This is a genomic window from Embleya hyalina (assembly GCF_003967355.1).
GTDB classification, from domain to species: Bacteria; Actinomycetota; Actinomycetes; order Streptomycetales; family Streptomycetaceae; genus Embleya; species Embleya hyalina.
Genome location: NZ_BIFH01000042.1, coordinates 57,672 through 115,111 on the forward strand (window position 1 = coordinate 57,672; position 57,440 = coordinate 115,111).

General features: G+C 70.2%; 55 protein-coding genes (2 of these 55 cut by a window edge). 26 read left to right on the forward strand and 29 right to left on the reverse strand.

Translation table 11 applies throughout. The features are described 5' to 3' along the window. The 11 genes from EMA17_RS41800 to EMA17_RS41845 form a co-directional block, all read left to right on the forward strand. Positions 1-58, forward strand: the 3' portion of a protein-coding gene (locus EMA17_RS41800) for a hypothetical protein (RefSeq protein WP_126642474.1). It extends 1,352 nt beyond the left edge of the window; only the last 58 of its 1,410 coding nucleotides appear in the window; the start codon falls outside the window, past its left edge; its stop codon occupies positions 56-58. Next, complete coding sequence (locus EMA17_RS41805) at positions 55-684, forward strand: hydrogenase maturation protease (protein WP_307721591.1); 630 nt, start codon at positions 55-57, stop codon at positions 682-684. The genes EMA17_RS41800 and EMA17_RS41805 overlap by 4 nt, the downstream gene beginning before the upstream one ends. Beyond that, positions 669-767: a DUF6893 family small protein gene (locus tag EMA17_RS56195; RefSeq protein ID WP_371863126.1), complete on the forward strand. Its 99-nt coding sequence runs from the start codon at positions 669-671 to the stop codon at positions 765-767. The genes EMA17_RS41805 and EMA17_RS56195 overlap by 16 nt, the downstream gene beginning before the upstream one ends. A 176-nt stretch (positions 768-943) precedes the next feature. Then, a complete protein-coding gene (locus EMA17_RS41810; RefSeq protein WP_126642475.1) occupies positions 944-1,333 on the forward strand; it encodes a hydrogenase maturation nickel metallochaperone HypA/HybF in 390 nt (129 codons plus the stop codon). Positions 1,334-1,340: 7 nt separating this feature from the next. Next, positions 1,341-2,213, forward strand: a complete 873-nt coding sequence (gene hypB / locus EMA17_RS41815) for a hydrogenase nickel incorporation protein HypB (protein ID WP_126642476.1) — start codon at positions 1,341-1,343, stop codon at positions 2,211-2,213. Positions 2,214-2,251: 38 nt separating this feature from the next. Beyond that, positions 2,252-4,570 carry a carbamoyltransferase HypF gene (gene hypF, locus EMA17_RS41820; RefSeq protein ID WP_126642540.1) on the forward strand — a complete coding sequence of 773 codons (2,319 nt, stop codon included), beginning with the start codon at positions 2,252-2,254 and terminating at the stop codon, positions 4,568-4,570. 70 nt (positions 4,571-4,640) lie between these two features. Then, positions 4,641-4,988, forward strand: a complete 348-nt coding sequence (locus EMA17_RS41825; protein WP_126642477.1) for a HypC/HybG/HupF family hydrogenase formation chaperone — start codon at positions 4,641-4,643, stop codon at positions 4,986-4,988. Continuing rightward, positions 4,985-6,112 carry a hydrogenase formation protein HypD gene (gene hypD / locus EMA17_RS41830; protein WP_126642478.1) on the forward strand — a complete coding sequence of 376 codons (1,128 nt, stop codon included), beginning with the start codon at positions 4,985-4,987 and terminating at the stop codon, positions 6,110-6,112. Before EMA17_RS41825 ends, hypD begins: the two co-directional genes overlap by 4 nt. 28 nt (positions 6,113-6,140) lie before the next feature. Beyond that, entirely contained in the window at positions 6,141-7,223 is a 1,083-nt protein-coding gene (gene hypE, locus EMA17_RS41835) for a hydrogenase expression/formation protein HypE (RefSeq protein ID WP_126642541.1), read from the forward strand. 282 nt (positions 7,224-7,505) lie between these two features. Continuing rightward, positions 7,506-9,536 (forward strand): hypothetical protein, encoded by a 2,031-nt coding sequence (locus tag EMA17_RS41840; RefSeq protein WP_126642479.1) that lies wholly within the window; start codon positions 7,506-7,508, stop codon positions 9,534-9,536. 240 nt (positions 9,537-9,776) lie between these two features. Beyond that, positions 9,777-10,211, forward strand: a complete 435-nt coding sequence (locus EMA17_RS41845) for a nuclear transport factor 2 family protein (RefSeq protein WP_160161755.1) — start codon at positions 9,777-9,779, stop codon at positions 10,209-10,211. A gap of 135 nt (positions 10,212-10,346) precedes the next feature. On the opposite strand, the gene EMA17_RS41850 is transcribed toward EMA17_RS41845, so the two are convergent. Together EMA17_RS41850 and EMA17_RS41855 are read right to left on the reverse strand one after the other, a co-directional pair. Next, positions 10,347-11,243: a hypothetical protein gene (locus EMA17_RS41850; protein ID WP_246127243.1), complete on the reverse strand. Its 897-nt coding sequence runs from the start codon at positions 11,241-11,243 to the stop codon at positions 10,347-10,349. A 139-nt stretch (positions 11,244-11,382) separates the two neighbouring features. Then, a complete protein-coding gene (locus tag EMA17_RS41855) occupies positions 11,383-12,390 on the reverse strand; it encodes a LysR family transcriptional regulator (protein ID WP_174861516.1) in 1,008 nt (335 codons plus the stop codon). 326 nt (positions 12,391-12,716) lie between these two features. Here EMA17_RS41855 and EMA17_RS41860 point away from each other — a divergent pair, with 326 nt between their 5' ends. Beyond that, a complete protein-coding gene (locus tag EMA17_RS41860; RefSeq protein WP_126642481.1) occupies positions 12,717-13,367 on the forward strand; it encodes an SDR family NAD(P)-dependent oxidoreductase in 651 nt (216 codons plus the stop codon). 74 nt (positions 13,368-13,441) lie between these two features. Here the strand turns inward: EMA17_RS41860 and EMA17_RS41865 are convergent, their stop codons facing one another. The 22 genes from EMA17_RS41865 to EMA17_RS41970 all read right to left on the reverse strand — a co-directional run bounded on the left by EMA17_RS41865 (position 13,442) and on the right by EMA17_RS41970 (position 39,693). Further along, positions 13,442-14,101, reverse strand: coding sequence for a class I SAM-dependent methyltransferase (locus EMA17_RS41865; protein WP_174861517.1), 660 nt, complete (start codon positions 14,099-14,101; stop codon positions 13,442-13,444). Between the two features lie 11 nt (positions 14,102-14,112). After that, positions 14,113-15,519: an ATP-grasp domain-containing protein gene (locus tag EMA17_RS41870; protein ID WP_126642482.1), complete on the reverse strand. Its 1,407-nt coding sequence runs from the start codon at positions 15,517-15,519 to the stop codon at positions 14,113-14,115. 25 nt (positions 15,520-15,544) lie between these two features. Beyond that, positions 15,545-16,843 carry an MFS transporter gene (locus EMA17_RS41875; protein ID WP_126642483.1) on the reverse strand — a complete coding sequence of 433 codons (1,299 nt, stop codon included), beginning with the start codon at positions 16,841-16,843 and terminating at the stop codon, positions 15,545-15,547. Between the two features lie 4 nt (positions 16,844-16,847). Further along, on the reverse strand, positions 16,848-18,239 hold the full coding sequence (locus EMA17_RS41880) for a lysine N(6)-hydroxylase/L-ornithine N(5)-oxygenase family protein (protein WP_126642484.1): 1,392 nt from the start codon (positions 18,237-18,239) through the stop codon (positions 16,848-16,850). Between the two features lie 73 nt (positions 18,240-18,312). Next, the gene (locus EMA17_RS41885) at positions 18,313-19,359 is read right to left on the reverse strand and encodes an OsmC family protein (protein ID WP_126642485.1); all 1,047 of its coding nucleotides are present in this window, start codon (positions 19,357-19,359) and stop codon (positions 18,313-18,315) included. Further along, positions 19,356-20,663, reverse strand: a complete 1,308-nt coding sequence (locus EMA17_RS41890; RefSeq protein WP_126642486.1) for a trans-sulfuration enzyme family protein — start codon at positions 20,661-20,663, stop codon at positions 19,356-19,358. Before EMA17_RS41890 ends, EMA17_RS41885 begins: the two co-directional genes overlap by 4 nt. A 31-nt stretch (positions 20,664-20,694) precedes the next feature. Further along, positions 20,695-21,795, reverse strand: a complete 1,101-nt coding sequence (locus EMA17_RS41895) for a histidinol-phosphate transaminase (protein WP_126642487.1) — start codon at positions 21,793-21,795, stop codon at positions 20,695-20,697. Positions 21,796-21,806: 11 nt separating this feature from the next. Beyond that, positions 21,807-22,796 carry a class I SAM-dependent methyltransferase gene (locus EMA17_RS41900; protein ID WP_126642488.1) on the reverse strand — a complete coding sequence of 330 codons (990 nt, stop codon included), beginning with the start codon at positions 22,794-22,796 and terminating at the stop codon, positions 21,807-21,809. A gap of 73 nt (positions 22,797-22,869) precedes the next feature. Beyond that, positions 22,870-24,783: a cobalamin-dependent protein gene (locus EMA17_RS41905; RefSeq protein WP_160161756.1), complete on the reverse strand. Its 1,914-nt coding sequence runs from the start codon at positions 24,781-24,783 to the stop codon at positions 22,870-22,872. A gap of 15 nt (positions 24,784-24,798) precedes the next feature. After that, complete coding sequence (locus EMA17_RS41910) at positions 24,799-25,671, reverse strand: TauD/TfdA family dioxygenase (protein WP_126642490.1); 873 nt, start codon at positions 25,669-25,671, stop codon at positions 24,799-24,801. After that, a complete protein-coding gene (locus tag EMA17_RS41915; RefSeq protein ID WP_126642491.1) occupies positions 25,664-26,944 on the reverse strand; it encodes an ATP-grasp domain-containing protein in 1,281 nt (426 codons plus the stop codon). The genes EMA17_RS41910 and EMA17_RS41915 overlap by 8 nt, the downstream gene beginning before the upstream one ends. 81 nt (positions 26,945-27,025) lie before the next feature. Continuing rightward, complete coding sequence (locus tag EMA17_RS41920; protein ID WP_126642492.1) at positions 27,026-27,823, reverse strand: 2-keto-4-pentenoate hydratase; 798 nt, start codon at positions 27,821-27,823, stop codon at positions 27,026-27,028. Beyond that, the gene (locus EMA17_RS41925) at positions 27,820-28,053 is read right to left on the reverse strand and encodes an acyl carrier protein (protein WP_126642493.1); all 234 of its coding nucleotides are present in this window, start codon (positions 28,051-28,053) and stop codon (positions 27,820-27,822) included. The genes EMA17_RS41920 and EMA17_RS41925 overlap by 4 nt, the downstream gene beginning before the upstream one ends. A gap of 37 nt (positions 28,054-28,090) precedes the next feature. After that, complete coding sequence (locus EMA17_RS41930) at positions 28,091-29,110, reverse strand: beta-ketoacyl-ACP synthase III (protein WP_126642494.1); 1,020 nt, start codon at positions 29,108-29,110, stop codon at positions 28,091-28,093. Continuing rightward, complete coding sequence (dmpG, locus tag EMA17_RS41935) at positions 29,107-30,201, reverse strand: 4-hydroxy-2-oxovalerate aldolase (protein ID WP_126642495.1); 1,095 nt, start codon at positions 30,199-30,201, stop codon at positions 29,107-29,109. Before dmpG ends, EMA17_RS41930 begins: the two co-directional genes overlap by 4 nt. After that, entirely contained in the window at positions 30,198-31,076 is an 879-nt protein-coding gene (locus EMA17_RS41940; RefSeq protein ID WP_126642496.1) for an acetaldehyde dehydrogenase (acetylating), read from the reverse strand. Before EMA17_RS41940 ends, dmpG begins: the two co-directional genes overlap by 4 nt. A gap of 53 nt (positions 31,077-31,129) precedes the next feature. Further along, entirely contained in the window at positions 31,130-32,329 is a 1,200-nt protein-coding gene (locus EMA17_RS41945) for a MalY/PatB family protein (protein WP_218043237.1), read from the reverse strand. Next, entirely contained in the window at positions 32,326-33,654 is a 1,329-nt protein-coding gene (locus EMA17_RS41950) for a preATP grasp domain-containing protein (protein ID WP_126642497.1), read from the reverse strand. The genes EMA17_RS41945 and EMA17_RS41950 overlap by 4 nt, the downstream gene beginning before the upstream one ends. A 33-nt stretch (positions 33,655-33,687) precedes the next feature. Then, positions 33,688-34,122 (reverse strand): GFA family protein, encoded by a 435-nt coding sequence (locus EMA17_RS41955; RefSeq protein WP_126642498.1) that lies wholly within the window; start codon positions 34,120-34,122, stop codon positions 33,688-33,690. Next, positions 34,119-34,982 (reverse strand): 2OG-Fe dioxygenase family protein, encoded by an 864-nt coding sequence (locus EMA17_RS41960; RefSeq protein ID WP_126642499.1) that lies wholly within the window; start codon positions 34,980-34,982, stop codon positions 34,119-34,121. The genes EMA17_RS41955 and EMA17_RS41960 overlap by 4 nt, the downstream gene beginning before the upstream one ends. Before the next feature lie 746 nt (positions 34,983-35,728). After that, on the reverse strand, positions 35,729-37,573 hold the full coding sequence (locus EMA17_RS41965) for an alpha-keto acid decarboxylase family protein (RefSeq protein WP_126642500.1): 1,845 nt from the start codon (positions 37,571-37,573) through the stop codon (positions 35,729-35,731). Further along, positions 37,570-39,693, reverse strand: a complete 2,124-nt coding sequence (locus EMA17_RS41970; protein WP_126642501.1) for a flavin monoamine oxidase family protein — start codon at positions 39,691-39,693, stop codon at positions 37,570-37,572. Before EMA17_RS41970 ends, EMA17_RS41965 begins: the two co-directional genes overlap by 4 nt. Positions 39,694-40,487: 794 nt before the next feature. Between EMA17_RS41970 and EMA17_RS41975 the strand changes: the two genes are divergently transcribed. The 10 genes from EMA17_RS41975 to EMA17_RS42025 all read left to right on the forward strand — a co-directional run bounded on the left by EMA17_RS41975 (position 40,488) and on the right by EMA17_RS42025 (position 49,403). Beyond that, positions 40,488-41,174 (forward strand): GntR family transcriptional regulator, encoded by a 687-nt coding sequence (locus tag EMA17_RS41975; RefSeq protein ID WP_126642502.1) that lies wholly within the window; start codon positions 40,488-40,490, stop codon positions 41,172-41,174. Next, on the forward strand, positions 41,174-41,992 hold the full coding sequence (locus EMA17_RS41980; protein ID WP_126642546.1) for a nitrilase-related carbon-nitrogen hydrolase: 819 nt from the start codon (positions 41,174-41,176) through the stop codon (positions 41,990-41,992). Before EMA17_RS41975 ends, EMA17_RS41980 begins: the two co-directional genes overlap by 1 nt. Before the next feature lie 10 nt (positions 41,993-42,002). After that, positions 42,003-42,686: a DUF2848 family protein gene (locus EMA17_RS41985; protein ID WP_246127244.1), complete on the forward strand. Its 684-nt coding sequence runs from the start codon at positions 42,003-42,005 to the stop codon at positions 42,684-42,686. Then, entirely contained in the window at positions 42,686-44,155 is a 1,470-nt protein-coding gene (locus EMA17_RS41990; protein ID WP_126642503.1) for a 4-hydroxyphenylacetate 3-hydroxylase family protein, read from the forward strand. The genes EMA17_RS41985 and EMA17_RS41990 overlap by 1 nt, the downstream gene beginning before the upstream one ends. A 5-nt stretch (positions 44,156-44,160) precedes the next feature. After that, a complete protein-coding gene (locus EMA17_RS41995; protein WP_126642504.1) occupies positions 44,161-44,505 on the forward strand; it encodes a cupin domain-containing protein in 345 nt (114 codons plus the stop codon). 17 nt (positions 44,506-44,522) lie between these two features. Further along, the gene (locus EMA17_RS42000; RefSeq protein ID WP_126642505.1) at positions 44,523-45,044 is read left to right on the forward strand and encodes a flavin reductase family protein; all 522 of its coding nucleotides are present in this window, start codon (positions 44,523-44,525) and stop codon (positions 45,042-45,044) included. A gap of 352 nt (positions 45,045-45,396) precedes the next feature. Beyond that, a complete protein-coding gene (locus EMA17_RS42005) occupies positions 45,397-45,816 on the forward strand; it encodes a nuclear transport factor 2 family protein (RefSeq protein WP_126642506.1) in 420 nt (139 codons plus the stop codon). Positions 45,817-45,834: 18 nt separating this feature from the next. Then, positions 45,835-46,599, forward strand: coding sequence for an alpha/beta fold hydrolase (locus EMA17_RS42010; protein WP_126642507.1), 765 nt, complete (start codon positions 45,835-45,837; stop codon positions 46,597-46,599). A gap of 1,080 nt (positions 46,600-47,679) precedes the next feature. Continuing rightward, positions 47,680-48,708 carry a calcium-binding protein gene (locus tag EMA17_RS55640; protein WP_126642508.1) on the forward strand — a complete coding sequence of 343 codons (1,029 nt, stop codon included), beginning with the start codon at positions 47,680-47,682 and terminating at the stop codon, positions 48,706-48,708. Between the two features lie 359 nt (positions 48,709-49,067). Next, positions 49,068-49,403 (forward strand): hypothetical protein, encoded by a 336-nt coding sequence (locus EMA17_RS42025; protein ID WP_126642509.1) that lies wholly within the window; start codon positions 49,068-49,070, stop codon positions 49,401-49,403. Positions 49,404-50,092: 689 nt separating this feature from the next. On the opposite strand, the gene EMA17_RS42030 is transcribed toward EMA17_RS42025, so the two are convergent. Beyond that, complete coding sequence (locus tag EMA17_RS42030; protein WP_126642510.1) at positions 50,093-50,650, reverse strand: hypothetical protein; 558 nt, start codon at positions 50,648-50,650, stop codon at positions 50,093-50,095. A 178-nt stretch (positions 50,651-50,828) separates the two neighbouring features. Then, positions 50,829-51,332: an MDR/zinc-dependent alcohol dehydrogenase-like family protein gene (locus EMA17_RS42035; protein ID WP_126642511.1), complete on the reverse strand. Its 504-nt coding sequence runs from the start codon at positions 51,330-51,332 to the stop codon at positions 50,829-50,831. Positions 51,333-52,109: 777 nt separating this feature from the next. On the opposite strand from EMA17_RS42035, the gene EMA17_RS42040 reads away from it, so the two are divergent. Continuing rightward, complete coding sequence (locus tag EMA17_RS42040; RefSeq protein ID WP_126642512.1) at positions 52,110-53,360, forward strand: cation:proton antiporter; 1,251 nt, start codon at positions 52,110-52,112, stop codon at positions 53,358-53,360. Between the two features lie 261 nt (positions 53,361-53,621). Here the strand turns inward: EMA17_RS42040 and EMA17_RS42045 are convergent, their stop codons facing one another. Then, a complete protein-coding gene (locus EMA17_RS42045) occupies positions 53,622-54,032 on the reverse strand; it encodes a hypothetical protein (RefSeq protein WP_126642513.1) in 411 nt (136 codons plus the stop codon). Between the two features lie 307 nt (positions 54,033-54,339). Between EMA17_RS42045 and EMA17_RS42050 the strand changes: the two genes are divergently transcribed. Continuing rightward, entirely contained in the window at positions 54,340-54,756 is a 417-nt protein-coding gene (locus EMA17_RS42050; RefSeq protein ID WP_126642514.1) for a hypothetical protein, read from the forward strand. A gap of 292 nt (positions 54,757-55,048) precedes the next feature. On the opposite strand, the gene EMA17_RS42055 is transcribed toward EMA17_RS42050, so the two are convergent. Beyond that, positions 55,049-55,429 (reverse strand): hypothetical protein, encoded by a 381-nt coding sequence (locus EMA17_RS42055; RefSeq protein ID WP_246127245.1) that lies wholly within the window; start codon positions 55,427-55,429, stop codon positions 55,049-55,051. Positions 55,430-55,790: 361 nt separating this feature from the next. Here EMA17_RS42055 and EMA17_RS42060 point away from each other — a divergent pair, with 361 nt between their 5' ends. Both EMA17_RS42060 and EMA17_RS42065 read left to right on the forward strand, forming a co-directional pair. Continuing rightward, positions 55,791-56,291: an ATP-binding protein gene (locus EMA17_RS42060; RefSeq protein ID WP_126642515.1), complete on the forward strand. Its 501-nt coding sequence runs from the start codon at positions 55,791-55,793 to the stop codon at positions 56,289-56,291. Positions 56,292-56,432: 141 nt separating this feature from the next. Further along, positions 56,433-57,125: a TetR/AcrR family transcriptional regulator gene (locus tag EMA17_RS42065; RefSeq protein ID WP_126642548.1), complete on the forward strand. Its 693-nt coding sequence runs from the start codon at positions 56,433-56,435 to the stop codon at positions 57,123-57,125. A 48-nt stretch (positions 57,126-57,173) separates the two neighbouring features. Here EMA17_RS42065 and EMA17_RS52240 read toward each other — a convergent pair whose 3' ends face one another. After that, positions 57,174-57,440, reverse strand: partial view of a WD40 repeat domain-containing protein gene (locus EMA17_RS52240; protein ID WP_160161757.1) — the end only. The gene runs 330 nt beyond the window's last position; the window shows 267 of its 597 coding nt (coding positions 331-597); the start codon falls outside the window, past its right edge; its stop codon occupies positions 57,174-57,176.

Genomic DNA, 57,440 nt, shown 5'->3' on the forward strand with positions numbered 1-57,440 from the left:
CCAGGGACGGTTCCTGTACTTCCAACCGGACGAACTCACACTCCTGGAGGACGCGTGATCGGTCACGGTCCGCCGACCGAGGGCGTCGAGCGGGTGCTCGTCGCCGGAGTCGGCAACATCTTCCTCGGTGACGACGGCTTCGGAGTGGAGACCGTCGCCAGGCTGGCCGCGCATCCGCTGCCGGACGGTGCCGAGGCGGTCGACTTCGGCGTGCGCGGTGTGCATCTGGCCTACCAACTCCTCGAGGGCTACGACACGTTGATCCTCGTGGATGCCACCGCCCGCGGCGGCGAACCGGGCACCGTGTACCTGATCGAGGCCGTCGCGCCGGGCTCGATCGAGCCCGGCGCGGCGCTCTTGGACGGCCATCGCATGGGGCCCGACGCGGTCCTCGCGCTGCTGGGCACGCTGAGCGCGGGCACCGGCGGAACGCCGCCCCGACGGATGCTGGTCGTCGGCTGCGAACCGGCCGACCTGGACGAACGCGTGGGGCTCAGCCCACCGGTCGCGGCAGCCGTCGACGAGGCGGTCGCGCTGATCCTGCGGGTGCTGCGCCGGCAGGAGCCCAGCCGAACACCGACCGGCGCGCCGGACGCGCCGGACGCGGTCGAGGTCCGACCCGCCACCGCGGACGCGGTGCGCGGTCCCGAGTCTGGAGAGGTGCCGGCGTGCGAAGGATTCTGATCGGCGGAGTGGCCCTGTTCGCGCTCGTCGCGTTCGCGAACCGGGCGGACATTCGACGCTACCTGCGCATGCGTGCCATGTAGCCCCGCCCCGCGAGGTGTTCCCTCGGCGGAGCCCCGCGCTGCGGCGAACGGCGTACGTGCGACGTCGGATACGGCGTGGGTGCCGGGTCGCGGCGCCGCCGGTGCCTGTAATGGAGCGCGGGCCCGTCGACTCGGCGGGCTGCCGGCGATGGATCGTCGAGCCCGGGAGAGGGTCGATGCACGAGATGTCGATTGCCTTGGCCGTCATCGAGCAGGTCGAGGCGGCCGCCGCGCGTACCGGGGAGCGCGCCGCGCTGAGCGTTCGGCTGCGGGTCGGCGAACTGGCCGGGGTGGTTCCCGACGCGCTCGCCTTCGCGTTCGAGGTCGCGCGCGTCGAGACGGTGCTGCGCGACGCGGAGTTGGTGGTCGAGGGCATCCCGGGCCGGGCCCGCTGCGGCGGATGCGCCGTCGAGTGGGCGGTGGGCATGCCACCGGACCTGTGCTGCCCCGAATGCGCGGGCGCGAGTACCGAACTGTTGTGCGGGCGCGAATTGCAGATCGTCGACGTGTGCTGGGCCGATCCGGCCCGGACCGTCGGATACGCCCAGGCCACCCAGGAGGGTTGACCCAATCATGTGCCGAGTCGACGAATTGCGGCAGGCCGTGCTCGCCCACAACGATCGCGGGGCGAGCGACCTGCGCGCCGAACTGGCCGCACGCGGGGTGATCGCGGTCAACCTGCTGTCCAGCCCCGGCAGCGGCAAGACCGCCCTGCTGGAGGCGGAGTTGCGCCTGGCCGGCGAACTCGGAGTGCCGGTCGCGGCGTTGACGGCGGACCTGGCCACCGACAACGACGCGACGCGGTTGGCCCGGTCCGGGGCACCGGTCAAGCAGATTCTCACCGACGGGCTGTGCCACCTGGAGGCCGCGCAGTTGCGTCGACAACTCACCGGCTGGCTGCCGGCGAGAACCCGTGTGCTGTTCGTGGAGAACGTCGGCAATCTGGTCTGCCCGGCCTCCTACGACCTGGGCGAGAGCCTGCGGGTCGCGCTCGCCTCGGTGACCGAGGGGGAGGACAAGCCGCTCAAGTATCCGTCCGCGTTCGGTCTGGCGAACCTGGTGGTGGTGACCAAGATCGACCTCGCCGAGGCGGTCGAGTTCGACGAACACACCTTCCTGGCCAACGTCCGACAGGTGAACCCCGGTGTCGAGGTGTTGCTCACCTCGACCAGGACCGGTCTGGGGGTCGGCGAGTTGTTGACACGCGCGGTCGCGGTGCTCGACGGCGCGGCGGTGCATACGCCGGCCATGGCGCGGCACGCGGCGGACGGTCACACCCACGCGCACGGATCGACCGACACCGGGCAGGGGACCGGCAACGGCCCCGGGCACGAGCCCGGTCGTGCCCATGGCCATGGTCATGGGCATGGCCATGAGCACGGGCTGGGGCACGGACACACGCGCGAGATCGACCCGCGGCCGGTTCCGGCGCGGGAGCCGTCTTGACCGCCGCCGGGTCGCCCCAGGTCGCGCAACGGCGTCGGATGCTCGTGCGCGGCACCGTGCAGGGCGTCGGCTTTCGGCCGTTCGTCTACACGCTGGCCACCGAGCTGGGGCTGGCCGGACACGTCACCAACACCGGTGTCGGCGTGCTCGTCGAGATCGAGGGCGGGTCGGCCGAGGTGGCCGCGTTCTGCCGGCGGATCGACACCGAGGCACCCGCGCTGGCCTTGGTCGAGTCGATCACCCACGAGGAACTGGCGATCGGCGGCGACACCGGATTCACGATCGTGGCGTCGGTGCCGCCCGAGCCGGGCGCCGCGCACCGCACCCGGATTCCGCCGGATGTCGCCACGTGCGCTCGTTGCCTGGCCGAACTCGAGGACCCCGCCGACCGCCGTCACCTGCACCCGTTCATCACCTGCACCGATTGCGGCCCGCGCTTCACCATCGTCACCGCGCTGCCGTACGACCGCGCGCACACCACGATGGCCGACTTCCCGATGTGCCCCGACTGCGCCCGGGAGTACACCGATCCCGGCGACCGACGCTTCCACGCGCAACCCATCGCGTGCCACGCCTGCGGACCCCGGCTGGCCCTGGTCGACGCGGACGGTGCCCCGATCGGCTTCGGCACCCTGGACGAGGCCCGGCGAATGCTCGCCCAAGGGGCGATCCTGGCGGTCAAGGGCATCGGCGGCTACCACCTGGCCTGCGACGCGGCCGACGAGGACGCGGTGCTGCGGTTGCGCGAGCGCAAGGGGCGCGGCGACAAACCGTTCGCCCTGCTGGCCCGCACGCTCGCCGAGATCGAGCCACACGCCGCGATCACGGACGCGGAGAAGGAATTGCTCACCGGCGCCGCGCGGCCGATCGTCCTGCTGCGGCGGCGCCCGGCGGCCCGGGCCGCGCTGCCGGAGGCGATCGCCCCGCGCTGCCCCGATCTGGGCTTCATGTTGCCGTACACACCCCTGCACCACCTGCTCCTGGGGCTGCTCGACGACCGGGCCGGGCCACGCCTGCTCGTACTCACCAGCGGCAACGCGGCCGGCGAGCCGATCGTGACCGACGACGGCGAAGCACTGACCCGGCTCGCGACACTCGCGGACGGCTGGCTCACCCACGACCGACCCATCCGGGTGCCGCTGGACGATTCGGTGGTGCGGGTGGTGGACGGCGAACCACTGTTCGTCCGGCGCTCGCGAGGTTGGGCGCCGCTGCCGATCCGGCTGCCGGTGGAGGTGCCCGCGACGCTCGCCGTCGGCGGGGACCTGAAGAACACGTTCGCGCTGGCCGAGGGCCGCGAGGCGTGGCTGTCCGGGCATGTCGGCGACATGGACGACCTGGCCACGCAACAAACCTTCGAGCACACGATCGAGCACCTGGGCGCGATCACCGGCGTGCGTCCGGAGGTGCTGGTCGCCGATCGCCATCCGGGCTATCGCTCCACCGGGTGGGCCCGGCGCGCCGCGGCCCGACGGCCGGTACGGCTGATCCAACACCATCACGCGCACATCGCCGCCGCGATGGCCGAACACGGACTGGACGGCGCCGCGCCGGTGCTGGGCGTCGCCTTCGACGGGACCGGCTACGGGGACGACGGTGCGGTCTGGGGCGGCGAGTTCCTGCGCGCCGACTACGCCGACTTCCACCGGGTGGCGCACCTGCGCTACGTGCCCTTGGCCGGTGGCGACGCGGCGGTGGCCCGGCCGTACCGGATGGCGCTGGCCCACCTGTACGCGGCCGGGATCGAGTGGTCGCCGGATCTGCCGTGTGTGCGGGCCGGTTCCGACGAGGAACGCCGGGTATTGGCGCGTCAACTCGAACGCGACCTGAACTGCGTGCCCACCTCCAGCATGGGTCGCCTCTTCGACGCGTTCGCGTCGCTGATCGGCGTCTGTCACCTGGCCGGCTACGAGGCACAGGCGGCGATCGAGTTGGAGGGCGCGGCCGTTCGACGGCCCGGACCGGTCCGCGGGTACACGTTCGCGCTGCTCCCGGGCGAGGGCGAGGGTGATCCGCTGATCGCCGACCCGGGCCCGGTGTTCGCGGCGGCGATCGCCGACCTGCGGGCCGGCTGTGACCCCGAGCTGCTCGCGGCGCGCTTTCACCACGCGGTGGTCGATCTGGTGGTCGCGGTGGCCGAGCACACGCGGGAGCGGTACGGGCCGACGCCGGTCGCGCTCACCGGCGGCGTGTTCGCCAACGCGATCGTTTCCTCCGCCTGCGGACGGGCGCTGCGCGAACGGGACTTCACCGTGCTGCGCCATCGTCTGGTGCCGCCGAACGACGGCGGGCTGGCGCTGGGCCAGGTGCTGGTCGGCGCCGGTCGGCGGGCGCCGGGCGAGACGGGCCGCCCGTGAGCGTGCGCCCGATCACCCATGAGTCGACGACCCGCGAGCGTGGTCGTTGTCGGACGACGAGGAGAGAGCGATGTGCCTGGCGGTGCCCGGCAGAGTGACGAAGATCGAGGAACGGGACGGAACCCGGATGGGCCTCGTCGACTTCGGCGGTGTGGTCAAGGACGTGTGCCTGGAGTACGTCCCCGACCTGAAGGTCGGCGAGTACGCCATCGTGCACGTGGGCTTCGCGCTGCAACGGCTGGACGAGGAGTCGGCCCTTCGCACGCTTGCCCTGTTCGACGAGATGGGGCTGCTCCAGGAGGAGTTCGGTGATCCCTGGGAGGCGGCGGGCGCGGCGTCCGGGGAGTTCGTCCGGCCGGAACCCGTGGTCGTCCCCGACCCGATTCCCAGTGATGTGTCGAAGGAGGCACTGCGGTGAAGTACCTGGACGAGTTCCGTAATCCGGAGGTCGGTCGGCGACTGCTGGACGAGATTCGAGCCACGGTGACCCGGCCGTGGTCGATCATGGAGGTCTGCGGCGGCCAGACGCACACCATCATTCGGCACGGCATCGACCAACTGCTGCCCGCCGAGGTGGAGTTGATCCACGGTCCCGGCTGTCCGGTGTGCGTGACGCCGCTGGAGGTGATCGACAAGGCACTGGCCATCGCGGCACGCCCGGGCGTGATCTTCTGCTCGTTCGGCGACATGTTGCGGGTGCCGGGCACCGATCGCGACCTGTTCCGGGTACGCGGCGAGGGCGGTGACGTGCGAGTGGTCTACTCGCCGCTGGACGCGCTCGCGATCGCCCGGGACAACCCCGACCGGGAGGTGGTGTTCTTCGGCATCGGCTTCGAGACCACCGCACCACCCAACGCGATGACGGTGTATCAGGCCAAGCGGCTGGGCATCCGCAACTTCAGCCTGCTGGTGTCGCACGTGCGCGTTCCGCCGGCGATCGAGGCGATCATGAATTCGCCCGACTGTCGGGTACAGGGCTTCCTCGCGGCCGGGCACGTGTGCAGCGTGATGGGCGTGGAGGAGTACCCGGAACTGGCCGAGCGGCATCGGGTGCCGATCGTGGTCACCGGGTTCGAGCCGTTGGACATCCTGGAGGGCATCCGGCGTACGATCGGCCAACTCGAGCGGGGCGAGCACACGGTGGACAACGCCTACGCCCGGGCGGTGCGGGAGCAGGGCAATCCCGCCGCGAAGGCGATGCTGGCCGACGTGTTCGAGGTGACCGACCGGGCCTGGCGCGGCATCGGGGTGATCCCGAACAGCGGGTGGCGGCTGTCCTCGCGCTATCGCGACTACGACGCCGAGCACCGCTTCGAGGTGACCGGGATCGACACCCTGGAACCGGCCGAGTGCCGCAGCGGCGAGGTGTTGCAGGGCCTGCTCAAGCCCAACGAGTGCGCGGCGTTCGGCACCACGTGTACCCCGCGCAATCCGCTCGGCGCGACGATGGTCTCCAGTGAGGGCGCGTGCGCCGCCTACTACCTCTACCGTCGGCTCGACGCCGCCGACGCCGCGCCCCGGGAGGCGACCCCCGTTGGCTGAACTCACCGATCTCACCGACCTCACCGTCATCGCCGACTCGCCCGCGGCCGCCGTGCCCGCCGCGCCGGACTTCTCCGGGTGGACCTGTCCGGCGCCGTTGCGCGATCATCCGCGGATCGTGACCGGACACGGTGGCGGCGGCGCGTTGTCCGCCGAACTCGTCGAACACGTCTTCGCCCCCGCGTTCGGGGGACCCCTGCTCGCCTCGCTCGCCGACTCCGCGGTGGTCACCCTCGGCGGGGCGCGACTGGCCTTCTCCACCGACTCGTTCGTGGTCCGACCACTGTTCTTTCCCGGTGGCGGCATCGGCGATCTCGCGGTCAACGGGACGGTCAACGACCTGGCCATGAGCGGTGCCAAGGCGGCCTATCTGTCCGTCGGGTTCATCCTGGAGGAAGGCGTCGAGACGTCGGTCGTCGCGCGGGTGGCCCAGGCGCTCGGCGACGCGGCGCGCGCCGCCGGCGTCGAGATCGCCACCGGCGACACCAAGGTGGTCGAGGCCGGACACGGGGACGGCATCTACCTCAACACCGCCGGGATCGGCCTGGTCCCGGCCGGCGTCGATCTACGCCCACAACGCGCCGCCCCGGGGGACGTGGTGATCGTCAGCGGCGACATGGGGGTCCACGGGGTGGCCGTGATGAGCGTGCGCGAGGGCCTGGAATTCGATGTCGAGATTCGCAGCGACTGCGCCGCGTTGGGCGGCCTGGTCGAGGCCATGCTCGCGGTCACCCCGGACCTGCACGTGCTTCGCGATCCCACCCGGGGCGGTCTGGGGGCCGCGCTCAACGAGATCGCGGCGGCGGCCCGTGTCGGGGTGGAGATCGCCGAACGCGATGTCCCGGTGCCCCCTCAGGTGGCCAACGCGTGCGCCATCCTGGGCCTCGATCCGCTGTATGTGGCCAACGAGGGCAAGCTGGTCGCCTTCGTACCCCGCGAGCACGCCGACGCGGTGCTCGCGGCGATGCGGGCGCATCCGCTGGGTGCGGGGGCGGCGGTGATCGGCGAGTGCGTCACGGCGCACCCGGGGATGGTGGTGGCGCGTACCGGGCTGGGCGGAACGCGGGTACTGGACATGCCGATCGGGGAGCAACTGCCTCGGATCTGTTGAACGGCGGCACGACCGACACGCGACGGCCGCCTCGCCCGCGACGCGGCCGTCGCCGGCACGACGCGCCGAAAACCGGCGGTGCTCGCCGCCGCGTGTTCGGGCGCCGTCGCACGGTCCGGATCGGTCGATGCCGATTCGTTGTCTGATTCGGGTCGTCGGTTCGTCGAACATGCCGTCGGAACACGGCTGTTCCACGCATGATCAATGGATGCGCGCTCGTGGGGGCGATGGGGATTCGTCGGGCGCGGCCGTGACGGGCGTGGAGTGGGGATGGTGGGGGACATGACGGGGTGGTTGCGGGCTGCCGGGCGCTCCTCGACGGCGGTGGTACTCGCGCTGGTTCTGGCCGTGGTCGCCGGATGCACGTCGGGCGGCGGCGGAGGCGACGGTGGGGGCTCCGTCGAGGGGGCGAACCCGCAGGGGGGCGTGTCCGTGTCGGCGCCGGCCAAGGCGTTCACGGGGGCTTCGCCGGTCCTGCAACTGAGTACCGTCGAAGACGCGCCGCCGCCGATCGGCGCGTACAAGCTCTTCGGCAAGCCGACCAGGATCGAGGTACGGGGCGGCGCACTCGCCAAGGGGCGGGCCGTGGTGACCCTGGACTATCCGGCCGAGGCGACGCCGCAACAAGTGGAGAACCTGCGGGTGTTGCGGTACGAAGGCAACGAATGGCAGGCCCTGACACCGGAACACGTGGACACGGCACGGCGCCGGGTCTCGGTGAGCACGGACCGCTTCTCGCTCTGGGGGATCGGCTGGTGGGACGTCGAAAGCGCGATCTCGACGACCCTGACCAAGGCGAGGAATCTGCTGAGCACCGACGGCGTGCTGGGCATCGGCAAACGTGTGGCGAACCCGCCCACCGTCGAGTGCGCGTACCCGGCGCTCACCCTGACTCTCGACGTCGAGAAGTTCGTACCGGGCGCGATCACGTGCGCCAAATTCGATGTCGCCGACGCGTCGCGGCGAACCCTCGACCTGTACGTGAGCAATCCGCACTTCACCCCGTTCCTGCTCGATCTGCCCGCCGGCGTCCGGTCCGTCGAGGCCAAGCCGGACCCGGACAATCCGTATACGCTCCTGGCCCGGACCATGGCCGCGGCGCAGAACCTGCCCGTCGCGTTCCTGCCCGCCGGCGGCATGATCCGGCTCAAGGTCGACCTGTCGAAGCTGACCGCCGGCGCCGCGATCACCGGCACCCTGGACGCGGCGACCCCGCTGTTGGATCTGGCCACGGCGACCTTCAAGGGCATGCTGCCCGCCGAACCGACCGATCCCGTGGTCCGGGCGGTGGCGGTGAGCCACGAGGCCGCCGAGGCGTTCGCCTGCATGTACAAGCACGGGACGGAGATCTCCAAGCTGCCGAATCCCTCCGCCGCCGACATCGCCGGCCGACTCGTCGCGGGCGCACGCGAGTGCGGTGACGCGATACGCAAACTCGGCACCCGACTCGCCGTCGCCGTCGGTCGCCAGGGCTGGAGCCCGGAGCAGGTCGCGTCGGCCGCGGGCAAGCAGGTCGAGGAACTGTGCGAGAAGCTTTGCCCCGGGATGATCCGGGCGATCCTGGCGATGTGGGAACACGAACCCCTGCTGATGGAAGTGGGGACGTCCATCGCCGAGGGAGCGAACGGATTCAAGGTCTACCGCCTCGGACTCGCCGCCGTCGAACCACCGTTCGCCCGACTCGCCGAGGTGTTGCCGGGCGGCGACATCCCCGGATTCACCGTCAGGCCACCGATCGTCGACAACAACAACCGCTTCGGCGGCGGCACGCTGGAGACGGTGCCCAGCCCCGGCACCCCGTGCGTGGACCAACTCAAGGGCAAGCACTGGGACACCTGGCTGTATCCCCAACCCCAGTTCGCCGCGCGGTCCTATCTCGCCGACGACATCGCCACCACGATCTCCCTCTGGTACGTCCGCAGGGACTTCCGGGACCTCACCAGTGACTACTTCGTCCAGCTCGTCGGCAGTGGCAAGTGCACGCTCAAGCCGACGGGCAGATATCAGGAGAGGCTGGAAGAGACCTCCGAGCCCTATTCGGGCCCGCGCGTGAAGGGCCTGGCCGACTTCCGCGGATTCCTCACCTACGTGCCGAACGCCGACGGCTTCCACACACGCCCTCGCGCCGCGCTGTACGACCCGAGCACCGGCGTACTCGTGCTGGTCGAGGGCCGGGTGGCCGACTCCGTGACGTTGGAGGATCCGGATCCCCCGACCTTGGACGCCCTCGAACGTCGGGTCGGCAGCCAGGTCGAATACCTCGTCCACCGCCTCGACGACCAACTCGGGACACAGTTCGTCGCCGCGAACTGACACTGGCCGCCCTGCGACGAGCACCGGGCGGCGGTCGGGTGAATTGCCGCGTGTCGACCTCGGGCGGTCCGGGTCGATCGCCGATTCGACGTACGGTGGGTGGTGGTCGGGTGAACCACCGTACGTCGAAGCGGAGATTCGCCGGTGTCGGCCCCGCGCGAGCGGGGATCTCTCCGGCGGGGCTGTGGAGAGTTCGCTCCGCCGGGTGTCCGGACGATCCCACACAGGCAGGGGAGTCTCTTGGTCGAACACTTTCGCCCACACGCTCCGCGCGAGCGGCAGGCACTCGTCGATCTGTTGACGTGGTTCGATTATTGCCTGGACATCAAGGACTTCGAGGGTTACGCCCGCTGCTTCACTCCCGACGGTGTGTTGTCGCTGCCGTCGGGCGAGGTGCGGGCCCCCGACGTGGCGGAGTTCGTGCGTCGGGACCTGGGGCGCTTCGACCGCACACACCACATGACCGGCAATCACATCTTCGACACGGGGGACGGCGGCGTCCGGATGCGAGCCAACCTGCTCGCGGTCCACCGCCACGGCGCCGATACCCGGGGGCACTGGGACGTGGGTGCGGTGTATCACTGCGTGTGCGAACACACCGACGACGGCTGGCGGTTCGCGCACGTCCGGTTGGAGGTCGTCTGGGAGAACGGCCGTGCGGACCCCTCGGCCTGAGGCTCGCCTCCGGACGCGACCGGCCTTGCGGTTCGGCGACGGAAGACGCGGCTGAGCCTTTCGCCGAGGGGTGTCCGGCCGCGTGGATTCGGCCGTGCGGGTTCGGCCGCGCGGGCGTCGGATCGGGGTCGAGGGTCAGGGATCCAAGGGGAGTCGGTCACCTGTGGCGCCGACTTCCAGCGACGAGTAGCCGGGGTGCGCCAGGCGGTGGTGCACGTGGATCTGATCGGCCCACGGTGGATCGAAGGGCGTGAACGCGCGCAGCCCCAGGACGCGGCCGATCGGGCGGTCGGGGTGGGCGGCGTTGAAGTCGGCGATCGCGGCGGCCTCGCCGATGTGTTCGGTGGTGCCGGGGAGGTCGTCCAGGTAGCAGGTCACCCGGGGCAGCAGGTACTCGTGTGCGGGACTGCGGAAGAGGTCCAACGCGGTCGTCGTCGAGGTGTAGTGGTCCATGTCCAGACACACGAACCCGACCGGGTGAGCGCGCAGCAGGTCCGCACGGGTGTCGAGGTAGTGGGGCAGCGTCTCGGCGAGGTCGCCGATCACCAGTTCGGTCTCGCCCAGGCGGGCACGCAGCCGGTCGTGGTCCATGGGGTAGAAGCCGGGGCCGAACAGATAGGGCAGATCGCGGGGATCCTTGGCCGGGGGCATGCCCGTCCCGCTGTCGAAGCCGACCACCCGCACCGCGACCCCCGTGGCGGCGGCGTAGTGGCGGGCGTGTTCGGCCAGCGTCAACAGCCCGTTGCCGCCGGCCACGCCGAACTCGATGACGGTGACACCGCGATGTCCCAGTCGCGCGGCCGACTCGGTGGCCCGGCGTACCCCGTAGGCGTAGTGGGGCCGTTCGACCAGGCCGAACCGGTACGCCGTCGCGGTGTCGACGCCGGGCAGCTTGCGTAACAGGCGGTTGCGGGCGGCGTGTCGGGTGCCGGACTTGGACCAGTCCCACAACACGTCGGCCCACCCCCCGGTGGGCCGACGGCCGAACGGATGACCCTTCTGGGCGGTCGAACGTGGACCCTTGCGGACCATGGCTTCCCCCTTCGCGCGGCGGACGACGTCCACCGCAGCCTTCCCTTCCGCACTCCCCGCCCAATCGGACCGAGAACGTCCGGCGGTGCATGCGCCGGTACGGCCCGGCCCCGGAATCCGATTCCCAGGCCGCTGTTCGTCACCGTTCGGGCGAACCACCCACCCCCGTGATTTCACGGCCGGGTCGTGGTCGGTCGTCCGGGGTCGGCGCGGGCGGGCCCGCCCGGTCGTGTGCGTTCGCCGCCGCGCCGATCGTGGCGGCGGCCGTGCGGAGCGCGTCCATCATCGCGGTGGACGCGGGTTGGGCGGGGGCGCGGTCGCGTACCGCGGCGTAGACGCCACGAACCGCCTCGGGGTCGCGCAGGTCACGCACCGTCACTCCCGGGTGCGGACGGTCGCCCAGCCCCAGGCCGGGGATGAGGCTGATGCCCAGGCCCGCCGCGACAAAGGCCTGCGCGGTGGCGTAGTCCTCGGTTCGGACCGTGAACGCGGGAGTGAAACCGGCCGCGGCGCAGACCGTGAGGACGGCGTCCAGACACGGCCCCGGCGGGGCACTGCCGATCCAGGAGTGGGCGGCCAGGTCGGCGAGTTCGAGGTCGTCGCGGGCGGCGAGGGGATGTCCGTCCGGCAGTACCACGCGGTAGTTGTCGGTACACAGGTGGGTGAACCGTACGCCCTCGACCACCGGGGTCGGCCCGGCCCGGAGCACCAGGGCGAGGTCGGCCCGCCCGTCCAGCACCTCGGGCAGCGGGTCGTCGGGATCGGTGAGCCGCAAGTCCACGTGGATCCCGGGGCGTTCCCGACGCAGCGCGGCCACGGCCGGGGCCACCAACGCGGCTCCGGCGCCGGCGAAATAGCGCAGCGCGACCCGCCCGGAACGCCCCGCCCGCAGGTCGGCCAGCACCGCCTCGGCCTCGTCGATCCGGGCGCCGATGTCGGCCGCGTAGGCACTCAACGCCCGGCCGCCCTCGGTGGGTCGTACGCCTCGCGGGGTGCGTTCGAGCAGGGGCAGTCCGGCCTCGCGCTCCAGGGCGGCGATCTGCTGGCTGACCGCCGAGGGGGTGTAGCCGAGACTGCGCGCCGCCGCGGTGATCGACCGCGCCGAGACCACCGCCAGCAGCACCTGCATCCGCCGTACATCGAGCATGCAGTGGAGCTTAATGCCGTATGAAGATCTTATCGCTTGTCTTAAGCGTCGAGGTCGGCGACCGTTGTCTTCGAGAGGTTGCGCACCCGCCGAGAACGCGCGAACTCACCCCGGACGCGAGGCCGTATGACCGTATGGCCGGATGTCCGGAGAGTCGCGCGTCGCGTGGTCGCACGACCGCAAAGCCGGGACGTTCGCAAGCCGAGCGGTCGCGAACCGCCGCGACGACCGTTCCTCACCGCAGGGCGCTCGAGCCGCCTCTCGCCATCGTCGGCGCGGGCCGTCTCGCCCGCCCGCATCGTTCACCCCGATACGGAGGCATCCCCATGGCAGGACTGATCATCGTCGGCGCCGGACCACTCATCGGACAGTCCGTCGCACGCCGCTTCGCGCGCGAGGGCCTGCCCGTCGCCGTTGTCGCACGCGGGCAGGGCACGGTCGACAAGGTGGTGGCCGCCGTCGCGGACGAGGGTGGCCGGGCCATCGGGTTCACCGCCGACGCGGCCGACGAGGCGTCCCTGCACTCCGCGCTCGACGCGGCGACAGCGGCACACGGCGTCCCCGACGCACTGGTCTACAACGCGGGCGTGATCCGCGCGGATCGCCTGGGCGAGTTGTCCTCGGCCGAACTCCTGGACACCCTCGCGATCAACGTGGTCGGCGCCCTGGCCACCGCCGCGCGCGTCGGCCCGGCGATGGCCGCGGCCGGACGCGGGACGATCATCGTCACGGGCGGCATGCGCGACCCGGACGCGAACCGGATCAGCCTGTCGCTCGGCAAATCCGGGGTCCGTACGGCCACCGAACTGATCGGCCGGGAGTTCGGCCCGGCCGGTGTCCACGTCACCACGGTCACCGTCTGCGATGTCGTCGAGGCCGGCACACCGTACGACCCGGATCTCATCGCCGACACCTATTGGGAGTTGCACCTGCGCACGCCCGAACAGTGGGAACGTGTGGTCTTGTTCGCCCGCTGAGCCCGGACCGAGCCCGGACCGCAGGGTGGTGCGCACCGCCGCCCTGCGGAACCGGGGCTTCGGTGTGCCGGTCGTCAGTTCGGGAGGGGAGGTTTGCGGGCGATCAGGAACGCCTGGGGGGTCTTTTCCTCCGGGTCGGGTTCGCGGACGAGACGGGCGACTTCGTCGAACCCCGCGGCACGCAGCATGGCCGCGGTGGCGTCGACCGGAAACCGGTACACGTCCAGATCCACCGTATGCCCGTAGGCATGGTGGAGTCGCACCTTGCCCTCGCCGACCTTGAACGCGAGCAGCACGTGGCCGCCCGGAACGAGGACACGGTGGAACTCGCGGTAGATATCGGGGAGTTCGGCCGGAGGAGTGTGCACTGTGGAATACCACGCGACCACACCGGCGAGCGAGTCCCCCTCGACGTCCAGAGCCGCCATGGACCCTTCGCGAAACTCCAGGTGCGGATGGGCGCGACGGGCGACCGTGACCATGGCGGGAGAAAGATCCACTCCGAAAACATCCACGCCGAGGGCGTGCAGATGCGCGGCGATGCGCCCCGGCCCACACCCCACGTCCGCGACCGGCCCGGTCACGTCACCGGCTCCGACCAGATCACCGAACGCCGCGAGCATCGCCCGATCCAACGGCTTGACGTCGAGTTCACCACTCAGGATCCGCGCGTAATCGGCGGCGACGGTGTCATACGACACCCTGATCGTGTCCACGGACAAGGGGGTGGTCATGACCGACGATGTTAGCCGCTGTCCCGCCCGGGATGGGTGAACAAGCCGGTGACGGAAGTGCCCGGACCCGACGAAAAGTTGATCACCGCACCGCCGCCGATGGGGGCGCTGCGCATCATGCCGCCCGCGTATCCGTCCGCCGAGACGAACACGCCCCAGGTCGGCAGCAGGTGCTCGAGATCGCCGGTGATCGGATCGACGACGGGTTGCGGTACGGGGGCGACGCGACGTTGCACGACGAACGGCCCTTCGACACTGTGACGCAACAACGCGGCCCATTCGCGATCGTCGCGCTCCCATCCGGGCACGATGCCGATGCCCGAATAGCCCGCGTTGGGCTTGAGGATGAGGCTCTCCCGGTGCTCCACGCAGAAGTCCGCGAGGTCCACGGTACGGCCGTCGACGTCCGTCGGGCCGGCGCACAGGGCTCGTGTCCAGGGAAGCAGCCGATCCGTCGACCGCCGTTCCTCGTCGGAGAACGAGTCGCGATGGGTGGGATCGGACAGCAGGGCCAGGGCCGCCTTGTCGTTGTGGAGGTGGCTTTCGAGGGTGGTGTGCAGGACGACGCCTCCCTCCTCGTGAACTCGGCAGATCATCTCGTACGCGGCGCGCCCGGCGGGATCGTCGAGGATCTGGTCGACAACGAAGTAGCGGAGGATCAGGTCCACCCGTGTGCCGTCCAGGAACAGCCGATTCCCCCTGCGCCGCAACCCTCCGAGTTCGCCGAGCATGAACCGAACGCCGCAGCGTTCCATCGATTCCCGCAGCGAGGCGAACAACTCGCGATTGGCGCTCAGCCACCCGTCCGCCTCCACCGCGGCGACGACGGGCTCTCGTCCTCCGGCCACCGGCGCGGCGGCACGACGCAACGTCGTGGCCCTCTCCCGCGCGGAGTCGACGTACCCGAGGCCGAACTCCTCGGCGAACGCGACGAAGGGCCGCACCGTCATCAACGCACGGGGTACTTCGGCCAGGTCCGAACCCCCGAGCGTGCCACCGATGTTGAACTCCAGGAGTCGGAAGCACGAGCCGTCGTGATACAAGTCGGCCCGCCCGGATCGGGCGGGTTCGACGCTGCGCAGCCGTCGGATCAGCGCCGCCCGACGGTCGTCGATACCGACGGCCGCGCAGTACGCGTCGAGATCGCCGTCGAACAATCGCTCGGGCAGCGAGACGATCAGGTCGAACACGCCGTTCAGGTCCGCGGCGAGGGTGTCCATGGTGTGCCGTGCGGCGAAGAACGGTCGGGGGGTCAGTCGGCCACCGAAGGCCGCGCGAAACGACGGGGACAACGCGGCGGCGGACATGGCCGTGCGCAAGCGCGCGTCGACGCGACATCGCCTCACGTACTCCGCGGTGACATCGTCGACCGTCTCGCCCGTGACGCCGCCCGGTGCTTCGCCGGTGACACTGTCCACGGTGGGTTCACCTTCCTGTCGTGCGTCAGTCCGCTTCCTCGTTGGCCTTGGCGCGCCCGTGCAACTCGGTCGGTTCGACTTCGACCGGTTCGGCCGGCTCGGCGGGTACGACCGCCGGCCGGGCGGGTCCCGCCCTCGCGATGTGGATGTGTTGGCGCAGGCCGATCCGCCAGGCGACCAGCACGGTGGCCACCGCCATCGTGCCCGCGAGCCAGAAGACGGGTCGGGCGTGCCCGCCGGCCCACCCGGTCGCCGCGCCCGCGAGCACGGTGCCGAGGGTGGCCATGAGGTAGGACACCATGCGCTGCGCGCTCACCACGCGTCCGAGCAGTTCGCGGGGCACGATCGTCTGGATCATCGTGCGGTTCATGACGTTGGTGATCACGATGCTCGCGCTCATCCCGAAACTGGCGGCGGCGGCCGGCGCGACGGTGTCGACGCTTCCCAGTACCACCAGGAGCACGGCGAAGGAGATGGTGCCGCCGGCCAGTGTGTACATCGGCCCGACCCGGCGGATCCAGCGGGACACAAGGGCACCGATGAAGCCGCCGACGCCGCCGGCCGCGACGACCAGACCCACCTGGCCCGGTGGCAGGTCCATGTCGACCTCGAGCAGGTAGACGATCAGCGCATCGACACCGAGGACCAGGTTCACGATGGCCATGACCCACAGCAGGGTGGACATCGGCGCCGTCGTGGTGGTGTAGCGCAGTCCGGCGGCCAGTTCGGCGCGCAGCGTCCGCCAGTCCCGGGGCGCCGCCGGCCTCGCGAACCTCGGCATGTGCTTGCGCACCAGGCCCAGTGTGGCCACCGACACCGCGAACGTGGCCGCGGTGGCGAGCAGTCCGAGCCGCAACATGCCGGTGGCGGCCAGCAGACCGGCGATGCCCGGCCCGGCCACGAAGCCGATCTGATTCGCCGACTCGAGCGTGGCGTTCGTACTTTGCAGGCGGTCGGGGAAGGCGTCGCGCACCGCGATCGACAGCGCCAGTTGGAAGAAGACACTGGCCGCTCCGGCGACGAACGCCACCACGAGGATCGCGGTCACGCTCCGGAGGCCGGCCAGCGCGAACAGCGCCAGGAAGCAGGCGGTGCGTGCCACGTCCGCCCACACCAGGACGCGCCAGGGGTTGGCCCGGTCGACCACGACGCCGCCGACGAGGCCGACCACGGTGTAGCCGATGGCACGCGGCGCGGCGGCGAGCCCCGCGGCCACCGGGTTGTGGGTCGACTGCAGGACCAGCAGCGGAACGGCCAGGTTGGCCACGCCGTCGCCGACCAGGGAGACGGCTTGGCCGCCCAGGAAGAGAGGAGCGGTACGCATGGCCTCACGAACCCCTCTCGACGATGTGCGCGTTCGGGGCGGGGTCGCGCGAGGACGCGTTGGAGCGGGTGTGAGCGCCGAAATCGGCGTCGCCGAACCGCGCCTCGTCGAAATCCGCGACGGGGGACGGCGGGAGGGACAGCGTGATGTCCTCGCCGTCCAGGTGGTAGTACTCCTTGTCGAGAACGCTGTTGAGCACCACCGCGCTTCGCCACGCCGCGAGACTCAGGTTCGGGTCCGCCACCCCGTGGCTGCGCAGAGCGCCGTTCTGGATGTAGATGCGGTTCGTATCGGGACCGTCCCACGGTATGCGGTAGTCCCGGTCGACCCGGAACGTCTCTCCCTCGATGGGCAGTCGGTTCCGGATGGGGTCGAGAAACCGGGGGATCCGGTGCCGGAAGCCGGTGGCGAAGACGACCGCGTCACCGTGGATCTCCCGGGTGGCCGTGCCCGGTTCGTCGCGCAGGGTACACGTGAACCCCTCGGCGGTCACGGCGAGGTTCACCAGGCTCGTCCCGGACAGGAGGCGGTGCCCGCAGCCGGGCGGGTCGAGGTAGTCGATCTCGTACAGGCGCCGGTAGAGGGCGGACAGCAGGTCGCGGGAGATTCCGGCGGTGGCCGCGTGTTGTCCGTCGAGCAGCGCGGATCGTCGGGTGTGCGGGAGGCCGTGGAAGTACTCCACGTAGCGGGGGTTGAACCACTCGTCGCTGAAGGCGGAGTCGTCGAGCGGCGAGAGTCCTCCGCGTCCGGTCACCCAGGTGAGCCGGCGGGGCAGGCCGGTGCGGCCGGACAGGATGTCGAGCGCGACCTCGGCCGCGCTCTGCCCGCCGCCCACCAGCAGGACGTCCTTGTCGAGCGCCGGCAACCCTCGGTTCGTGTGCCGGGACGAGTGCCAGATCCGGGGGTCGTCCAGGTCGGCGGCACAGGGTGGGACGAACGGCTCCTGGCCGACGCCGAGGACGAGGTGGGACGCGTGCACGACGCCGTGGTTCGTGGTTACGCGGAAACGGTCGCCGTCGTGGTCGACGGCGACGGCCCGGGTGTCGAACTCGACGCCGAGCAGGCTCGCCGCCCAGGTCAGGTACTGGTCGAACTCCTTGCGGCTGACGTGGTCCCGGGCGGCGATCAGATGCCGGTACAAACGCCGTTGTTCCCGGAGGAAGTTGAGGAAGCTGAAGCGACTCCTGGGATCGACGAGGCTCACCAGGTCCTTCACGCCGCTGACCTGGAGCCGGGAATTGCTCCACAGCAGGCCGGGGTGCCACGACGCGGATTCGCGGGCCTCGATCACGGCGAGGGAAAGGTGCGTCGCCGCCGGGGCGGCCAGGGCCGCCAGGCTCAGATTGGCGGGGCCCGCTCCGATGGCGAGCACGTCGACGGTTCGCTCGTGCGTCATGCGAGTCCGCCCTCCGATCCGAGCGGACGGGAACGCCGTTGGTTGGTAAGGGGGTTCGACGACGGCACGGCGCTCACCGGGCGGACGGCGAGGACGCGGGTCGGCGCGCCGCCATGTCCACGATCTGTGGTTCGCTGATCAATCGGCCGATGGCGGAGGTGGACACCGCTTCGTCCACCAACTCCTCGATGTCCCCGATCGATCGGGCGTGCGACGCGGCCGGCGAGGACATCGACACGCGGCAGCCGACGTCCTGGAGATGGACGACGGCGGCGGGGTCGGCGCGCAGCAGGCCGCTGACGTCCTCGGTGCAGCGGGCGGTCACCTCCCAGATCGCTTCGTGACCGAGCCGGGATCTCGAGTGGGCGCCCAGATGCGCGGCCACCTCGGCCGCGTACCCCATCATCAGGTATTCCTGCGGGTTGGGTCCCCAGTCGACCCCGGTGAGTTGCTTGGGGTTGTCGACGCGCAGCGCCGTCGCCGCCGCCGAGAAGGGGTGCGCGAACGACTCGCTCTGCGGACCGCTGAGCCAGCGGAGGTGTCGGGTGCCGGGCCGGGCCGGGCTCCGCCTCGACCGCGTGGGATCCGCCGGTTCACCGCGTCGGGTCGGCGCGGTCGACGGTTCCCAGGCCCAGTGCACGGGAACCGCGGCGACCAGCGTCGCGTAGTTCGGACTGCGTTGGCGTACCCGTTGGATCAACTCGTCGATCCGTTCGTCCCGGATCTCCGCGTCGATGGCGAAGTCGAGGGTCACCGGCGCCTTGTCCGCGTGGTCGCAGGTGAGGTCGACGGAGACGGCGTCGAACACGATGCCTTTGGCGCTGCCCCCGCCGACGAGTGTCATCAGGGAACAGGAACCGATGCCGGTGAGCGCCAGGTCGATCGGGGTCGGCTCGTCGGTGTCCGAAGTCGTGACCGGTGTGAAGGGGTCCCGGAGGGCGTAGGTGAAGCGGCGTGCGGACTTCACGCGGCCGAACATGGCCGGTCCGACCTCCGCGGACAATCCGCGCAGCGGTGAGTGGCGGGCCCTGCCGACGTAGCGGAACAGTCCCTCCGAGGCGTCTTCCCGTATCTCGTGGACGACTTCGCTGAAGCTCGCGGTATTGAAGCTGTTCCTCACCGGTCCTCCACCTCGCACGCCGTCTTGAGTGCCGTTTGCACGTCCTCGACGAGATCGCCGACGTTCTCGATGCCGACGGAGAAGCGGATCAGCCCGGGATTGATGCCGATCGTGGACATCTGCCGTCGCGTCAGCGAACTGTGGGACGTATTGGCCGGCATGCTCACCAGTGATTCCACGCCGCCCAGGCTCGTCGCCACGTAGGGCAGGGTCAGGTGACTCATGAACCTCAGGGCCCGCTCGTCACCGCCGGCCACCTCGAAGCCGACCATGCCGCCGAAACCCCGGTAGTCCTCCGGGCGCAGTGCCTCGTGGCCCTTCCCGCCCAGGGCCGGGTGGTGGACGGCCTCGACGTAGGGGCTGGAGGCCAGATACCCGGCGAGCGCCACCGCGTTCTCGTTCTGGACCCGTATCCGCAGCGCCAGCGTCTTGATCCCACGCTCGAGCAGGAAACACACCAGCGGGTCGAGGGTGCCGCCGAATCTCAGCACCTGGGCCCAGATGCGGTCGACGAACTTTCGGCGCCCGGTGGCCACGCCGGCGGTCAGATCGCTGTGCCCGCCGAGGTACTTGGTCGCGCTGTGGACGACGATGTCGGCCCCCAGGTCGAGCGGACGCACGTTGATGGGGGTCAGGAAGGTGTTGTCGATCACCAGGAGGGCGCCGGCCTCCTCGGCGATCCGCGCGAGCCCACGGATGTCGGGGGCCTTCAACATGGGGTTCGTCAAGGACTCGAAGAGCAGGAGCTGGGTTTCCGGGCGCACGGCCGCCCGGATCGCGTCGAGGTCGAGCGGATCCACGAAGGTGACGTCGCGTCCCGCGGACGGCATGTCCTCGCGCAGGAGGTTGTAGGTTCCGCCGTAGACGTCGTAGGCGGAGACGATGTGGCTCCCGCAGTTGGTCAACGCGTAGACGGTGGCCGCGATCGCGGCCATGCCCGAGGAGGTCGCCACGGCGCTTTCGGCGCCCTCCAGGGCGGCGATCTTCTCCTGTACCGACCACTGCGACGGATTGCCGTAGCGGGAGTAGATGGGCACGTCGCGCAGGGCGCCGTCGGCGAACGCGTCGTAGCTCGCCTGGTCGAGGAGGAACGTACTGGTCTGAAAGATCGGTGTGCCGACCGCGCCGGTGATCGGGTCCTCGTAGGTGCCGGCGTGAACGGCCAGCGTCTCGGGAGCCAGCGACCTCGACAGGGACCGGTTCTGTGTGGAGATCGGCCCCTTGATGCGCCGGCGGCGCAGTTCGTCGAACCACTCCGCTCCCGGCGTGTGTCCTTCGCCGAACCCTATTGCTGTGCGATCCACTCGTGTCTCCAAGTTGGGAGGGGTTTCCTGATCACGTGTCGGATGACGGGTGTTGCATCCAGCGTTCGCACGTCGTCGCGAACGCCTCGTTGTCGCCCCGGGCGCCGATCGACACCCGTACACCCTCGTCGGGGAAGACCCGCACGGCGATGCCGTCCTCGGCGCAGCGTCGGGCGAAGGCGGCGGAGTCCCCGCCGAGCGGCAGCCACAGGAAGTTGGCCTGACTGTCGGACACGCTCATCCCCGCGGCTCGAAGCGCGTCGCGCAGCCGGGTCCGCTCCCCGACGGCTTCCTCGACCCGGTCGAGCAGTCGTTCGCGCAGTTCCAGGGCGCGGACCGCGGCGGCCTGGGCCGGCGTGTTCAACGAGTAGGCCAGGTAGGCGCGACGGACGCGGGTGGTGATCGCGGGATCGCCGACCAGGTAGCCCACCCGCAGGCCGGCGAGGCCGTACGCCTTGGAGAAGGTGCGCAGGACGACGAGGTTGGGCCATCGCCGGTGGAGGACCAGCCCACTGACGACGCCCGGATCGCGCACGTATTCGAAGTAGGCCTCGTCGAGCACCACGAGCACGTCCGAGGGGACGCGGAGCATGAACTCCGCGAACTCCTCGTGGCCGACGACCGTGCCCGTGGGGTTGTTGGGGTTGCACACGACGACCATTCGGGTCCGGTCGCCGATCCGCTCGGCCATCGCCCCCAGGTCGTGGCCGCCGTCGCTCAGCGGGACCCGGACGCTGCGCACTCCCGCGAGATCGGCGAGCACCGGGTACAGCTCGAACGAACGCCACGCGTACACGACCTCGGCGCCGGGTTCGCCCACCGCCTGGAAGAGCATCTGGAGCAACGCGATCGAGCCCGCGCCCGGCACGATCCGATCCTCGGGCACCCCGTGCACCCGGCTCAGCGTGGCGGTCAAGTCCCGCCCGCCGTAGTCGGGATAGCGGTTGACGTACAGGGCCGCGTCGGCCATCGCCGCCACGATCTCCGGGAGCGGATCGTGCGGTGATTCGTTGGAGCCCAGCAGGCGCGCGGGCCCCGCGGCGCGCGGGGCGACGCTCGGCTCGAAGAGCGCCGGCGCGTCCAGCACGGCGCGCAGCCGCGGACCGGATTCGCGCGTGTTCTCGGTGGACATCCGGTGGGCCCTCAACCGGAGACCACGAACATGCGGCTGCCCGGCATGCGCAGCGCGGTGCATCGCACGGAGGCGAACCCGGCGCGGTGAAAAGCCGACTCCCATTGCTCTCGGGTCGGCAACCGTACCCCCATCGACTGGGCGTGCAGGTAGGTGAACAGGGCGCTGAACGCACGCTCGCGCGGCTCGGTCGCGAACGGGACCGCGTCGACCACGACCATCTTGCCGCCCCTTTCCCGGAGTTCGGCTCGGCAGGCGCGCAGTACACCGTCGAGGACGTCCGGCTCCGTCGCGATGTCGTGCATCACGAACCCGGCGTGCACCACGTCGGCCGCCGCCAGCGGGGAGGGGTCGTCGACGAGGGATTGGATCGGCCTGTTCAGCACGTCGAGCCGCTCGCTCAGGCCGGCGCGCGCCGCGAGTCGGGTGGCTTCGGCACAGGCCGCGGGGCTCAGATCGATGCCCAGGCCGGTGCAGTCGGTCCGTTGCCGGAGCAGGTTCGCGAGCAACCCGCAGGTACCGGAACCGAGGTCGACCACCCGGGTGGGGTGGTCCGCCACGATCTCGGCGAAGGCGGGCGGATAGAAGCCCCGGGTGCCGACCCAGCGGGAGGACACGGCGACCCAGCGGCCGTCGCGAGCGTACTTCGCCCCGGCCCCGTCGCGGTCGCGCAGGAACTCGGGGGCGTTGGCCACGTAGGGGCGGTTGGCGTTCATCGCCCAGGCCACGTATCCGGCTTCGTGCCGGACGATGGGGAGGTCCGGCCGTCCCCGGTAGGTGCCGTCCTCCTCGGCGACGAGCAGTCCCGCGGCCACCAACGCGGCCAGGAATCCGGCCCATTCGCACGCCGGCACATCGGGAGCGGCCAGGCCGACGTCGTCCGCGGTGAAGCCGTCGGCGCTGTCGAGCAGCGTGGAGATCCCGAGGTCCTCGGCCATTTCGAGGAACGCGGCCGCGGCGGCCAGGTCGGCGGCGGTCTCGGTCGGGTATGGGGCGTTCATTCGCACTCCTGGGGCAGGTTGGGGCCGGTGAGGGCGGAACGGGGTGGACGCGGTGTACGGCCGCGTGCCGAGGTCATGCCAGCGGCCAGTCGTCGAACTCGCCACGAGCGGTCGCCGACAGGTCTCGTTCGAGCAGCGCCACCACGTCGTCACCGTCACGGCGCAGGCGCGCGGCGACGGCGGCGCGATGGAACGCCTTGACGTCTTCGGGGAAGGGCAGAAGTCCCGTCTCGGCGAATCGCACCGCCTCCCCGCAGTCGCGCAGCGGAAGGGCCGAGCCGGCGTTCCATCTGCTCGGTGAGAACGGAACGTCCACCCAGCCGCGCTCGACCGCCAGGACGACCGCCCGGCCGATGTCGTGGTCGGCCGCGGCGAGCGCGCTGTCCACGATCGCGCGTGTCTCCGCGACGACCAGTTCCTCCTCGAAGCGGACTTGGTCGTCGGCGGTTTCGGTCCGTCGGGCCCGGCACAGGTCGCGGACCAGGGTGAGCGATTCGCGGTTGTCGTCGAGGGAGGGGATGCGCACGGCCTCCGCGTGGGTCTTCAGCATCAATCGCACCGCGCCGCTGAGCACCGCGGATTCGGCGGAGCCGCGGAGGATCTGCCGGGCCTTGTCCTCGGATCGGGGGAACGCGCCCATGAACTGGTGCCAGACGACGCTGACTTCGACGTCGCGCAGACCCAGTCGCGCCAGATATTCCTCGCCCAGCCGCTGGATGGCGCGGACCGCTCCCACGTCCTGGGCACGGCAGCCCTGTTCCGCGTAGCCGAGGGTCACCGACTTCACGCCGCACTGTGCGGCCAGCAGCGCCTCGAAAACGTTCACGGCGGCCGCGACGCAGGGCGGTACCAGGCACGCGGTGAGCACTCCGAAGAACTCCCGGTCGATGGTGACGCCGAACTCCGCGTGGTAGCGACCGGCGAGCCGGTCGACATAGCGCCACCGTCGGATCGCGTGCGCGATCGGGTAGTCGCGAAAGTAGGGGAGGTTGTAGGACAGCGCGCCGCCCTCGTACGCGGCGATCCCGGCCCCGAACGTGAGTTCCGCCAGCAGCCGCGGGTCGCGGGTGCTGTGCCGCACCTGGAAGGGGGTGTCCCCGAACATGGCGGACAGCCGTGCCATGGCCTCCAACCCCAGGTTGACGGCCGGGTAGCCGTTCAACTGGGAGGCCTCGGGCGGAAGGTCGGCGGCGGCCTTGAGGATGCGTTCGATGTCCTCGTATTGGTTGTTGCGGGTCAACGAGTCGATCTGGAACGACAGCACGTCGGCCCCGTGCCGGCGCAGCGCCGAGAACAACGCCTCCTGTCCCTCGACGCTCGAGACCCCGGTGCGGGGCTGGACGAGGATCTCCCGGCGCGCCTTGGCCTCGCGTTGCCGGTCGGCCAGACTCGTGCGGGCCCTGAGTCGGTCCGCGTTGGCGGCCCGGTCGAGCGCGGCCGCTCCGGTGCGCCATGCCGGCAGCACGTCCTCGCGACGATCGCTCTCCGAGAGCGGAAGCACCACGGGCGTCTCGATCGGCGCGGATCGTCGCGCGCGCCGTGCCCTCTTCCTCGGCCGGCCCGCGAGATCGTCCCGCAGGCGGTGCAACACCGTGTCGGCGCTCACGTATCCCTGGAAGACCCGATCGAAGCCGAGGTCGTCCAGGTCCGCGGCGCGGTCGTCGAGCGCCGGATAGCCGCCGAGGTACCACAGTTGGCCGTCGAGACCGGCCTCGCGCCGGGCCGCGCGGAGGTCCGCCAGGTAGTACTTGGCGTGTCCGTCCATGTTGCTGATGAGAACGGCGTCGGTGTGCCCGGCGGCTCGGAGGATGGTGGTGAGATCTTGTTGAACGCCGAGGAAGTCCACGTCGAATCCGCCCCGCGCGAGCGCCTCGCGCAGTACGGTCAAACCCACCGAATGGGCGTCGGCTCCCACCCCTGCGAGCACGACGCGTCCGGCGGGCGGCCCCGATCGCCCCGGGGCGGCGTCGCGGTGCTCCTCGAGCATGCCCTGGTCCATTCCTCAACCCGCCACGCGCGCGAGACGGGCCGGGTCGTCCGCCGCGTAGATCCGCACCAGCCGCCGGCGCCGCCGGCGCTCCTCGAAGGCGCGCCGACCGTGCACGTGGCGGGAGTTGCGCCAGATGAGCACCTCGCCGCGGCACAGGGCATGCGGACGTTGCACGTCGGGATCCGTCGCCACCTCGTCGATGACGTCGAAGGCATCGACAAGGCCGTCCGGGCACGTGCGGCCGGCCCGCTCCCACCCGGCGACGAGGTATCGCCGCAGGTAACGCAGGCCGACCACGCCGGCGTTCGCCGACAGGACCGGTGCCCAGCGGCGCACCCGGCCGGCGTCGTCCTCGGCGGCGAACGGTTGTGGCCGGCTCAGGAGTTCGAGGAACACGGGGTCGACCGCGGCCAGGGCCGCCCGGATCCGTTCCGCCTCGACCAGAATGGTCTCCCCGCCGGAGTCGGCGGGGCAAAGACACAGCAGGACACCGATCGCGGGCGGCTTCGCCAACAGGCTGCCGTCGGTGTGGAATCCGCCGGCCGCCCGGCTCGCCGAGTAGTGGCTGCTGCCCGACTCCCCGGCTCGTACCTCGACGGGATACACGAGTTCACCGGTGTCGTATTGGGGCACCGGCCGGGAGAAGGCGCACACCAGGTTCCAGGTCGCCACGGTCAACGCGTGATCGTCCAGGTCGGCCGGCAATGTCACGATCACCGAGCCCTCGGCGCGCAGCACGCCGTCCACGGCTTCCGCGCCCGCTCGCAGATCACCGTCGAGTGGTGGCGCCTCGACGGGCCACCGGTCGTCGGGAGTGGCCGGCGCCACGGTCCTGGCGGTCGGCCCGGCGGGCGCGTCGAGCGATATGCGCGTGGTCTCACCCATGACCGTCCCCCTGGTCCAGTTCGAGTCGGATCGTCTTCTGGAGCATGGCGAATACGCCCGTGAGGCCCTCGTAGGTGTCCGCCGTGAAGAACGCGTGGCCGTAGCCCTGAAAGATGAACGGGGCCACGTCGACCGCGTCGCCCGGCTCCGGGTAGATCATGAGCTCGCGGACGTGCGGGTGCGCCGCGGCCGCGGCTTCGCCGTGCACGGCCCGCACCTTGCCCGCCCGCTCGGCGAAGAACTGACAGAAGCCGGCCGGCGTCGACACGGCCTTCGGCGTGAGCCGAGGTGTCCGGCCGAGGGACAGATCCAGCACCGCGTGGATCATGTCGACGCCGGTACTGGTGAGCACCGACTGGAAGAGCGGGCCGCCGCCGATCCGGGCCGCGGTCTCCAGGATCGAGAGTCGACCGTCGGGTCGAATCCGGAACTCGGTGTGGGTGCCGCCGATGTCGATGCCCACGGCGCGGTGCGCCGCGGCGGTCGCGTGCCGGATCCGGGCCACCGTCTCGGGCGGCAGGCAGGTCGGCGTCGCGTAGAAGTATTCCTCGAAGTAGGGGCCGTTCGCCGGGAGCGGTTTGTCGTGGATCGCGACGACGTGGGTGTGGCCGTCGGCGACGACGGACTCGACGCTGATCTCCTCGCCGACGACGAACTCCTCGAGCAGGCACGCCCCCTGGTACTTCTCCAGCAGCACCTGGTGGAGGGGGTCGTACGCGAGGTCGTGCCAGGCCCGATCGCGCAGGGCCTCGAAGTGCTCGGCCAACTCCGTCGGACCGTCCACCCTGCGAATGTGCGAACTGCCGCCGCCGATGAAGGGTTTGAGCACCAAGGGGTAGCCGATGCGGCGCGCCCGGTCCAGGGCCGCGTCGACGGTCGCGGCGATGCCGAAGGCCGGCTGCTCCAGGCCCGCTCCTTCGAACGCCTGCCGCATCGCGTACTTGTCCCGGGCGATCTCGGCCGTCGACGGATCCACGAACGGCAGACCCAGGTGGGCGGCCACCGCGGCCGCGGCCGGAACGCTGTGTTCGCTGAACGTGACCACACCGCGGATCGGTTGCGGTTCGGCCTCGGCCAAGGCGGCGACGGCACGCACCGTCGCGGCCAGATCGGAGGTGTCGGCGTGCGCGAACGCGTCGACGAACTCCGTTTCCCAACCCGGATCGCTCATCGCGAGCAGGAACCGCTCGCCGCGGTCCGCCGCGTACCGGCGGATGTGGGCGAAGTGCTGCCGACGGCTGACATTGCTCGAATGGATCAGGAGGATGGCCATGACGTCCTCTCCGCGCCGGGGCCCGCCCGGCGAATCGCGATGGATCGGGCCACCGGGCGTATGCCGGCTGCCGACACGGCCTCAGCCACGGCTCGCGACCCGGATGACGGCGGAGCCGAGGCGATCGAACTCGGCGACGAACTCGTCGCCGGGACACAGCGGAACGGCGGCGTGCAGCGCGCCCGTGAAGATCAGCTGCCCGGGCTCCAGGGTGATGCCGTGTTCGCCGAGTTGGTTCGCCAGCCAGGCGACCACCGCGACCGGATCGCCCAGGGCGGCGGCGCCCGCGCCGGTGGCCACCACCCGGCCGTTGCGGGAGAAGACGCATCCGATGAGCCGGGGATCCATGTCCGCGGTCGGTGGCACCGGCCGACCGACCACGATCGCGCCCGCCGAGGCGAGGTCGGCGACGGTGTCGGCCAATCCGATACGCCAGTCCCGGATCCGCGAGTCCACGATCTCCAGCCCGGCCATGACCTCCCCGATCGCCTCCCGTGCGTGGTCGACGGTCACGTCCGGTCCGCGCAGCGGCGCCGACAGCCGGAAGACGATCTCGGCCTCCATCTTCGGATCGATGAACGTGTCCATCGACAACGTGGCTCCGTCGGGATGAACCGTGGAGGCCAGGACCGGTCCGTAGTCGGGTGTGGAGACACCGAACATTCGCTGCATCGGCTCCGAGGTGAGCCCGGCCTTGTAGCCGACCACCCGCTCCCCGTCGGCCAGGAGCATCGCGACCAACTCCCGCTGGATCGCGTAGCCGTCGGCCATGCCGAGGCCGGGGTCCTCGTCCGTGAACGGTGGGATCGGCTTGCGGGTGGCGCGCGCCTCGTACAGTCGTCGGGCCCGGTCGCGGACGGCGGAGTCGGGGCCGGTCATCGGGCGTCCGCCGCGTGTCGTGACATGAGGTCGGCGATCTCCTCGATCGTGCCGACGTTCGCCAGTTCGTCGTCGGAGATGTCGATACCGAGCTTTTGCCTCAGCACCATCGACAGTTCCACGAGGGCCAACGAGTCCAGACCGGCGTCGTCCAGGGTGGTCTCCGGCCGCAGCGTCGTGTCCGTCACGTGGAGGTCGCCGACGAGGACGTCCTTGAGGGCTTCGTACATACGGGAAACCAATCTCTTCGGGATCGACAGGGGGCGTTCAGTCGTCGGTGCGCGGCTTGACGTCCGGCCAGAGCACGGTGGTGGCGCCCCAGGTCAGTCCGCCACCGAAGGCCGTCATCAGCACTCGGTGCCCGGTGCGGAGCCGTCCCTCGTCGGCCGCCTGGGCGAGCAGGATCGGGATCGACGCGGCGGCGGTGTTGCCCACCCGGGCGATGTTCTCGACGCGGCGCTCGGCAGGAAGCCCGAGGCGGTCGGCGACGTTCGCCGTGATGCGCGCGTTGGCCTGGTGCGCGACCAACCTGTCCACGTCGGCGACGTCCCATCCGGCCGCCGCCAGCGCGTCGGCCGCCGCTTCGCCCATGCGTTCCACGGCGTGCCGGAACACCTTCCGTCCCTGCATCTCGAAATATCCCGCACGGGCGCCTCCGGGCTCGGGCGACGCCACGCCCGAGGGGCGCACCGTGATCAGGTCCCGTTGCGCGCCGTCGCTGCCGAGGATCACGGGCCCGAGGGCGCCCGGGTCGCCGGCGCGACCGCGCCGCAGCAGCACGGCGCCCGCCCCGTCGCCGAAGATCGGCACGGTGGTGCGATCCTGCGGGTCCGTGAGCGTGGAGAACCGGTCGGCGGCGATCAGCAGGACCCGGTCGGCCGTGCCGGACACCACCAGACCGGCGGCGACGGCGAGGCCGTACAGGAATCCGGTGCACACGGCCGCGATGTCGAATGCCGCCCCGGACAACCCGAGTCGGGCGGCGACCAACGGCGCGGAGGCGGGGCAGGTGCGATCCGGGGTGGTCGTGGCGAGCACGACGGCTTCGGCACCGTCCTCGTCGGCGGAGCGCAGGGCCCTGGCTCCGGCGGTCGTCGCGATGTCGGAGGTCAGGGTGTCGGGGTCACAGATCCGCCGCTCGAGGATGCCGGTGCGGCCGGCTATCCAGTCCTCGGTGGTGTCCAGGCGCGCCGCGAGATCCGCGTTGCCGACCACGTTCGGCGGCAGCCAGGACCCCAGACCTCCGATCACCGCGGTCGGCGCCCCGGTTCCGTCCGGCCCCCTCACGGCGCACCACCGGGGACGGCCGCGACCGGAGTCGACGGGGGACCGGAGGAGCGGCGCAGTTCCTCGGCCACCTCCACGATCAGGTCCTCCTGGCCGGCGACGGCCTGGCGCCGGCCGAGTTCGAAGAAGACGTCGCGCGGATCGACCCCCTCGCGGCCCGCGATGTCCAGCACCCGTGTCTTGAACCCGGAGAAGACCCCCGACAGCCCGCTGACCACGGCCACCGAGTCGATCGTCGGCGGTGCCGGCATGAGTTCACGCTCCGCGAAGTCCGCCGCGTCCAGGAGCCGGTAGAGATCCACCCCCGTGGCATAACCCAGCCGTTCCAGGACGGGCACCACGACTTCGAGTTGCGCGTTGCCCGCGCCGGCGCCGAATCCGCGCGCGCAGCCGTCGATGATCCGCGCGCCGGCCCGCACGGCGGCGACCGAATTGGCCACCGCCATACCGAGGTTGTTGTGCGCGTGGAAGATGACGGGTACGTCGACCGCCGCGGTGATGGCGGCGACGCGTTCGCTTACGTCCGGCGGCAGGTAGTGGCCCGAGGAGTCGAAGATCCCGACCGCCGAGGCGCCGAACCCGACCAGCCGCAGGCATTCCTCGGCCAACCGTTCCGGGGCGGCCATGTGGCTCATGAGCAGCACCGCGTGCGCCTCCACCTCGGCGTCGCGGAGGAAGTCGAGGTGGCGCTCGGCGAGATCGCCCTCGGTGCAGTGCGTCCCCACCCGCACCACGTCGGCTCCCAGCGCGATCGCCTGGCGCAGGTCGCTCGACGTACCCCATCCGGGCAGGAGGAAGACCCCCATGCGACTGGTCGTCAGCGCTTCGCGGACCGCCTCCAGCATGCTCGCGTCGCTCAGCGCGGCACGGCCCACCTGGAGGGAGGACGCGCCCAGCCCGTTGCCGTGCCCCACCTCCACGACCGGGATACCGGCCGCGTCGGCCGCCGCCGCGTATCCACGCAGTTGCTCGCGCCCCAGACGATGGCGCACCGCGTGGTGGCCGTCGCGCAGCGTCGGGTCGTGGATGTGGATCCGCGGCGGGTCCGCCTCCGAGGTACAGCCGGTCCCCGAACTCTCGCGCGGTGTCATGTCCGTCCCCCCAGGGGCGCCGGGTGCCGCTCGGCGACGTGGACGGCCGCGGCGTTGATGATGTCCAGATTGCCCGCGTAGTGCGGGATACGATCGCCGGTGGCCTCGACCTCGACGGCGACGAAGACCACACCGTCGGCCACGGAGCACACCTTGATCCGATAGCCCGGGACGAAGCGCCGCATCGCGACGGCGGCCTCCTCCACCAGGACGGACACCCGTTCGGGGTCCGCGGCCGGGGCCAGGAGAGAGATCGCCACCCGAAACGGGGACGGCGGTTGTGCGGGGCTCAGGTTCACCATGACCTTGCTGTCGGCCACGCCGGTGAACCGGGTCACCGCGGCCCGCGTGGTCTCGATGTACTCGTCGAGGTTCATCCGGGTGGCTCGACCGACGCTGCGGCTCGCGGCGGTCGTGACCACCTCGATGTACTCGGCCGAGATTTCCCGGGCCAGGCGGTGCAGCACCGGTAGCGCGGCCTGTCCGCCGCAGCTGATGAGGTTGACGTTGGCGTGCCTGCCGGCTTCGGCGCCGTTGACCGTCGGGGCGACCATCGTCCCGATCATGCTCGGGGTCAGGTCGATCATTCGGGTCCCGGTGGGTTGGAGGAGCGCCCAGTGTTCGGCGTGGGACATCGCGTTCGTCGCGTCGAAGACGATGTCGTAGGGCTCGGACGAATCCAGCAACGCGTCGATGCCCTTGGACGAGGTCCGGCAGCCGAGCGCTGCCGCCATGCGCAGTCCCCGGGCCTGATCGTCGCGTGCCACGACGAGACGGCACTCCAGCAGAGGCGAGCGTCGGATCTTCGTGACGAGGTCGACTCCGATGAGCCCGGCGCCCAGGACGGCCACGGTGAGTGGTCTGCCGCGATCCACGTGCGTATGTCCTTTCGTGTTTCGGGTGTCGCCGAATGCGGCGCCCGCCGCCGTCACGGCGTGTTCGCTTCCCGCATGGCGTCGGCCATGCGTTCCGCGACGCGATCCAGGATCGACGGCGCCGTGGCGAAGTTGAGGCGAACGAAGCCGGTGCCGGCCCGACCGCAGGCGGCGCCGTCGACCACGCTCACCCCGGCCCGGGTGTCGAAGAAGTCGGCCAGGCCGTGCCACGGCAGGCCGGAACGGCGGAAGTCCAGCCATCCCAGGAACGTGCCCTGGGGGGCCGAGTAGCGCACTCCGGGCAGCGCCCGGACCAGCCGACCCAACCGGTGTCGGTTCTCGTCGAGTTGGACCAGGACCTCGTCGAGCCATCCTCGGCCATGTCGGTAGGCGGCCGTGGCGGCCAGCACTCCGAGCGTCGAGGCGCCGTCGGTGTCCAGTCGGCCGAGGCCGGCCCAGCGCTCGCGGTCGGCGTCGTTGCTCAGCACCATCTGCGCGCACTTCAGACCCGCGAGATTCCACGCCTTGGACGCGGACACCGCGGTGACGGTGTGCTCCGCGGCCTGTGTCGACGTCGAGGCGTAGGGGATGTGCCGGTGGCCCATGTAGGTGATCGGCGCGTGGATCTCGTCCGCGAACACCCGTCCGCCGTGCCGCTCCACCACCGTGGCGACGGCACGGAGTTCGTCGAGTTCGAGAACCCGGCCCGTCGGATTGTGCGGATTGCACAGCACCAGCAGGTGGCCGCCGGCCGCGAACGCGTCGTCCAGGGCGTCGAGATCATGGGAGGGACCTTCCCTCCCGTTCTCGCGAAGTGGTACTTCCAACACGTCCCGCCCGAGCAGTCGGGGAATGGTCAGGAACGGCATGTAGGCGGGCGTCGGCACGATGACCGGCGACATCGGTCTGGAGAAGCGCTCGATGGCCACATGCAGGGCGCGCAGCACGTCCGGGAGCACCCGGACGTCTCCCGGCGCCACCCGCCATCCGTACTCCTCGAACTGCCAGGTCGCACACGCCTCCCGCAACCGGGCATCCACGGCGGTGGGGAGATAGCCGACCAGTCCGGTCTCGATCGCCTCCGTCAGGGCCGTCGCCACCGGTGGCGCGACTCCGAAGTCCATCTCCGCGGCTCCGGCGCCGAGCCGGTCCGGGCCGGTCTCGGTCCACTTGACGGAACCCAGGGCCCACAACGACTCCTCGGTGACACGCGACAGGCGCATGCCCATCGAATGGGCCCCGACCGAGGTCACAGCGCCTCCACGACGGTGCGCAGCGCGGTTTCGAGTTCGCGGACGCGCGAGACCGAGGGCGCGACGAGCAGGCATTCCAGCGCCTCGGTCTGTGTGGGCTCGCACGCCAGGACGACCACGCCCTCCCGGCGCTCCGGTGTGAGATCGAGGCCGTGTTCGCGCGCCGCCGCCACCACCCTCGCCAGTGGCACGGGCCTGACGTCGCGCAGGGAGGAGGCGACCGAGTGGTCGGCGTAGTCCTCGCCGAGCAGCCGGGAGGCCACGGTGTGCAGGACCAGGCCGCCGCCCCAGCGGGCGTTGACCTCGTTGAAGATCAGTTCGCCGGACGCGGTGACGATGGCGTCGATGTTGAGGTATCCGCGATAGCCGATGTCGGCGGCGAGCACGGCGAATCGCGTCGCGTGGGTCAGGGCCTGGGCGAGCGAGTGAGGGGGCAGGTCCGCCGGCAATTCGAGGCCCACCCAGGACAGGCGCTCGTCCGCGGCGGTGCCTTCGCGGACGAGCCGGATGGTGCCGCTGTTGACGAAGCGGGGGACGCCCGAATCGGCGACGAGGTATTCGAAGTAGAACATGTGGCGGGCCGCGGGATGGTAGACCTCGACCACCACACCGGGGTCGTGTTCCTGCGACAGTTCCGTCCACAACTTCTCGGCCGTCTCGGCGACGTCCGGCCCGATCCGGCGAGTCTCCCGGGCGCCCGGCAACGGTCCGAGGTCGTCGGCCGCGAGCACCACGTTTCCCAGGCCACCGCCCGCGTTGTGCTGTTTGACGATGACGGCGCCCGTGGCGGGCATGTGTTGTTCGATGGCGCGGGCCAGTCGGGTGGGCGATTGCACGACGGAGCCCGCCGCCAATGGCATGCCGATACCGGCCGCGAGCCGCCTGAAGTGGCCCTTGCGGTTGAGCAGGTCGGACCCGCGTTCGGCGGCGAACGCCGATCCGTCGCACCCGATGCCCAGTCGCTCGGCGAGCTCGGCCACGCCCTCGGTCACGTAGCACGCCATGATGCGCCAGTTCGGATGGTCGGCGATCGCCAGGCGAAGTTCGGCCACGAAGTCCGGCGCGAGGATGACCTCGTCGGTGAGGACCCGGTCGCGCAGCACGACGGAGATCGTGCCGGCGTCGAAGCCGAGGGTCCCTCCCACATGATCGAGGAACTCCCGATCGATCGGGGCGGGACTGGCGATGACGTCGCCGGCCTCCGCGTACCACGAAGTACGCCGGCAGGCCCGCACGAGGGGGTGTCGGTCGCTCAACCCGATTTCCGGAGGAAAATCGGCCCGGACATTGAGCAGGAGTATTTTGCGCGTACTCTGGTTCGTCATTCCCCGTCCTAGGTCGATCACGAAAGAGCACGGCTACTCGGTGATGACATGTCGACCGGCGGCCATGCTCTCCTCCCAGTTCCGGCCGTCGAACTCGACGTACTCGACCCGTTGCGCGAAGCTCAGATCCAGACAGCGGGCGTTCACACTGAAGAATCCGACCGGATGCGACCGTGGTCGATAGAAGGGCATGATGCCGCACACCGCGCAGAATGTGTGATCGGCGATGCGGTTGCCGAACCGATAGGGTTTCAGGAACTGTTGGCCCTCGTGGAGCTCGAAGCGCTCCTCGGGAATCATCAACTCCTGGTGACCCGACATGTAACAGATACGACAGTTGCACAGGGTCACGGTCAGGTTGCGGCTCAGTTCGACGGAGAATTTCACGCCGCCGCAGTGACACTGCCCGTTGCACTGGATGCGCTCTATTCCGTCGTGCGATTCCCGGTTCCGGCCGTCGTCGCTCATCGGTCCTCCCGAAGTCGTCGAAAGGGGTTCGACAACGACGCCGACGGAAGCGGATCGTCGTGCTCGACGAAGGGAATCCGCACCGACACGGGGCGTTTCTCGTGCGGCACCAACGCGTCGTGCGGGTAGGACACGTGCCCGGCGATCGCGGGTCTGCGGGTGAAGAAGATCGCCATGTCGCGGGTGGCGGCCTCCTCCTCGCGGACGGCGAAGACGGGCGAGAGGCTGTGCTTGCGTTCGTGATCGGCGATCAGCACCGTGTCGAGGAAATCCCGGTGCTGATAGCTGCCGAGTCGAAGCCCGGGATCGACCGCGTCCCAGGGGGTGCCGTTCGTCTCCGCCGGGTCGTGCAGGAAGGTGACCGCGCTCGTGGGGGCCATGTTGCGGCTGCCGAGGAGTGTGGTCATGGTGTGGTCCACCCCGTCGCTGTGCACCCCTTCGAGGGCCGGTTCGCCGAGCAGCTCGGGGACGGTCACCGTACGAATGCTGAAGAGCGTGCACACCCACTGCGCCGCGGAGTAGTCCAGGTACGGACGGGGCGCCACGGCCACGCCGTCCACGACCAGGGCCTTGAAGATCAGCAGTGCCTGGAGGGCGGTATTCGACTGGAGATCGTCCTCGATCTCATCGAAGATCCGTATCACTCCCGAATCGTGTCGCACGAAGTCCTCCTCCGCGGTCAGCACGAAGGGTTGCGCGCTCATGCGATATATACATCGGTTCTCCATGTCGAAACAGAACCTGCCGTTGCGCGTCCGGCGAAAGGCCAGGGTCGGATCGGACGACAAACCGTCGCTCACTTGCTTGATACCTTCGAGATCATGCTCGTGCGCACCCATGTCGATCAGGAGCTTGGCCATGCGGGCTCCCTCGATGAACACGGTGCGATCCCGTATGTAGGCGGATCGAATGTCTCGAATTTCCGATGGGACGCCATTATCGGGACGGGCCACCTGTCCCCCTGGTTTTGGACTGTCGACGAATGTGGCGCTCACTCGCGAACCGAACAAGCCGGTCGACCATTGCTTTCGAGAATCCTGCTGCGAAACCCTGCTCGACCAGCATTCGGAGATCCGGCGCGGGACCGTCGGGAACGCCCTGTGGCCGCCGGCCCTTTTTGGGGAGCAACTGTCGAATATGACGTTAGCAAAACGAGATTATTGCAGGGTACACATATTCGAGCCAAGCCGAAGGCTCGTCCACTTGCAACCATTTGTTTATTTTTCTACGGATGATCTTATTTGCCCGAATTCGGCTACCGGAATGCAGCTTCCCAGGTCATCCGGACGAAGTATCTCTGCGGCAAGGCGCGGTCGATCCCGAGCGCCCGCGGCGCGCCCGGCGCGAAGATCGACGCTGACGTGCCTTGCCGGAACCGATGACGATGAAGTACGGGGGACGCCCTCCGCTTGTCCGACCGACTCCGAAGCCGGACGTCCCCCGCGCTCACCACCCGGTGCCGACCGAACGTCGGCGGCCCACCCCGGTGGTTGCGTACGAAGGAGTCCGGAGCCCGGCCCCACCCCTCTCCGCGGCGCGATGGGCGTGCGGGGCGATGTCGCCCGAAGGCGCCGAAGAACGCGCCTCCTCGTGGTGCGGTGTGTGGTTATCGGCAGTTCTCGTCGACCTTGTATTGCATCGCTCTCGGGTAGTCGCGCCGGTCCAGCAGCACCCGGACCAGGATCGGGCCGCGGTTGATCGAGTGGTCCGGGTCGGTGACCTTGGCGAGGAGGGCTTCGAGGTCGGTGTGGGTGCGAACGCTCGCGCCCGTCATCGGGTGTTTCTCGGTACCGAAGACGTCGGCGAGTCGTTCGTAGCGCCATACGTGCAGCTCGTTGTAGAACTCGGCTCCCTCGGACGGGTTCTCCGCGTAGAAGCAGGGGTGTACGAGCATCTGCTCGATGCCGTAGAACCCCTCGTTGTCCAGAACGAACACGATGGGTCGCAGCCCGTGCCGGACCTGGGTGGACAGTTCCTGGCAGGTCTCCTGGAAGGAGCCGTCGCCGACGAACACCAGGGGCCGCTTCTCCGGCTCCTGCCTTGCCAGCGCGACGCCGGAGGCGGCGCCGACCGAGTAGCCGATGGACAGCCAGCTGTTCTGGGCCACGAAGGAGGCGCGCTCGACCATGTTCAGGTTCATCGAGCCGATCAGGGCGAACGCCGCGTCGGAGACGACGGTGAACGGGTTGACGCGCGCTCCGGGCGTGCCGCTGTCCTGGTCCCGGAGGAAGGCGTTGACGTGGCGGAAGAAGCTGTCGTACGTCAGGTCGGTCGGGTAGTCGCCGCCCACCAGGCCGGCCAGGTAGGCGGAGGTGGTGGCGGGCACGTCCAGGCCCGCCGCGTGTGCCTGGGCGAAGTAGTCGGCGGCGAAGACGCCCGCCCCGAACTCGGCGGTCAGGGCCTCGCGCAGGGCCGGGACGAACCGCGCGAGTTGCACGTCGGGGAAGTAGGAGGCGCCGACGTTGACGCCCTCGTGGGCGGCGACGGCCCAGTCGGCGCCGATGGACTGTTCGCCGCCGAGGTTCTTCGACGTCGCCCACGACCCGAGGCCGATGCGGCAGCCCGCGGCGTGGAACACCTTGTACACGTCGGGGTCGCTGGCCTTGCCGTTGTAGACGCCCGAGTAGCCGGGGGTCTCCTCCGAGACGACGGCCTTGGCGCCGATGGTGGTGCAGAACGGGATACGGGTATCGCGTACCAGCGCGGTGAGTTCGTCGGAGAGCCGGAAGCGGTCGATCTCCTCGCCGGCCCACAGGATCGGGTTGCCGGCGGTGCGGATCAGGTCGACGGTCGCCGCGACGGCCTTGGCGAGCATGCGTCGGTTCGCTTCGGTGAACGGCCGTTCGCGTGCGGTCAGCCGGCCCTGCGGCGCGGGGCACGGCGCCGACCACACGTCCGCCATGACTTCCAGGTAGACCGGTCGGCGATGGGTCAGGCAGGCGGTGATGGCGCTGTCGATCTGAATGGGCGCCAGGCCGGGGTTGGAGATCGCCTGGGCGTCGACGGTGACCTGCCGGTAGACGTCGAGGTTGCTTTCGGGGCGCTGGATCATGTGCGTGGTGAGCAGGCCGATCGCCTGCTGGTTGAGCCACTGTTCGTGGCTGGGCGCGGCGTTGATCGCGATCACCGGCACGAATTCGGCGTAGGCGCCGCCGATGGGGTTGAGCAGGTTGAACGCGCCCACTCCGTAGGTGACGGCACACGCGGCGACGCCCTGCTCGCCGAGCGCGAGGTCGGCGTCGGCCGAGGTGACCCGGGCGTAGGCGTCGGCGGCGTACCCGGCGCCGACCTCGGTGGGGGTACCCACCCAGCGCACCGCGGACTTGGCGCGCATCGTGGTCAGGAACGGGCCGAGGAGATCGCCCGGAACCCCGAACAGGTGTTTGATGCCGATTTGTTCGAGCCTGACGGCGAGGTATTCGGCGACAGTGCAGTCCTGGTTCGCGGTCATGACGCGGGCATCTCCTCGGGGATCCGGTGCGGCTGCACGGCTCCGTCCACGACCTGGACGCCGTCGGCGTCCGCGACTTCGGCGACGTTGCCGGGTCGGGCGGGAACGGGGGCGCCGTTGACGGCGATGGCGGAGCGGACGGCCGTTTCCACGGCGCCCTCGATCCAGGCGTGCTTGAGCGAGATGTGCTCGCCCGCGAAGTGCACGGGACCTTCGGGCCGGACCGCGTCCAGGTGGAAGCTGGTCATCTGATGCGGCGTGTACACGGCGGCCTCGCCGAACGCGTAGGGGTCGCGCAGCCAACTCTGGGTCCGGCCCTCGCCGGTGAAGAACACCTCGATGCGCAGCCCGTGCACGGACTGGAGGTTGCGCAGCGCGTAGCCGTAGCGTTCGGCGTCCTCCAACGAGTCCCAGCGCACCGCGTCGTCCGACCACGAGTAGCTCGCCAGGACGACCCCGCCGGGGCTGCCGGGGATCGGGTGGGAGGGGTAGTACATGAAGCGGTTGGGGTTGTCGGTGGTGGAGCCGCCGCCGTAGGCGTTAGTGGCGGGTCGCACCCCGGCGTCGAACAGTGGTGCGTTGCGCAAGTAGGCCACCTGCGCGGCGTCGATCCGGGATTCGTCGACGCTGGGGTGGGCGCCGAGCAGTCCGGTGGGCAGGTCACGCACGGCGGAGGGGGCGGACAGGGCGGCTTCCGCGGGGTCCTCGCCCACGCTTTGATAGTAGTCGTACAGGTCCGGGTCGATCGCGTCGAGTTCGCGTTTCCAGTCCTCCTCGGTGAACTCCCACCAGCGGCGCGAGAATTCGAGCAGCACCTTGGTCGCCTGGTCGTAGTGCGTCTCGATCACGGCACGGCGCTTCTTGTACGAGAACGCCGGAGCCACCCGGGTGAAGCGCAGGCTGGAGAAGGGGATGGTGACGATCGCGACGTCCCCGGTCCAGGCCTGCGGTTCGGCGTATGGGTCGTCCTCGGGCACGGTCTGCACGACGACCGCGTCACCGGGGCCCACGAGTCCCCCGGCGGCCGAGCCGTCGCGGTCGGGATCGCGGTACTCGAGGCGGACCATGCGTTGACCCATCACGATCTGGTCGCGCAGATCCTTCGCGAGCGCCTCCGGGAGCAGCCGGCTGCCACCGTCGATCTCCCAGTAGGTGGCCTTCGGGTCGATGTCGCTGCGCCCCAGGAAGGTGTGGAAGAAGGCGAGGTGCAGTCGGGAGGTCATGTTCTCGATGGTGCCGATCGCCTCGACGGCCTCGTCGCTGAAGCCCGCGTACTCGCGGAGGTAGCGGCCCATCGAGTAGCCGTCGAAGTCGCGGACCACCGCGGCCCAGCCGTCGAGCCACTGTTCGAAGGGCTTGTTGATCCGTTGGCCGTCGATCAGGTCGGAGTAGTAGTTCCGGACCGGCTCCAGGGCGTCGTGGACCAACTGCGCGACGGTCACCCGTGATTCGTAGCCGCTGAGGTGGAAGCCCTCGTTGAGTACGCAGGGCTGCTCGGCGTAGCGGGCGCGGCGGGCCTGCTCGCGGTTGGTGCGGATCCAGGTGTGGTTGCGCTTGTCCGGTTCGCGGAACTCGGGGCTCGCGGGGCCGTTCGTCCACGTCTCGCCGGTGAAGGAGCGGTAGGTCACGGGCGGTACACGCACGTCTTCGTTGCCGGTTGTCGGGTCGATGTCGACGTTGTAGAACAGCCGCCGCTTCAGGCCGACTTTGTCGATCAGCGCGAGGGTGAGCGGGTGGAAGCTCGGTACGCGCATGGCCCCGGCCTCGGCGTACTGCGCGGGGTCGGCGAACGGGGACGGCTCGCCCTTGGTGGTGTGGAAGGTCTTGATCCGGCCGCCGACCCGGTTGGCGTTGGCCTCCAGGATCGTCACGTCGTGCCCGGCCTTGGTCAGCAGCGAGCCGGCGACGAGGCCGGCGATGCCGGCGCCGACGATGAGTACGCGCTTGCGTCGCGGCGGCGGTTGCAGTCCGTTGTCGATGAGAGTGTCGAGGTAGCGCAGTTTGAGGTCTTCGTTGGCGGGTTCGGGGCCGACGAGCAGCAGTTCGCGCGCGAGTTGGCGGTAGGTCTGCTGATCGGCGCGGCCGGCGCCGTCGCGGTGACCGTTGGAGTTGTCGTTCATCGCACTTCCTGGGGTGGGGACGAGAGTCTTGGGACGGGGGATGGTCGAGTGCCCGAGGGTTGCCGGTGGGAGGCTGCCGCCGTGCGGTCGGCGGCCGGGCGGGCCGCAGCCTGTGCACGGTCGGCGGGCGCGGGGTGCCGACGGAGGGCGTGAACGCGGAGACCGTGCCGGCGGTGCCGAGGAACCGGCTCGTTCGGACCGTCGGGCCGTCGGGCCGTGCCGGAAGGGACGTCGGCGGATTGTCGACGGCTCCATACAACCGGATGGTCTGGATGTTGCGCGTTTGGCCGACCGATCTTCGAGGCCTACGCGCCCGTGCCCGCGTTCACGGTCGCCGGGATATGCGCCGCCGGTCCGACGGGAGGGGCGAGCGGCTCCTGATCGAGGTCTCGCCCATCACGCGCCTTCCCGGGGGTGGGCAGGTGGCGGTCGTCGCCACTGCCCCGAGTGTCATCGTGCGCGGAGACATCGGAGCTCCGATTGCACACATAAAGTATCATATTGATAACGCTGAGTAGTGCTCTGGAGAGTGTCGGACCGGTCGAGGGCGGGCCCGGGCCGGGCGGCCGGTCATGCAGAGGGTTGCGGGGGAATGGCGTCGCGGTGGAAGACATCGGCGTCCGAGTGGGGGTGCCGGTGTGGGGGTGACCAGGCGCGGCGACGACCCGGGCGTGCGTGTCGTGATGGCCGCGGTGGCGGAGGCTTCGCGCTGGTGAGCACCGGCCCGAGGGGGTGATCCGCGATCCGGGAACGAGCCTCTTGTCACTGGTATGCGCGTTGTATACATTGTGTTCATGAGCAGCGTACGAAAGCCCGCCGGCGGTGGATCCGCCCAGGACGTCACCTATCGATGGCTCAAGAAGCACATCTCGGCCCTGCCTCGGGACAGCGGAACCTTCCTGATCGAGTCCGAGGTCGCGCAGGAGGCGGGCACGTCGCGCACCCCGGTGCGCGAGGCGTTGCTGCGCCTGGAGACCGAGGGATTCGTGCAGATCATCCCGAAGAAAGGTGCCTTCGTACCGCCCGTCTCGGACGCGGAGGTGCGCACCGTGATGGAGGCCCGCGAACTCATCGAGGACTGGAGCATGCGGCGCGTGGTCCCGGCCGGCGATGGGTTCCTGGACGAGCTCGACGCGCTCCTGGTCGAGCAGGAGGGCCTGATCGACGACGCGGTGGGATTCATCGACTGCGACCGCGCCTTCCACGGCGCGATCGTGCGACAGGCCGGCAACCCGGTCCTCGCCGACTTCTACGAGGCGCTGCGCGAGCGTCAGGTCCGGATGGGCTTGCGTGCCGTCGTCGGCGACGAGGGCCGGTTCCGCAAGGTCTTGGCCGAGCACGCGGCGATCGTGTCCGCTCTGCGCACCGGCGATCCGGAGCGGGCGGCCCAGGCGCTGGGCGCCCACCTGGGCAGCACGCTGGCCGCGCTGCACCTGCCCGAGGTCGCCCGCCGGGGATTCGACGACATCCCGGGGGCGTGATGAGGATCGCCCTGGTCCAGGTCGCCAGTCCGCCCACCGAAACGCCCCGGGCCCGCCGCGAAAGGGTGGGCGCGATGGTCGAACAGGCCCGCGGGGCCGACCTGGTCGTGCTCCCCGAGCTATGGGCGGCCGGCTACTTCGGCTTCGAGTCCTATGCCGAACGCGCCGAGCCGCTGAACGGTCCCACCGTCACCGCGGCCCGTGCCTGGGCCCGGACGCTGGGCGCGCACGTGCACCTGGGCAGCTTCGTCGAGCGCGACGACGACGGCCGACTGTTCAACACCGCCGTCCTGATCACCCCGGACGGGCTGATCGCACACACCTACCGCAAGATCCACGTCTTCGGCCACGCCTCCCGTGAGGCCGAACTGCTCACCCCCGGCGACCGGATCGAGGTGGCCGACACCGTCTTCGGGCGCCTGGGCGCCACCACCTGCTACGACCTGCGCTTCCCCGAACTGTGGCGCGACCTGGTCGATCGCGGGGCCCGCATCGCCGTCGTACCCGCCGCCTGGCCCGCCGCCCGCCGCGAGCACTGGCAACTGTTCACCTCCTGCCGAGCCGTCGAACAACAACTGCTCGTGATCGCCTGCAACGCGGTCGGCGTCCAGGAGGGCGGTGTCGAACTCGGTGGACACAGCCGTGTCGTCGACGCCTGGGGTGGCGTCCTGGTCGAGGCCGGCACCGAGGAGGGTGTCACCTTCTGCGACACCGACCCCGCCGACGTGGACCGCGTGCGCACCCGGTTCCCGGTCCTCGCCGACCGTCGCCCCATCCCGTCCTTCCCGCCCCGGGAGAGCGCGCCGGACCCACGCTAAGGAACCACTTGTGAGCACCTCCGCATCACCGCTGCGCATGCGCGTGGTCGACACCGACGAATACCTGGACGTGCGGCCGGCGCGCCTGGTGGTGGCGGGCTACACCGCGCGCGACGAGGCCGCCGCGCGACGCCACATCGAGGAACTCGCGGCCATCGGCATCCCGCCACCCGCGACCGTGCCCGCCTTCTACGATCTCGACCCGTCCCTGCTCACCACCGAACGAAGCGTCGCGGTGGACGGCGAAGCGACCTCCGGCGAGGTGGAACCCGTTGTCATCCGCCATGGGGACCGGCTGTTCCTGGCGGTCGGGTCGGACCATACCGACCGCGAACGCGAGCGCCTGGACATCACCTCCTCCAAAGCCGCCTGCCCCAAGCCGCTGGGCACCGACGTCATCGAACTGGACGCCGGCACCGACCCGCCGAACTGGGAACACCTGACCGCCGAATCCGCGATCGACGGTCACCCCTACCAGAGCGGACCACTGTCCGCGCTGCGCCACCCCCGTGAACTGCTCCACCGGATGACCTCGGCGATCGGCGACGTCGCCGGCGACCTGGTGTTGTTCTGCGGCACCCTGCCCCTGCTCACCGGCGACTTCGTGTACGGCTCCCGCTGGCTGCTGTCCATCGAACTGCCGGGTGGGCCCTCCCTGACCCATGACTACACCGTGCACCAGAGGAGTTCGTGATGCGCACCGGAGCCGAATACCTGGCCTCGCTCAAGGACGACCGTCGTGTCTACGTCGACGGCGAGGCCGCCGCGGACGTCGCCCACCACCCGGCGTTCGCTCCCATCGCGACGACCATCGCCGAACTCTTCGACATCGCCGCCGACCCCGAATCCGGCTTCACCCGCCCCGACCCGGAGACCGGCAAGCCGATCAATCTGCTGTTCACGGCCCCGCGCAGTCGGGACGAACTCACCGCCTACCGCACCGCCGCGACCCGCTGGGCCCGACACACCCATGGCTGGGTCGGGCGCAGCCCCGACCACGTCGGTGCGTTCGTCGCCGCGTTCGGAGCCCACCCGGAGGCGTTCGCGAGCGGCGAGCGCGACCTGGCCGCCAACATCGTTGCCTACCGGCGCCGGGTCGCCGCCGAGAACCTGTACGTGTCCTACGCGATCATCCCGCCGCAGGTTTCCCGGGCGACCACCGCACACGCCTGGGAAGGCGAGTTGGTCCAGGTCGGCGTCGCCGAGGAACGCGCCGACGGCATCGTGGTGCGCGGCGCGCAGATGTTGGCCACCGGCGGCGCGGTCGCCGACGAGATCCTGGTGTCGTGCATCAAACCGCTCGGCCCCGAGGACACCGACTTCGCGTTGAGCTTCGCGGTGCCCGTCGGCGCCCGGGGTCTGAAGCTGTACTGTCGACGCCCTTACGCACCGGCCGCCACCAGCGCCTACGACTACCCGCTGACCACGCGCTACGACGAGACCGACGCACTGCTGGTCTTCGAGGACGTGTTCATCCCGTGGGAGCAGGTGTTCGTGTACCGCGACGTCCCGGGACTGCGACGTCAGTTCTTCGACACCGGCGCCCACGTGCTCGGCAACTGGCAGGCCCAGATCCGACTGAGCGTCAAGCTCGAGTTCCTGGCCGGTTTGGCCCGCAAGGTGGCCGCGGTCAACGGAGTCGATCGTTTCCCGGGCGTGGTCGAGAAGCTCGGTGAACTCGCGAGCCTGGTCTCGCTCGCCGAGTCCGCGGTGCTCGCCGCCGAATACACCGCCGCGCCCGACGAGCAGGGCATGTGGCGCCCCGGTTCCCGGGCCGTCTACGGAGCGATGGGCATGCAGTCGGAACTGTACCCACGCGTGCTCGCGATCCTGCGCGACCTCGTCGGCGGGGGAGTGCTCCAAGTGCCCTCCGGGGTCGCCGACATGAGCAATCCCGAGACGCGCGCCGACATCGATCGCTACGTCCGGAGCCCCGGTGCCACGGCCGAGGAGCGGGTGAAACTCTTCAAGCTGGTCTGGGACGCCGTCGGCAGCGAGTTCGCCGGGCGCCACCACCAGTACGAACTCTTCTATGCCGGCGCGCCGTTCGTGGTGAAGGGCTACGCCTACCGCAACTACGACTTCGACGCGCCACTCGCCGCCGTCGACGCCTTCCTGGCGAGCTACGACGTCGAGACCACCGTGCGAACCACAGGAGCGTGACCGCCGTGAGCAAGCCCGAGCACGAGTTCTTCCCCGTCTCCGACATCGGGTTCACCCCGTGTCCGGGAGACGACCCGGCGATCACCGAACGCGTCCTGGCCAAGGACCCCGCCACCGGGGTCGCGACCCGAATCCTGCGCTACGCACCGGGAGCCGACTCCACCCCGATGGGCGTGCAGCGCCACGACTTCTGGGAAGAGGTGTACATCCTGGAGGGCTCGTTCACCGACATCACCCTGGGCCGCACGTTCACCGCCGGCATGTACGCCTGCCGCCCGCCGGGCATGCCGCACGGGCCCTGGCGAACCGACGAGGGCGTGGTCACCTTCGAAGTGCGCTATCGCGCCTGAGCATCGGAGACAACGACATGGCTTCCACCCTCGCGTCCGTGAACCCGCAGACGATGCGCCTGACCATGGGCCGTTTCGCCACCGGGGTGGCGGTGGTCACGACCTACGCTCCCGACGGCACCCCACACGGGATGACGGTCAATTCGCTGACCTCGGTGTCGCTGGACCCGCCTCTGCTGCTGGTCTGCCTCACCATCGGTGCGCGCAGCACCGACGCGATCACCGCTTCGGGCCGATTCGCCGTCAGTATCCTGTCGTCGCGCCAGGAGCCGATCGCGATGCGCTTCGCCCGGCGCGCCGAGGACCACTTCGCCGGCCTCGAACCCGCGTACGGACGGCACCGCGTACCGGTGATCCCGGATGCCCTCGCCCACCTGGAGTGCGACGTGGAGCGCCACTTCGTCGCCGGGGACCACATCGTGGTCGTCGGCCGCGTCCTGGACACCTGCGAGCGCGCCGGCGAACCGCTGGCCTTCCTCGGCGGACGCTTCGGCGACGTCGTCGACCGCGGACACGCCCGCGCGCCCTGGTATTTCTGAACCCGACTCGGCTCCACGTTTTCCGAGCCCGACTCGGCTCGACGCTTTCGGGGCCTGCTCGGCCGAACGCCCGAACGGCGCGGCCTCCGAACCGGCTTATCTCTCGGCCGGAAGCACGGGCGGGTAGCGCCCGGCCCCACCTCCCGACCCCCCCGACCGGCCGATCACCCGGCAACGCCGCTGGTCGCCCGGCCGATTCCGGCCTGCCGCCGCACCCCGGACACGGCAGCCGAGCCCGCCCGGACGCCGCCGCGATCCGGTGGTCGCCCGCGCGGGTCGCGGTCCCCGAACCGCAACCGAACCACAACCGACAAGGCGCCGCCCCGCGGCGCCCTCGCGAAGGCGAACAGACATGCCCCTGACAGTGGAAGACAAGCTGGCGATCCAAGAGCTCGCCGCCCGACAGTTCCGATACCTCGACGCGCACGACGTCGACGCCTGGGCACAGTGTTGGATCCCCGACGGAACGTTTATCGCGAACTACGGGACCTTCCAGGGCCACACGTCCATCAAGGAGTTCCTCCGCGGCCACATTGCCGCGGGCAAGGAGGACGGCGCGCGACACCTGGGTGCCAATCACGTCATCGAAGGCGACGCCGAGCGGGCCGAGATGTACAGCGTCGTGGTCAAACTCCAGGTCGTGCAATCGCCGTTCATCATCGCGACGGGCATCTACCGCGACACCCTGGTCCGCACACCCGACGGTTGGCGATTCGAGTCCCGCCGGCTCGACATCGACCCGGGTGTCTTCGCCGCCGGCCCTCGCGCCTGAGCAGAACGGAGTACGTCGTTGAACACGCTCGCCTCGGAACGATGGGGTGATCACGGCCCCCGGCTGCTGCTGATTCACGGCAGCCTGAACTCCGCCGCCGCCGCATTCGTGGAACAGCAACCGTTCGCGGACGAATGGACCGTGATCGCGCCCTATCGACGCGGTTACCGTCCGAGCCCGCACACCGATCGCATCGACCCCGATCGCGATGCCGAGGAGATCGCCGAACTGATCGGTTCCGGTGCCCACCTCGTGGGCACCTCCATGGGCGGTGTCGTCGCCATGCGGGCGGCGGCGCTGGTCCCGGATCGTGTGTGGTCCCTCACCGTCATCGAACCACCCGCGCTGCCCAACGGGATCGGCCATCCCGCGGTCGACGATCTGCGCGAGACGCTGATGCGGCACTGGCGGCGGAACGTCTCGGCCGACGACGAGACGTTCCTGGCGGGATTCCTGGAGGCGCTCGACGTCCGGCTCTCGCTGCCGAGCCCGCTTCCCCCGGAGTTCGCGGAGGCGGTGCGCAACCTGAAGACGGAACAGCCGTGGGACACGGGAGTCCCGTCGCAGGTACTCGCCGGGACCACCTTCCCCAAGCTCGTCGTATCCGGAGGCGGGACCCCCGCGTTCGAAGCGGTATGCGACGTGCTGGCGACACAGATGAACGCCGAGCGCAGGATCTTCCCCGGAAGCCCACACGCCGTACAGCGGATCGGCCAACCGTTCAACGACATGCTGAGAGCTTTCCTCACCGCCGCCGAAACCCGACGAAGAATTCCCGAATAGCCGAACACGTCGAGCCCGGGATGATCGCCCGGCACGGGACACCGACCCTGTCCCGACGCGAGACGCCCGAAACGGCCGGGGCGACGACCATCGTCGCCCCGGCCCCTCGCCATGCGACGCCGATACACACGACGGGCCGCCCCATCCCCTTCGGCACGGCACCACGACGCTTCCGCGGCGTCCATGCGCCGCGCTTCGTACACGTGCCCGGTGACCGTGGAGCGACTGCTCGCCACCGGGTCCGGACCAGGCGGCACGGATGGCCATCGGTTCACACGACTTCCCGGCGGTCCAGACCCCGGTATTCCGTCGATGCTCGACCGTGACGCCGCGCGATGAGCGCCCCACACACCTCTCGCCGCCGGCGCGCTGTACGCGACCTCTCTGTACGCCGTCCACGACCCCGTGAGCCGGATCTGCACCATGATCAGCGCCGGGCACCTGCCACCGGCCGTCGTGGATGTCGGGGCCCATCGCCGCAGGCGAGGCCCGTGCCCACGTCCGGCGGTAGCCGGCCGAATGGCACCTCGACGAACTCGTCATGACCACCGAACTCGTCGTCAGCGAACTGGTCGGCAACGTCGTCAGGCACACGCGGGGGCCGGTCCGGCTGCGACTGCCGAAGAGCCGAATCGGCCGACCGGCGGCGTCGACATGACGATCGACCACCGGCTCCCGTGCCCCTCGTGCCGCTCGGGGGCCACCCGATCTCGTCGGCGCGCCGGCTGCGGCGTGCGGGGTGTGATTTCGGGCCGGCGACGGGAGTGACGGCACGGTGAGGGGTGCGTGTCCGGGTGGGTCTCGAACCGGAAACGTTGGGCGACGGACACGGATCGGCGGGTCGTGCGGTGGCGGTCGTGAACCGGTACGTCATGCTCTGTCCGGCGGTGGAATGCGCGGTTCGGCCGTACCGGACACGGGCGCGGACCGACACGTTTCGACCGGAACGCGTCCTGTCGAGGGGCGGGTCGGGGGAGGACGCTTGGTGCCGGCGGGCGCCCCGCCCGCCCCGCCGCGTTCTCGCCTCGCCTCGCCCGTTCCTCGGTCGGACGTCGACCGCGGCCTGGTTCGGAGCGGGCGGTGCGCGCGGCGGCGAGCGACGGCGCGCCCGGGTCCTCGTCGGGGCGCGTGCGTGTCGTCACGACCCGAAGGAGGCATCCGCGCATGTCGGTGAGACGTTGGTTCGCACATCTCGCGGCGGTACTGCTCGTCGTGACAGGCACCACGGTCACCACCACCGCCGTGGCGGCGGCGGGGCCCGCGCACGCGATGGCGGCCCCCACCCTGGTGTACCTGGAGAACAACGTGGTGCACGTAGTGGCGTCGCCCGGCGTCCAGAACAACATCCGGACCAACGTGGAAACGGACGATTTCTTCGTTGTGGAGGAACTTGCCGCCGTGGTGGCAGTGGGCGAAAACTGCACGAAACGGAGCGACCACAAGGCCACGTGCCACCTGCCGGACGACTGGACGGACCTCGTGCTCGACGCGGGCGACCAGAACGACCAACTGGAGATCCAATATCGGACCTGGTCCGTGGACAACTGCCGGATCAACGGTGGCGCCGGTGACGACGTGGTGCGGGTATCCGGCTGCACCGTCTTCGGCGATGCCGGAAACGACACGATCCGCCTGTCGGAGAGTGCGCACGCGCGGGGCGGGTTGGGCAACGACCGGATCAACGTCGTCAGCACCAACACCGCCGCCTCGCGCGATATCTCGGGCGGCCCCGGCAAGGACCTGGTCAGCTTCGAGGCCGCCACCGGTCCGGTGACAGTCACCCTGAACGACGTGAGCGACGACGGGCAAGAAGGGTTCGAGCACATCAACGTCCACCTCGACGTCGAGGATGTGGACGGCGGCGCCTACGACGACAGCTTCGCCGGTTCCGCCGCCGACAACACCTTCAACGGCGCGGGCGGCAAGGACTTCCTGTTCGGCGACGCGGGCGCCGACACTCTGAACGGTGGGGCGGGCAACGACACTCTCATGGGCGGCCTCGGCATCGACAAGTTGGACGGCGGTCCGGGCCTCGACCAATGCGGCCGCGGCGGTGCCGGCTCCGACGGCGGAACCCTCGCCGGCTGCGAGATCATCCTCCTTCCCTGACTCCACACACGTGTGCCCGGCGGCGAGTACGGTCCGCCGCCGGGCCCGGCCCGGGCGCTCCGACCGTCGACGTCGACGACGCCCATTCCGACAGGGCCCGCGCCTGGATCCGGTCAAAGGGGGCCGCGTACACCCGTTCCCGACCCGGGCGCCTCGCCCCGCTGTGCCGGCCTTGCCGTTGCACGTCCGGGAGCCGGTGCGGCGAGTTCAGGCGGTGCTGAACGAACTCCCTTGTATTTCAACGTACTTCCTTGCGGATTAGGTCACATGGATCATGCCCGATCCCGTTCAATCTGATTGCCGGGTCGTTCGATCCGGCGACCGATACCCGTCGGTCGTTTCCCCCGGAAGGAAGGTCCATGAACCACAAGCTTCGTGGGGCGTCGGGAGTCCTGGCCATCGGCCTGGCCCTCGGCGCTCTCTCCGCCGTCGCTCCGGCCGTCGCCGCGCCCACGACGGCGCCCACCACGTCGGCCGGGACGTCGGCCGGCACGAGCCCGGCCGCGCCGGACGACTTCCAGTGGCGGTACAAGCGGGCGTTCTCGTCCACCTACGCCTGCGAGCAGTACGCCGTAGGCCTGTTGAACAACCCCCACTACAAGGCGTACGCCTGCCGCCCGCGTTGGGACGAGCCCGGCGTCGAACTCTGGATCCTGTCGGACGTCCCGCTCCCGTTCGCGGTTTCGCCCCGTTAGGAATCCGCAGTGACGTTCCCGCTGTCGTTTCGAGTGCCGGCGCGTCCCGCACCTGGACGTGAACAACGCGGCGGGCGGCAAATTCCGCCCCGCACCTCGAGTGATCGCGCAACCGCGTGATCGCGTGACCGATTCGTCGAACCACCGGAATTCGAGCGGTTCATCGAGACGATCCGCCACACACCGTCAGCCTCTCGGGCGACCGTCCGCATGTCGGTCCTCGCACGTAGGTGTTCCGCCACCGACGCCGTCGCGCCCTTCTCGACGGCCCGGCAGTAGGACACCGCGCGCCGTTCCGTGCATTCGACCGACGCAGGTCCGCGACCCGGGCGGCTGTGGGTAAGGATCTCCCGTACGGCACGTCGGCGCGCCGGTTCGTCCGGCGGCCGGCGTGTCGAACGAACCCCGACGCCCGACGCCGAGCGGCCCGCACCCGGGGGCCGGCCGGGCCGGCCCGGCCCACGTTCGGCCGAGGCGATGTCACCGTCGCCGACCGCGATGTCGACGTGAATCCCGGCATGCTTGATCGCGCGGGTCGTCGTGTCGGTGAATCTTGTCGAAGCCTCCCCGCCGGTGACTTGCCCGGAGCCGCCGATGCGGTGGGCGATCACTGCCGCGTTCCAGCCGGTCCTGCCGCCCGACTTGTCGGTGGCCTCGGTGACGGCCGCGCCGTCGGGCCCGCCGGCGGATCAGGAGAGGTGGGTGAACTCCACCACGAGTGGGCCGGCGGCCTCGGTGAGGCCCGCTTCGGTCGCGCACTGCGGCTTCGGCAGCGGTGACAGGGTCCGGGTGGTGACGGTCGTGTCGTCGACGAAGCGTCCGGACCGGACCTTGCCCCTGAAGACCGCCAACCGTCCCCCGCCGACCGGGGTTTCGATGCCGCCGGACTCCTCGAGACTGCTGGTGCCGCCGTCGTCCCAGGTGATGGTCGTCGTGCGGGTGCGGGTGCCCCCGTCGCAGCTCATCAGCCCCGACATGGTGGAGGTGACGCGGCCCGAGGCGGGCAGCGTGCCACCGAACGGCAGGCAGGACGTCAACTCGCCACTGCCCTCGCCGGCGACCTGACGCAGCGTCGAGTTCAACCCCGGAGTGAAGGTCTCGGTCTGGAACCCGGTACAGGTCTGCACCACGGGCACCGGCAGTGCGCTCGCGGCGGATTCGGCCGGACTCGCGGCGCCGGCGACGACGAACGCCGGCACGGCCGCGAGAACGACGAGCCCCAGGCCGAGAAGTCGCGTGTGGTTCATGGGTCAACCTCGCAGATGGATGTGGCCGTGGTGGCGGAGGGGCCGGGCCCCACGGTTGCCGTCCTCGGGTGTGGACACGTGGATCGTCGGTTCGCGGCGGACACCGCGGTCGTGCAACGACGCGGGACCGGAGCGGGGTTACGGCTGGTCACCCGAAAGGATGAAACGGGTGCGCGGGTCACCGGCCGCAGGACGAGAAGACGGCACGCGCCGCGTCGCCGGGCGACGTGCGTGGCTTGGCTGTTGCGGGGTCGGGCGTGGTACCACCGTGCCGCGCTCGGTCGGTGTTCATCCTCGGGAGGATCTTGCTCAGGCGGAGCTTGCCGGATCGCTCGTGCATCGCATCGTGCTCCAGAGCGTGTCGCACCTGGGAGAGGGACCGGATCGTCGCGACGGTGGTCGCGGCGTTGCTGTCGGGGATCAGCGAGAACCCCGCCTCGCAGGCGTGGTCGCGCTCCCGCCGAGGGCCGGCGTGGATCCGCTCGCGCATTCGGAACAGCACGATCCGCACGTCGGGCCGCCGCGTTCGTGGTTCCGTGGGCAGCGGCCTGCCGGGTAGCAGGCCGTCGTGGAGGGCGCCGCTGCCCGAGCCGCCCACGGCGTCCGGCGTGACGGCCAGGCCCGCGCCGCCGGTGGCCGCGCGCAACTCCCGGCGCAGATCCGCGCCGGTGGGGCCGCACACGATGGCGGACGGATCCGGATCGGCCGAGGGGCGGCCGCGCGGCCGGGACCTGCGGCACGGTGTGCCCGGTCTCCCGTACCCCCACGTGTTGTTGCACCGGACGGATTCTCCGCACTGCGGCCGTCGCCGTGCTCCGGACTCGGGCCGTTCCCACGTGTCTCGCTCGACTCCACGGCTGTCCGGCCGCAGTGCGCTGCCGGGCTCGGGGTAGGGCCCGACGATCCACGGATGGTAAAGTTTTCGCCAAGGGAATCGATCGCGCCCTCCGGGCGGAGGGGAGCGCGTGTGCCGCAGCGAGCGAATCGCCTGTCGGTTCCGGTCGTTGCGTTGCTCTTCGTGTTGTCCCTCGTGGCCGCCTTCGCTGCCGGGTTCGGCCGAGGCGAGGGAGCCGGCGGATCGTTGCCGGTGGCCGCGGCCAACGTGCACGCGACGCCGGTGTCCGGTGGACCGCACGGACTCGAACGCCCCCAGGACTGTCGGCCGGCCTCGTCGACCTCCGCACCGGTGGCGACCGCCGGTGAACTCGATCGCCCCGAGCCGCACACGCATGTCGACGCCGCCGCACGTGTCGCCGCCGACGAGCGGTTTTCGCGCGTGCGGTGTGCACCGCCGGTCACCCGGTGGGGGATCGACCCACCCGCGGGTCATGGGCCGCGTCCGCCGCCCGCACGGGGGCCACCGGAGTGCGCCGGGACCTGACGTTCGGCCCCTGCCGACGTCAGCCGTCCCCGACGACGCCCGGACCCGACCACCGCCCCCGGAAGGACGGTGATCTTCGTGCATCTCGCGGAGGCCCTGATCGCGCTCGGCGGCGCATTCCTCGCCGCCGGAATCCTCGCCCGTGCAGGCGCCCGCATCGGGCTGCCGACCATCCCGCTGTTCATGCTGGCCGGCATCCTGTTCGGCCCCAACACCCCCGGTATCGCCCTCGTCGACAACCCCGCCGACCTCAAACTGCTCGGCGCAATCGGCCTGGTTTTCCTGCTGTTCTATCTGGGCCTCGAATTCCACACCGACGACCTGGTCGCCGGTGGGCGCCGCTTGGTCGGCGTCGGTGCCCTCTATCTCGTGCTCAACGTGGGAGGCGGCTTCCTGTTCGGGCTCGCGCTCGGCTGGGGTTGGCGCGAGGCGCTCGTGCTCGCGGGCGTAATCGGCATCTCCTCGTCGGCGATCGTCACGAAGGTGCTGGTCGACCTGGGTCGACTGGGCAATCCCGAGACCCGGTTGATCCTGGGCGTGATCGTGATCGAGGATGTCTTCCTCGCGCTCTATCTCGCCATCCTGACCCCTGTGCTCAGCGAGGCCGAAGGCATGGGCGCGGCGGCGCTCGACGTCGGCAAGGCGTTCGGATTTCTGATCCTGCTCGCCTCGGTCGCGCGCTGGGGCACGCGACTGGTCGGCCGGTTGATCGCCACCAAGGACGACGAACTGCTCGTGGTGATCTTCACCGGTCTGGCGATCCTGACCGCCGGAGTGGCCGAGGAACTCGGTGTATCGGACGCGATGGGCGCGTTCATGATCGGTCTGATCCTGGGGGCCACCAAGACCGCGCCGCGGATCCGGGAGTTGGTGCATCCGCTGCGGGACGCGTTCGCGGCGATCTTCTTCTTCTCCTTCGGCCTGTCGATCGACCCCGGCGACCTGGCGAAGGTGGCCGTGCCGGTGGCGCTCGCGGTGCTGCTCACCTTCGTGCTCAACGGCGTCGCCGGCGTGGCCGCCGCGCGGATTAGCGATCTGGATCGATCGCAGGCGTCGAACGTCGTGTTCACGATCCTGTCCCGGGGCGAGTTCGCGCTGGTCCTGGCGGCGCTCGCGGCGAGCGCCGGCGGTCTGGACGCGCGACTCGCGCCGTTCATCGCCGGGTACGTGCTGGTCATGGCGGTGCTCGGGCCGCTGGCGGCGACCCGGGCCCGGCGATTCGAACGGGCGTTGCCCGCGCGGCTGTTCCGGGAGCGGTACGAGGGCGTCAGGGAGGAGGAAGACGCGGGCGTTCCGACGCCGACGGGGTCGCGGGGGCACCCCGGCTGACGAGCGGAGGGTGCGCGGCGCCGACGCGCGGGAGCGGCTGACGGACGTGACACCCATCCAGCCCACCCGGAGACGACGGCGCCGCGACCGAACCCGCACGATCGCGGCGACGCCGGGGCTCGTGTCGATTCGACCCCGAGGCGCCGCCTCCGCCGGACCCGAACCGCTGCGGCGGCTACACGGCGGGTTACACCCCATCCTCGACAACCCGGACGGGACGAGGACGCTGCTCACCTCGGTCGATCGAGACCTCTTCGACGACTAGGCGGTCGCCGTCCTCCAGCCGGAGCAGCTCTCCCACTTGGCGCCGACGCCCTTTTGCAGGCAGACCCGGAACCGGATCAGGCGGCCTTCCACGAAGTCGTACGAGTAGGGCAGCCACCCGTATCCGGCGCCGCTGTAGTACTTGTTCGTGAAATGCTGGTAAGGGTTCGACCCGTACTTGACCTGGACATCCAGCACGACGCCATAAGCGTCCTTCTGGTTCAGGTCGAAAAGAATGAAGTCGTCTCCGTTGCTGACGAATTGCGCCTTCGCATCCCCGGTCGGATTCGTGACGGAGTACACGGTATTGCCCGCCGCCTCGGCGGATGTACCGAACGCCACGCTGGTGGCCAGTGCCGCGACGGCCGCGCCGACAGTGGTTGCGACGCGCTTCGTAATCCTGTGCAAGGTGTCTCCCCGCCTATTGTGATCTTCAGGGAGATTCTTTGCCGTGCGATTACCGGAAGCTATCCGCTTTGCGCAAGTGATGCCACGCCACGCCCGTCCATTCGGGCGGGATTGCCGAATGCGATGCGCGATTTCGGCCACGAGTGGCGCCCGCGTCGCCGGCGCCCCGATCCGCCGCCCCCCCATCGGCGATGCCCGCGACGGCCGGCGCCGCGCGAACAGCCTTACGCACGACGGATATTGCCGATGGGTGAGATGGCCGATACTCCTCGGACAGGCCGCTCCGAGTCGAGCAAAGGACAAGTTCTTGCGCAGGATCACCGAGCGAGCAGCGACGATCACGGCTTCCGCCGTGGTCACGTTGAGCGCTTTCGCCGTTGTGGCCACTCCCGCCGGCGCGGCGGGCAACGCCACGATCACCTCGCGGACGCACGTCTACGGCGGGGGTGCCGTCACCGCCGACGCCACGTTCTACAGCAACGGGGACAAGTTGCGTATTCGCGACCTGCGCCCCAACGAACCGAGTGTTCCTGTTGTGCACTTGCAGTACTACTACAACGGACAGTGGCGCAACCAGAGCGCCGACCTCTGGGGCAACGCGTCGACCCAGTGGTACGACTTCGACTTCGCCGAAGGTCGCGCGGTCCGATTCAGCGTCGCCCGACAGACCCGCGAGGGCGGTGCCCGCGTAGGCGGCGAGGGCTGGGTGTACGCGACCGCCTGACCCACCGAACGGCCCGGCCTCCCCTCGGAGCCGGGCCGTTCCCGCACGTCGCCAGGGTGTGGACTCGAACTCGGCGGCCGTGCAGGGCTCCTCCTGCGGGCGATCGCGCGGGATGCCACTGTCGGCGGCGTGGTGTGACGATGGGGCGGCTCGCGGTGGGCGGGGGCTCGGTTCGCCGGGTCTACGGGTGGCCGAAGTAGCGGTCCCACCACGTGGGCCGGCGTTCGTCCCCGCGCGGCGTTGCCGGTCCGTCGTACGGGGTGTCGAGGAGTTCCTCCGACGCCACCACGTATCAGGTGTCGAGCAGGGCCCGTTTCACGGTCGCGAGGTCTCCGGCGTCCAGGGCGCCCTCCTCGCGCGCCTCGTCCGTGCCGAGGTACGCGCCGGGGTTGTCCGCCGCGACCATCGCGAGCGAGCCGAAGTTGCTGATCGAGACGACGATCCGCGTCCCGCACACCGTGGCCTCGCCCGGGACGACGACGCGCGCGTACTCGACCGTGTTGCGGTGATGACACTCCACTGGGCAGCGGGTCGCGAAATCCGCCTCCACCCGGGACACCAGTCGGTGGAGCATCGACGAGATCCCCCGCTCGTCGTACTCCTGCGGTGCACACAAGTGTTCGCCGTCGTCGAGCCGACGCAGGAGCGCGATCAAAGCCACATCGTCGTTCATCACGACCCCCATCCTGTCGCGCTCTTCGGGTGTTGCGCCGCCCCCGGGTCGGGCCCGCGCTCGGTGGTCGGCCATCCATCGGCGGTGTGCACGATCCTGCGGATCAATACGGTCAGACCATTTACAACCATATAAAAAACGGTCTACTCTTGAGTCAAGAAGATGAACCGTATCCAGGTTCGAATCTCTTGGTCTCCCATTGGCCTGATGTGAGAATCGCGGCTGCACAGGGCTCTGGGGATGTCGGCGGGATCGGATCCTGGGTACACCGCAAGCCGATCGAACGGCGCACCAAAAATCCGCAAACGGTCCTGGATCCTACGCAGTGTTTCTTCGGGGTCACGGTCTGGAGGTGCCTCCCATGAACACCCGTCTAGCCGCCCGCCCGGCGCCCGCTCCGCGCGACGGGTCCCCGCGTCCCGTCGTGATCCCGCTCGCGGCGGGCCCGGGTTCCGTGCCGTACGCGCGTCGGCGCGCCGTTGAGGTGGCGCGGAACTGGGGTATGGCCGACGACGACATCGACGCCGTTCGCATCGTGGTTTCCGAACTCGTCGGGAACGCGGTCCGGCACGCGTACGCGTCCAACGGGCACGGTCGGAATGAACGGTCCGGTGGCAGCTCATCGGTCATCGATCTCTCCATGTGGACCGTCGACGGGCTGTTGATCGTGCAGGTCGGCGACCACAGTCCGAAGCCGCCCGTCGTGGGCCTCGGAGCACAGGACGAGGAGCACGGGCGGGGGCTCTTCCTGGTCGCTTCGGAGTCCGAGCAGGTCGGCTACCAGCGCACCCCGGGAGGCGGCAAGGTCGTGTGGGCGGCGCGCGCGGTGTGTACGGCCGCGGTCGCGGCACGCTGCTCGTGACGAGTGCGTACAGGCGGCCTCCAAGGCGACCCAAGCGTCGTCCCATTGCGTCCGCCCACCACCTGGCTTCAGTCGACTGCCATCCGGTTTGGAGCGATGAACCAATTTGGTGCGCCGCTCCAAATGTGTCACTGTGGCGGCATGGCAACGAGAACCGGGCGGCCCCAGCGGCGCAACCAGGTGCTCTCCCGAGAGCGGATCATCGAGACCGCGATCGAGTTGCTCGACGCGGGCGGCGAGAGCGCGCTGACCACGCGAGCGCTGACGGAACGCCTGTCCACCGGGTCCGGAGCGATCTACTACCGGGCGGGCAGCCGTGACGAACTGCTGGACACGGCAACGGAAACGGTCGTCACTGCCGCCCTCGCAGCCAAGCCCGCCGGGGCCGCGGCCACGCCCGAGGACGAGATCCGCACCGTCGCGCTGGCCCTGTTCGACGCGATCGCCGAGCACCAGTGGCTCGCGACACGGCTGACTCTGCAGATCGTCCGGAAGCCATTCGGCCCGGTGACGGTGGGGATCTTCGAACGGATCGGCCGGCAGGTGGGCGCGCTGGGTGTGCCGCAGGCTTCCTGGTTCGACGCCGCCTCGACGCTTGTGCACTACATTCTCGGGGCCGTCAGCCAGAACGCCCGCATCGACGGTGACACCTCGACCGTCCAGCCCGACCGGGCCGAGTTCCTCGAAGCGACGGCGACGGCCTGGCAGGCGCTCGCTCCCGAGGACTACCCGTTCATGCACGCCATCGTCGGCCGGATCAGGGAGCACGACGATCGCGAGCAGTTCCTTACCGGCATCGCCATCGTCCTCGATGGCCTGACCCGGCTCGGTTGACCCGCCCGTCCGTCCGGGCCCCTGCGTGCGTTTTCGGATAGGCATCCCTCATGCGTGACGTGGTGATCGCCGGCGGTGGCCCGGTCGGCTTTGGTCGAAGCTCCCGGTCACGAGGGTGTCGCCGCGATGGCTGAAGGCGAGGGCCAGGACGTAGTCGGTGTGTCCGCGCAACGAGGTGATCCGGTGTCGGTCGGAGGTCTCCCACAGGATCACCGCGCCATCGCCCCCGGCCGCGGCGATCGTGCCGCCGTCGGGGGCGAACGCGATATCGGTGACCTTGTCGCCGTGTCCGGTCAGGGGTGCCGTCGATCGGTG

What these genes read in the sequence shown, in the direction of transcription:
- EMA17_RS41960 (WP_126642499.1), bottom strand. Translation starts at nt 34,982, where the DNA reads ATGGCCAAGCTCCTGATCGACATGGGTGCGCACGAGCATGATCTCGAA.
- EMA17_RS41975 (WP_126642502.1), top strand. Translation starts at nt 40,488, where the DNA reads ATGAGCAGCGTACGAAAGCCCGCCGGCGGTGGATCCGCCCAGGACGTC.
- EMA17_RS41895 (WP_126642487.1), bottom strand. Translation starts at nt 21,795, where the DNA reads ATGTCCACCGAGAACACGCGCGAATCCGGTCCGCGGCTGCGCGCCGTG.
- EMA17_RS41880 (WP_126642484.1), bottom strand. Translation starts at nt 18,239, where the DNA reads ATGACGCACGAGCGAACCGTCGACGTGCTCGCCATCGGAGCGGGCCCC.
- EMA17_RS41980 (WP_126642546.1), top strand. Translation starts at nt 41,174, where the DNA reads ATGAGGATCGCCCTGGTCCAGGTCGCCAGTCCGCCCACCGAAACGCCC.
- EMA17_RS41865 (WP_174861517.1), bottom strand. Translation starts at nt 14,101, where the DNA reads ATGACCACCCCCTTGTCCGTGGACACGATCAGGGTGTCGTATGACACC.
- EMA17_RS41910 (WP_126642490.1), bottom strand. Translation starts at nt 25,671, where the DNA reads ATGGGTGAGACCACGCGCATATCGCTCGACGCGCCCGCCGGGCCGACC.
- EMA17_RS41840 (WP_126642479.1), top strand. Translation starts at nt 7,506, where the DNA reads ATGACGGGGTGGTTGCGGGCTGCCGGGCGCTCCTCGACGGCGGTGGTA.
- EMA17_RS42000 (WP_126642505.1), top strand. Translation starts at nt 44,523, where the DNA reads ATGGCTTCCACCCTCGCGTCCGTGAACCCGCAGACGATGCGCCTGACC.
- EMA17_RS41915 (WP_126642491.1), bottom strand. Translation starts at nt 26,944, where the DNA reads ATGGCCATCCTCCTGATCCATTCGAGCAATGTCAGCCGTCGGCAGCAC.
- EMA17_RS41955 (WP_126642498.1), bottom strand. Translation starts at nt 34,122, where the DNA reads ATGAGCGACGACGGCCGGAACCGGGAATCGCACGACGGAATAGAGCGC.
- EMA17_RS41970 (WP_126642501.1), bottom strand. Translation starts at nt 39,693, where the DNA reads ATGAACGACAACTCCAACGGTCACCGCGACGGCGCCGGCCGCGCCGAT.
- EMA17_RS41810 (WP_126642475.1), top strand. Translation starts at nt 944, where the DNA reads ATGCACGAGATGTCGATTGCCTTGGCCGTCATCGAGCAGGTCGAGGCG.
- EMA17_RS42005 (WP_126642506.1), top strand. Translation starts at nt 45,397, where the DNA reads ATGCCCCTGACAGTGGAAGACAAGCTGGCGATCCAAGAGCTCGCCGCC.
- EMA17_RS41990 (WP_126642503.1), top strand. Translation starts at nt 42,686, where the DNA reads ATGCGCACCGGAGCCGAATACCTGGCCTCGCTCAAGGACGACCGTCGT.
- hypF (WP_126642540.1), top strand. Translation starts at nt 2,252, where the DNA reads ATGCTCGTGCGCGGCACCGTGCAGGGCGTCGGCTTTCGGCCGTTCGTC.
- EMA17_RS42060 (WP_126642515.1), top strand. Translation starts at nt 55,791, where the DNA reads ATGAACACCCGTCTAGCCGCCCGCCCGGCGCCCGCTCCGCGCGACGGG.
- EMA17_RS42030 (WP_126642510.1), bottom strand. Translation starts at nt 50,650, where the DNA reads ATGAACCACACGCGACTTCTCGGCCTGGGGCTCGTCGTTCTCGCGGCC.
- EMA17_RS41825 (WP_126642477.1), top strand. Translation starts at nt 4,641, where the DNA reads ATGTGCCTGGCGGTGCCCGGCAGAGTGACGAAGATCGAGGAACGGGAC.
- EMA17_RS42025 (WP_126642509.1), top strand. Translation starts at nt 49,068, where the DNA reads ATGAACCACAAGCTTCGTGGGGCGTCGGGAGTCCTGGCCATCGGCCTG.
- EMA17_RS42055 (WP_246127245.1), bottom strand. Translation starts at nt 55,429, where the DNA reads ATGAACGACGATGTGGCTTTGATCGCGCTCCTGCGTCGGCTCGACGAC.
- EMA17_RS41920 (WP_126642492.1), bottom strand. Translation starts at nt 27,823, where the DNA reads ATGACCGGCCCCGACTCCGCCGTCCGCGACCGGGCCCGACGACTGTAC.
- EMA17_RS41905 (WP_160161756.1), bottom strand. Translation starts at nt 24,783, where the DNA reads ATGCTCGAGGAGCACCGCGACGCCGCCCCGGGGCGATCGGGGCCGCCC.
- hypB (WP_126642476.1), top strand. Translation starts at nt 1,341, where the DNA reads ATGTGCCGAGTCGACGAATTGCGGCAGGCCGTGCTCGCCCACAACGAT.
- EMA17_RS41860 (WP_126642481.1), top strand. Translation starts at nt 12,717, where the DNA reads ATGGCAGGACTGATCATCGTCGGCGCCGGACCACTCATCGGACAGTCC.
- EMA17_RS41965 (WP_126642500.1), bottom strand. Translation starts at nt 37,573, where the DNA reads ATGACCGCGAACCAGGACTGCACTGTCGCCGAATACCTCGCCGTCAGG.
- dmpG (WP_126642495.1), bottom strand. Translation starts at nt 30,201, where the DNA reads ATGACACCGCGCGAGAGTTCGGGGACCGGCTGTACCTCGGAGGCGGAC.
- EMA17_RS41950 (WP_126642497.1), bottom strand. Translation starts at nt 33,654, where the DNA reads ATGACGAACCAGAGTACGCGCAAAATACTCCTGCTCAATGTCCGGGCC.
- EMA17_RS41850 (WP_246127243.1), bottom strand. Translation starts at nt 11,243, where the DNA reads ATGGTCCGCAAGGGTCCACGTTCGACCGCCCAGAAGGGTCATCCGTTC.
- EMA17_RS41875 (WP_126642483.1), bottom strand. Translation starts at nt 16,843, where the DNA reads ATGCGTACCGCTCCTCTCTTCCTGGGCGGCCAAGCCGTCTCCCTGGTC.
- EMA17_RS41855 (WP_174861516.1), bottom strand. Translation starts at nt 12,390, where the DNA reads ATGCTCGATGTACGGCGGATGCAGGTGCTGCTGGCGGTGGTCTCGGCG.
- EMA17_RS41900 (WP_126642488.1), bottom strand. Translation starts at nt 22,796, where the DNA reads ATGAACGCCCCATACCCGACCGAGACCGCCGCCGACCTGGCCGCCGCG.
- EMA17_RS41925 (WP_126642493.1), bottom strand. Translation starts at nt 28,053, where the DNA reads ATGTACGAAGCCCTCAAGGACGTCCTCGTCGGCGACCTCCACGTGACG.
- EMA17_RS42065 (WP_126642548.1), top strand. Translation starts at nt 56,433, where the DNA reads ATGGCAACGAGAACCGGGCGGCCCCAGCGGCGCAACCAGGTGCTCTCC.